Raw genomic sequence first — 57,671 nt, 5'->3', positions numbered from 1 at the left:
TTCGTGTGGCTGGTGATCTGCTTCACCCAGCTGCGGATGCGCGGGATCCTGATGCGCGAGGCGCCGGAGAAGGTCACCGTCAAGATGTGGCTCTTCCCCTACCTGACGTGGGCGACCGCCGCGATGATCAGCTTCGTGCTGGTCTACATGCTCTTCGACGACGCCAACCGCGAGGTCGTCGTGCTGTCGCTGGTGGTGGCGGCCGTGGTCGTCGCGATCGGCGCGGTCCGCGACGCGATGCGCCGCAAGGCCGCCGCGTAGCACTCCCGTACGAGACGACAGCCCCGGACCGCGCTCTCGCGGTCCGGGGCTGTCGTGCGGGTGCGGTACGGGTTCAGCCGCGGCGGCCGACCAGCTTCCAGGCGGCCGGCAGGAGGCCCATGGCCAGCGCGGCCTTGAGGGCGTCGCCGACCAGGAACGGCGTCAGGCCCGTCGCGACGGCCACGTCCAGGGACATCCCGGTGACGCCCATCAGGTACGGCACGCCCACCGCGTAGATCACGGCCGAGCCCAGCACCATCGCCCCGGCCGTACGGAGCACCGAGCGGTCGGCGCCGCGCCGCGCGAGGGCGCCGACGAGGGTGGCGGCCAGCAGCATGCCGAGCACGTAGCCGAAGGTGGCGCCGCCCGCACCGGAGGTGCCGTTCGCGAACCACGGGACCCCGGCCATGCCGACCAGCGTGTAGAGCGCGAGGGAGAGGAAGCCGCGGCCGGCGCCGAGCGCGGTGCCCACGAGCAGCGCGGCGAAGGTCTGGCCGGTGATCGGGGCGGCGAGGCCGTCGACCTGCACGGCGATCTGGGCGGCGACGCCGGTGAGCGCGGCTCCGCCGACGACCAGCGTGACGTCGCGGACGCGGCTCGCGGGCAGCAGGTCGGCGAGGACGGCGCCGGGCCGGAAGGAAACGGAAGCAGTGCTCATCGTGGGGCTCCGTGAGGGGTGATCGGTGGGGACACCGTGACGCTAGTCCGCGGCCCGCCGCCGCCCCACCACCGGCTGGGACAAAGCCGTACTGCCCGGTTTCGTGGAGAGTGGACAAAGCTCCCGACTTACACCCGAGTTGAAGTGATCCGCATCACGGCCCACATTCGACGCCACGCCCTTTTTGCTCCGATGGGTGTCCTGCGGCCAGACTGTAGGTTCCCGCCAATCCCTTGTGCAGCCCCCAGCGCCGCTTGGCCGACCGAGAGTGCGAGCATCCACATGCGCGACCGCCTGCCCGACCCGCCCCTGACCGAGGGCGGCCTCCCCCAGGAACCCCTGAGCCACAGCCTCAAGCAGCGCCACCTGACCATGCTGGGCCTCGGCGGCGTGATCGGCGCCGGGCTCTTCGTCGGCTCCGGTGCCGGCATCGGCATCGCCGGTCCGGCGATCATCCTGTCGTACCTGCTCGCAGGCGTACTCGCGATGCTCGTGATGCGGATGCTCGGCGAGATGTCCGCCGCGATGCCCGCTTCCGGTTCCTTCTCGGTGTACGCGGAGAAGGCGCTGGGACGCTGGGCCGGTTTCTCGGCGGGCTGGCTGTACTGGTTCCTGCTGGTCGTGGTGCTCGCCGTGGAGGCGACCGGCGCCGCGAAGATCGCGAACGGCTGGGTGCCGTCGGTCGACCAGTGGCTCTGGGTGCTGATCTTCATGGTGGTCTTCACCGTCAGCAACCTGGCCGCCGTGCGGAACTTCGGCGAGTTCGAGTTCTGGTTCGCGGCCCTGAAGGTCGGCGCGATCGTGCTCTTCCTGATCCTGGGCACGCTGGCGGTCTTCGGCCTGCTGCCGGACACCGATCCGGTGGGCATGGCCAACCTGACCGGTCACGGCGGCTTCTTCCCGGCGGGGATCGGCGGGGTCGTCGCCGGTCTGCTCGCCGTCGTCTTCGCCTTCGGCGGGCTGGAGGTCGTCACCATCGCGGCCGCCGAGTCCGACGACCCGGCCCGGTCCGTGGCCCGCGCCGTGCGCAGCGCCGTGTGGCGCATCCTCTTCTTCTACGTCGGCTCGATGCTGGTCATCGTGACCCTGCTGCCCTGGGATTCGCTGGAGCCCGGGCAGAGCCCGTACGTGGCGGTGCTCGACTCGATCGGGATCCCGGGCGCCGGCCAGATCATGAACGTCGTGGTGTTCGTGGCGCTGCTGTCGGCGCTGAACGCGAACCTGTACGGCTCCTCGCGCATGGTGTTCTCCCTCGCCGAGCGGGGCGAGGCCCCGCGGGCGCTGCTGAAGGTCTCGGGCGGCGGCGTGCCGCGCCGGGCGGTGTTCGCGTCGGTGGCGTTCGGCTTCGTGTCGGTGGTGCTGAACCTGCTGTGGCCCGACACGGTGTTCCTCTACATGCTCAACGCGGTCGGCGCGGTCCTGCTGTTCGTGTGGGCGCTGATCGCGGTCTCGCAGCTGAAGCTGCGCCCCCGGCTGGAGCGGGACATGCCGGAGCGGCTCACGCTGCGGATGTGGCTGTTCCCGTACCTGACGTGGGCGGCGCTGATCGGGATGGCGGCGGTGCTGGTCCTGATGCTGTTCGACGACGCGGCCCGGCCGCAGCTGCTGTGGTCCACGGGCGCGGCGGCGGCGGTGCTGCTGGTGGCGTGGCTGCGCGAGGTTCGGGAGCGCCGGGCCGGGGCCTGACCGTACGGAACGCGAACAGGAACGGGAACAGGAAGAGGGGCAGGACCCCCGCGCCACGGTGGCGCGGGGGTCCTCGCACGTTCAGGTGCGCAGGTAGGAGGCGCCGTTGACGTCGAGGACGGTGCCCGAGCTCCAGAGGGCGCCGGGCGAGGCGAGGTAGAGCACGGCGGAGGCGATCTCCTCGGGGTCCGCGACGCGTCCGAAGGGGCTCTGGGACCGGATGTCCGCGCCCTCGGGGCCCTCCAGCCGGCCCGCGACCCGCTCGGTGGCGACGAAACCGGGGGCCACGGAGGCGACGGCGATGCCGTACGGGGCGAGGGAGACGGCGAGGGACTGGCCGAGCGCGTGGAGCGCGGCCTTGGTCGCGCCGTAGGCGGGGTGGGCGGGTTCGCCCCGGAAGGCTCCGCGCGAGCCGATGTTGACGACGCGGCCCCCGCGGCCCTCGTCGATCATGCGGCGGGTGATGAGGTGGGTCAGGTTCGCGGCGCCGAAGAGGTTCACGGCGGCGGTCCGGTGCCAGGCCGCCTGCCAGTCCTCGTACGAGGTCTCCGGCAGGGGGTGCGCGACCATCACGGCGGCGTTGTTGACGAGGACGTCCACGCCGCCGAGCGCGTCGTGGGCCTCGGCGGCCAGGGTCTCGACGCGGGCCGGGTCGGCGAGGTCCGCGGCGAGCAGGACGTGGCCCTCCCCCTCCAGCGCGGCGAGGGTTTCCCGCGCGTCCGGCCCCGGGGCGGAGCAGTGCACGGCGACCCGGTCGCCCTGCCGGGCGAAGGCGGCCGCGACCGCCCGGCCTATGCCCCGGGAGGCGCCGGTGACGAGGACGCCCCGGCCGGTGGCGCCCAGCGGAGTCACGTTGCGGCCCATCCGGCGGCCCCTTCCGGTCTGCGTGCGGTGTCGTCGCGAGCGTACGGAGGTGATCACGATCCGTGAAGCCCCTGTCCGAATATCGGACGAGAAACGTCCGCTGACCGGACGCTCGGCACACTGAGGGCACCGCTCGACCCCCCGCACACCGGACAGGCGCACCCCCATGAGCCACAGCAGCACCCTCGCTCCCCCCGAACCCCGGCAGGACGACACCGGATCCCCGCTCGGCAACGGCCTCAAGCAGCGCCACCTGTCGATGATCGCCCTCGGCGGGGTCATCGGCGCCGGCCTGTTCGTCGGCTCCGGCGCCGGCATCGCGGCCGCGGGACCCTCGATCGTCCTCGCGTACGCCGCGTCCGGGCTGCTCGTGATGTTCGTGATGCGGATGCTCGGCGAGATGTCCGCCGCGAACCCCGCCTCCGGCTCCTTCTCGGTGCACGCGGACCGGGCGATCGGGCCCTGGGCCGGTTTCACGGCGGGCTGGATGTTCTGGACCCTGCTGTGCGTGGGCGTGGCCATCGAGGCGATCGGCGCGGCGCACATCATGACGGGCTGGTTCCCCGGGACCCCGTCGTGGATGTGGGTGCTGGTGTTCATGGCACTGTTCTGCGGCAGCAACCTGGCCGCGGTCTCCAACTTCGGCGAGTTCGAGTTCTGGTTCGCCGCCCTCAAGATCGGCGCCATCGCGCTCTTCCTGGGCCTGGGCGTCCTGGCGGTCCTGGGCCTGCTGCCCGGCACCGGAGCCCCCGGCGCCGCCAACCTCGTCCACGACGGCGGCTTCCTGCCCAACGGCGTCGACGGACTGCTGGTCGGCCTGCTCGCCTCGGTCGTCGCGTACGGCGGCCTGGAGACGGTGACCATCGCGGCCGCCGAGTCCGAGAACCCGGTCAAGGGCGTGGCCAAGGCCGTGAAGACCACCATGTGGCGCATCGCCATCGTCTACGTCGGCTCGATGCTGGTCATCGTGACCCTGCTGCCCTGGAACGACCCGGCCGTCACCGAGCAGGGCCCGTACGCCGCCACCCTGGACCACCTGGGCATCCCGGCCGCCGGCCAGATCATGAACGTGGTCATCCTCATCGCCCTGCTGTCGGCGATGAACGCCAACATCTACGGCTCCTCCCGCATGGCCTACTCGCTGGTCTCCCGGGGCCAGGGCCCCAAGGCCCTCGGCAAGGTCAGCGGCCGGGTGCCGCGCCGCGCGGTGCTGGCCTCCTCCGGCTTCGGCTTCGTCACCGTCCTGCTGTCGTACTGGTACCCGGACACCCTCTTCGCCTGGCTGCTGAACATGGTCGGCGGGGTCATCCTCGTCGTCTGGGGCTTCATCGCCGTCTCGCAGTTCGTGCTGCGCCGCCGCACCGAGCGCGAGGCGCCCGAGAAGCTGGTCGTGAAGATGTGGGGCTTCCCGTACCTGACCTGGGTGGCCCTGGCCGGAGTCGCCGGCGTGCTGGTCCTGATGGCCCTGGACGGGGACACCCGGGTGCAGGTGGTCTTCACCGGCGGGCTGACGGTGGCCCTGGCCGTGACCGGCTACGTGATGCAGCGCCGGGCCGCGGCCCGCGAAGGAGCCTGACCCGGAGCGGTACCACCGGGGCGACACCCCCGCCCGACGGCACGTCAGAGGCCGGGCCCATGCGATCGCACGGGCCCGGCCTCCGGCGTTCCGTAGGTGGTGACAAGAGAGGTAACCCTTACTCGTGAGGTGGAATAGATACTGCTAGCGTGCAGTTGCGCATTGATTGCAATAAGCGATTGGCACGCTGAGGGGACCGGATTACAGACATGGCCATTTACACGCTTCCTGAGCTTCCTTACGACTACGCGGCGCTCGAACCGGTGATCAACCCGCAGATCATCGAGCTGCACCACGACAAGCACCACGCGGCTTACGTGACGGGTGCCAACAACACCCTGGAGCAGCTCGCGCAGGCGCGCGACGACGAGAACTGGGGCGCGCTGAACGGCCTCGAGAAGAACCTGGCCTTCCACCTCTCCGGCCACATCCTGCACAGCATCTACTGGCACAACATGGCCAGCCCGAAGACCGGCGAGGGCGGCGGCGAGCCCACCGCGGCCGACGGCCTGGGCGAGCTGGCCGACGCGATCACCGAGTCCTTCGGCTCCTTCGCGAAGTTCAAGAAGCAGCTGACCTTCGCGTCCTCCGCGACCCAGGGCTCCGGCTGGGGCGTGCTCGCGTACGAGCCCGTCAGCGGCCGTCTGGTCGTCGAGCAGATCTACGACCACCAGGGCAACGTGGGCGTCGCCAGCACCCCGGTCCTGGTCTTCGACGCCTGGGAGCACGCCTTCTACCTGCAGTACAAGAACCAGAAGGTCGACTTCATCGAGGCCATGTGGAACGTCGTCAACTGGCAGGACGTGGCCAAGCGCTACGCCGACGCCAAGGCGAACACCCCGCTGCTGATCCCCGCCAAGGGCTGATCGGCACCCCCGGTCCGTCCGCCTCGTGATCGTCTTCTCAACCTTCACCTGCGGACGTTTCCACCAGAAGGCCCCCGCGAGGACGTGACTCGCGGGGGCCTTCTGCGTCGTGACGGAGCCCGGCGCGGCCGGGTTCCGGTGGAGGGCTACTCGAAGCTCGGGCCCTTGTCGCGGGTGCGCTTGATCTCGAAGAAGCCGGGGGTGGAGGCGACGAGCAGGGTGCCGTCCCACAGCCGGGCCGCGTCGTCGCCGCGCGGGGTCGGGGTGACGACCGGGCCGAAGAAGGCCACGTCCTTGCCGTCGGTGCCGGGGACGGAGATCACCGGGGTGCCGACCTCCTGGCCGACGCGCTCGATCCCGTCGTTGTGCGAGGCGCGCAGCTCGGCGTCGAACTCGTCGGAGGTGCCGTAGTCGGCGAGCTCGGCCGGCAGGCCGACCTCGGCCAGCGCCTCGGCGACGACGTCGGCGGTGTTGCCGCGCCCCTCGTTGTGGATGCGGGTGCCGAGCGCGGTGTAGAGCTTGCCCGTGATCTCCTTGCCGTGCTTCTGCTCCGCGGCTATCACCACGCGGACCGGGATCCAGGCCTCGGGGCCGAGCAGCTTGCGGTAGGTCTCCGGCAGCTCGTCGAGCTTGTCCTCGTTGAGCACGCCCAGGCTCATCACGTGCCAGCGGACCTCCACGTCGCGGACCTTCTCGACCTCGACCATCCAACGGGACGTCATCCAGGCCCAGGGGCAGAGCGGGTCGAACCAGAAGTCGACCGGGGTCTTCTCGCTCACCTGCGTGTCGGCCATGTCTCTCCTCGTGTCAAAAAACAAGCCATTGCCAGCACCGTCCCCTGCGCCAACCGGGCCGGGGCCGCCCGCATTCCCCGTGGGAGGATTCGAGGCGGAGAACGCGATCACGCACGAAGGAGTGCAGGTGCCCGGAGAGAATCTGTCCCGTGACGAGGCCCGCGAGCGGGCCGAGCTGGTGTCCGTCGACGGGTACGAGGTGGTCCTCGACCTGAGGTCCGCGGTGGACGAGGCCGAACCGGCCGAGGGCCCCCGGACCTTCCGTTCGGTGACGACCGTCCGCTTCCGCGCCGCGGTCCCGGGCGCCTCCTCGTTCGCGGACCTGATCGCCCCCTCGGTGAACTCCGTCACCCTCAACGGGCGGGCCCTGGACCCGGCCGCCGTGTTCGACGGGGCGCGGATCGCCCTGGAGGAGCTGGCCGCCGAGAACGTCCTGGTGGTGGACGCGAACTGCGCCTACAGCCGCACGGGCGAGGGCATGCACCGCTTCGTGGACCCGGAGGACGGCGAGGTCTACCTCTACACCCAGTACGAGCCGGCCGACGCCCGGCGGGTGTACGCCAACTTCGAGCAGCCCGACCTGAAGGCCCCGTACCGCTTCGAGGTGACCGCGCCCGAGGGCTGGCACGTGTGGAGCAACGGCGCCGAGGAGTCCCGCGAGGGGCAGACCCGCCGCTTCGCCGAGACCGCGCCGATCTCCACGTACATCACCTGCGTGGTGGCCGGTCCGTACCACTACGTCACGGACACCTACACGCGCGGGGACCTGACGATCCCGCTGGGCGCGATGTGCCGCAAGGGCCTGGCCAAGCACTTCGACGCGGACGACGTCTTCCTGGTCACCAAGCAGGGCTTCGACCTCTTCCACGAGATCTTCGACTACCCGTACCCCTTCGGGAAGTACGACCAGGCCTTCGTGCCGGAGTACAACCTGGGCGCCATGGAGAACCCGGGGATGGTGACCTTCCGCGAGGAGTACATCTTCCGCGGGAAGGTCACGCAGGCCTCCTACGAGCGGCGCGCGAACGTCATCCTGCACGAGATGGCGCACATGTGGTTCGGCGACCTGGTCACCATGAAGTGGTGGGACGACCTGTGGCTGAAGGAGTCCTTCGCGGACTTCATGGGCTCGTTCGGGCTGGTCGAGGCCACGCGCTTCGACCAGGCGTGGGTGACCTTCGCCAACAGCCGCAAGGCCTGGGCGTACCGGGCCGACCAGCTGCCGTCCACGCACCCGATCACGGCCGACATCCGTGACCTGGAGGACGCCAAGCTGAACTTCGACGGGATCACCTACGCCAAGGGCGCGGCGGTCCTCAAGCAGCTGGTGGCGTACGTGGGACGGGAGGCGTTCCTGGAGGGCGCGCGGCGCTACTTCAAGGCGCACGCCTACGGGAACACCACGCTGGACGACCTGCTGTCGGTGCTCGGCGAGGTCTCCGGCCGGGACATGACGGCGTGGTCGCGGGCCTGGCTGCAGACGGCCGGCGTGAACACGCTGACGCCGGTGGTGACCTGTGACGCGGGCGGGCACGTCACGGAGCTCGCGGTGCTCCAGGAGGGCGACGCCCTGCCCGGTCAGCCGGCTCCCTCGCAGGGGCGCCCGCACCGGATCGCGGTGGGCCTGTACCGGCTGGAGACCGACGGCGGGCTGGTCCGCTACGCGCGCGCCGAGGCGGACGTGGCGGGGGCCCGTACGGTGGTCACCGGGCTGGCCGGGGCCGAGCGGCCCGACCTGGTCCTGGTCAACGACGAGGACCTCACCTACTGCAAGATCCGCTTCGACGAGGGCTCCCTGGCCACGCTGCGGAGCCACCTGGGCGGTCTCGCCGACCCGCTGGCCCGGGCCCTGTGCTGGTCGGCGCTGTGGAACCTGACCCGGGACGGGCTGATGCCGGCCCGGGACTTCCTGGCGCTGCTGCTCGCGCACGCCGGCCGGGAGACCGACGTGGGCGTCCTCCAGATGCTGCACGCGCAGGCGCTGGGCGCCGTCGCCCACTACACGGCGCCGGAGCGGCGCGAGCGCAGCGGACGCGAGCTGGCGGCGGGCGCGCTGCGCGAGCTGCGGCTGGCCGAGCCCGGCTCGGAACACCAGCTGACCTGGGCCCGGTTCTTCGCGGCGGGGGCGGCCACTGAGGGCGACCACCAGCTCCTGCTCGGACTGCTGGACGGGAGCGCCCGGATCGACGGGCTGGAGGTCGACCAGGAGCTGCGCTGGGACTTCCTGCTGCCGCTGGCGGCGCACGGCGCGGTGGACGAGGGCGTACTGGCCGCCGAACTGGCCCGCGACGACACCGCCTCGGGCAAGCAGCACCAGGTGCGCTGCCTGGCGGCGCGGCCGTCGGCGGCGGTCAAGGACCAGGCGTGGGCGGCGACCGTTGAATCGGACGCCCTGTCGAACGCGCTGGTGGAGGCGACGATCGGGGGCATGCAGCAGTCCTCGCAGCGCGACCTGCTGGCGGCCTACGCCGACCGCTACTTCGAGGTGATCGAACGGGTCTGGGCGGAGCGTTCGATCCAGATCGGCATCCACGTGGTGAAGGGCCTCTACCCCGCGCTCCAGGACTCGCCGGCCACGGTCGAGGCGACCGACGCCTGGCTCGCGGCCCACCCTGACGCGGCGCCGGCGCTGCGGCGGCTGGTGCTGGAGTCCCGCGACGACCTGGCCCGGGCCCTGCGCGCCCAGGCCTGCGACGCGGCGGCCGGCTGATCCGGCGGGACAGGCGTGCGCGCGGGGGCGGGGCCGGCCGGCTCCGCCCCCGCGCGCTTCCCCGGGCGGGGGCGGGGTAGCTGTGAGCTCGTACGACGAATGCCGGGCAGCGGTCCCTTTCGGCAGTCGAACGCCCGTACTTTAGCCCTGGCTTGTCCGGATTTGTCGACGAGCGTGTAACAGGCGTTAGCAAGGCCATGGCCTGAGGGAATCACCGCGTCATGAACCAGAACGCACCCCTCCCCCTCGCCCACCTCACCGCCAGCCGCCCCCGCGTGCTGACCCTCGCCCAGCTCCGCGAGCACGGCGTCAGCGCCTCCGAGGCGGCCGGGCGGCCCTGGCAGCAGCTGCTGCCCGGGGTGTTCCTGCTCCACTCCGGACCCGCGACCAGCGAGGAGCGGCTGCACGCGGCCCTGCTGTACGCCGGCCGCCGGGGCGGCGCCGAGGTCATGATCACCGGGCTGGCCGCCCTCGCGCTGTACCGCTTCGCGTCCGCCCCCGCCCTGCTCGGGCTCTCGCACATCGACGTGCTCGTGGCGAACACCCGGCGGCTGCGCTCCACCGGGGACGTCCGGATCATCCGGACGCACACCCCGCCCCGCTCCGTGGAGGTGACCGGACTCCCGGTGGCGCCGGTGGCCCGGGCCGTGGCCGACGCGGTCTCCCAGCTCTCCGACGCCACGACCGTGCGCCGCCTGCTCAGCGAGGCCGTGCGCGGCGGGCACTGCGAACCGGCGGCCGTCGTACGGGAGCTGACGGTGGCGCGGCTGCTGAACCGGCCGCACGTGGTCGACGCCGTCGAGTCCCTGCTCGCCGAGGGCCGCGCCATCGCCGAGGACCGGCTGTACCAGCTCGTACGGGGCTACGAGCTGCCCGAGCCCGTGTGGAACGTGGACCTGCGGCTGCCCGGCGGCCCGCACCTCGGCGGGGTCGACGCGTACTGGCCCGAGCACGCCGTCGCCATCGAGATCGACACCCGCGCCCCCCGCCAGGGCGAGGACGAGGACTGGTCGGAGGCCGTCCGCAAGCGCGAGACGCTGGAGCGGCTCGGGGTGACCGTGCTGCACCTGACCCCCCGCAAGCTCCGCGACTGGCCCGAGCAGCAGGCGGCGGTCGTACGCACCGCCCTGACGGCCTCCGACGACCACGAGCCCGCCGCCTACCTGGTGGTGCTCCCCCGGTGAGGCGCGGGCCGCACGGGCCGCGGCACGGCGGATACCGGCCGGTCACGTACGCTTCGGGAGGCGGCGGAGGCGGCGAGGAGGCGGCATGACGGACCAGAGCACGGACCCGCGTCCACTGACCGGGGAACCGGTCGCCCTCGACCTGCTGAACACGCGCTGGACGCACGGGGGCGAGCCCGTCGACCTCTTCGCGGGAGCCTTCGGGCTGACCCGGGTCGAGGGGCTGGCGCTCTGGCTGCGGAGCACCGGCCTCGCCGGACGGTTCCGGGCCGACGCCGCGACCCTGGTGCACCTGATGACCGCGCGCGAGGCACTGGCCCGCGCGGTCGCGGACCCGGCCGACGAGAGCGCCCGCGACCTGATCGACGCCGTCCTGGAGCACGGCCGGATCCGGGTCACCCTGACCGCCGAAGGAGCGGGCGAGCGGCCCGAGTTCGCCGATCCCGCGTGGGGCCCGGCCTGGACCGCCGCCCGGAACTACCTGGACCTCCTGGGAGCCGGAGCGGACCGGATCCGCGCCTGCGCCTCACAGGACTGCACCCTGCGCTTCCTCGACACCTCGCCCGGCGGCACCCTGGTCCGGTGCCCGGCGGCCGGCTGCGGCGACCGCGCGCAGGCCGCGCGACACAACGCGCGCCCGCGCGTGCGCTGAACGGTCGAAATCTGTCACACCGACGGTGAGACGGATACCCGCCCCGACCGGGTCGAGAGCTCGGAAAGTCTATAAATCCACTCACAGACACCTGTGAATTGCCCCGCCCTGCCCGGAGTTGTTCCCCCTGGCGCATACTCCGCGCTGGCGAGTGTCCGCCATGTCAGGTCTCGGTCAATGACATCCCTCCCCAAACAGCGGTCACTTGCGCAAAGCTGACCGGTCATCCGGCACCGAAATCCGGACCGTATCTTTCACTTAGCCAGGGATGCTGATGACCCTCGACTCCCCCAGCTCCACCACCGGGGCCATACCGGGCACCAGGCGCGTCGCCCGCGTCGCCGCGGCCGCGGGCCTGGTGGCCGCCCTCTGCGCCACCGGCGCCGTGCCCGCCTTCGCGGCGGGCACCGCCGACGGCCCGGTGACGGGACCGGCCACCGCGCCGGTCAAGTCCGCCGACCAGAAGCTCGGTTCGGCCGACGCCGAACTGCTCCAGGAGGCCAAGGCCAAGGGTGACGCCACCGTCACCGTCATGGTCGCGACCGCCCCCGGCCAGACCAAGCAGGTCGCCGACCAGCTCGACGCCGTCCAGGGCGCCTCGGTGGGCCGGACGTACGACAAGCTCGGTTACGTCCGCGCCACGCTGCCCACCGACAAGGCCGACGCCGCGCTGAAGGCGGCCGGCAAGCTGGACTCCGTCCACGGCATCGACCTGCGGCACGAGATCCAGCGCCCGGACCCCCGTCCGGACGCGGACCGCGGGACCGGCACGGTCAAGAAGACCGCGGCCGAGACGTTCGCGGCGCCGGACAAGAACACCCCGGCGAAGAACCCGTACAACCCGTCGTTCGAGACCGGTTCGGTGGACTTCGTCAAGCAGAACCCGCAGGCCGACGGCCGCGGCGTGACCATCGGCATCATGGACTCCGGCGTCGACGTCGGCCACCCGGCGCTGCAGAAGACCACCACCGGCGAGCGCAAGATCGTCGACTGGGTCACCGCGACCGACCCGATCACGGACAACGACGGGACCTGGCGCGCCCAGATCAACCCGGTCACCGCCGCGGGCGGCACCTTCTCGGCGGGCGGCCAGAGCTGGAAGGCCCCCGAGGGCAACTTCCAGTGGAGCCGCTTCACCGAGTCGATCACCGCCAACGGCGACATGAAGGGCGACGTCAACCGGGACGGGGACACCTCCGACCGGTTCGGCCTGCTCTACGACGTCGCCGCCGGCACCGTCCGCGTCGACACCGACCAGGACGGCGACTTCACGAACAACGAGCCGATGAAGCCGTACAAGGACGGCTACCAGATCGGCTACTTCGGCACGGACAACCCGGCGACCGAGGTCGCCGAGCGCATCCCGTTCGTGATCGAGATCCGCAAGGACGTCGCGATGGACCCGCTGGGCGGTGACTGGGTCGGCAAGAAGGCCGACTTCGTCAACGTCGGCATCATCGAGTCCGAGCACGGCACCCACGTGGCGGGCATCACCGCCGCCAACGGCCTCTTCGGCGGCCAGATGAACGGCCAGGCCCCGGGTGCCAAGCTGGTCTCCTCGCGCGCCTGCTCCTGGTCCGGCGGCTGCACCAACGTCGCGCTGACCGAGGGCATGATCGACCTCGTCGTGAACCGCGGCGTCGACATCGTCAACATGTCGATCGGCGGCCTGCCGGCGCTCAACGACGGCAACAACGCGCGGTCCGAGCTCTACAAGAACCTCATCGACACCTACGGTGTCCAGCTCGTCATCTCGGCGGGCAACGAGGGCCCCGGCGTCAACACCATCGGCGACCCCGGTCTCGCCGACAAGGTCATCTCCGTGGGCGCGGCGGTCTCCAAGGAGACCTGGGCCGCCAACTACGGCTCCGGCGTGAGCAAGAAGTACAACATGTTCCCGTTCTCCTCGCGCGGTCCGCGTGAGGACGGCGGCTTCACGCCGACCATCACCGCCCCCGGCGCGGCCATCAACACCATCCAGACCTGGCTGCCCGGCGCGCCGGTGGCCGAGGCGGGCTACACCCTGCCCGCCGGTTACGGCATGCTCCAGGGCACCTCGATGTCCTCGCCGCAGGCGGCGGGCGCCGGCGCCCTGCTGATCTCGGCCGCCAAGCAGCACAACATCGCGCTGAAGCCGGCCAACCTGCGGGTCGCCCTGACCAGCACCGCCAAGAAGATCGACGACGTCCCGGCGCACGCCCAGGGCGCGGGCCTGCTCGACGTCGGCGCCGCGTGGGAGTCCATCCAGCGCGACGCGAAGGCCGAGGAGTTCACGGTCAAGGCGCCGGTCGACACCGCGATCGACCAGTTCCTGAAGACCCCGGGCTTCGGCACCGGCGTCTACGACCGCGAGGGCGGCCTCAAGGTCGGCCAGAAGAAGGTCTACAACGTCGTCGTCACGCGCACCACCGGCGTGAAGTACGGCACCCGGCACAACCTGAGCTGGCGCAACGACGACGGCAGCTTCAAGGTCATCGGCGGCTACGACTACGTCACGCTGCCGCTGAACAAGCCCGTCACCATCAAGGTCGAAGCCAACGTCAAGTCGGCCGGCGTCCACAGCGGCATCCTGCAGCTCGACGACCCGAACACCGAGGGCATCGACAAGCAGGTCCTGGCGACGGTCGTCGCGGCCGCCCCGCTGGCGAAGCCGTCGTTCTCCTTCTCGGACACCTCGTCCGTGCAGCGCAACAGCCACAAGTCCTACTTCGTGACGGTCCCCCCGGGCACCAAGACCCTTGAGGTCGCCCTGGGCGGTCTGAAGCCGGACAGCCAGACCCGCTTCATCTCGATCCACCCGTACGGCGTGGGCGTCGAGGACAGCGCCACCACCCAGTGCTACCCGAACTACAACAACCCGGCGAACACCTGCCGCCCCGACCTGCGCTCGTACGCCGAGCCGGTTCCGGGCGTCTGGGAGATCGAGGTCGAGTCGCGTCGTACGTCGCCGCTGCTCGACAACCCGTACAAGCTGGACGTGTCCGTCCTCGGCGCGGCCTTCGACCCGGCGGTCAAGGTCCTTCCCGAGGTCAAGCAGGGCACCCCGGCCCCGGTCCAGTGGACCATCAAGAACGAGGCCGCGGCCATCTCCGGCGGCAAGCTCGTCGGCGGCCCGCTCGGCTCCGCGAAGGTCGCCAAGCCGACCATCGCCGCCGGTGAGACCCAGACCACCGAGGTGACGATCGGCGCGGACGTCTCCCGCCTCGACATCGCCATCGGCAAGACGTCCGACACGGGCGCGGACCTGGACCTCGAGGTCTACAAGGACGGCGTCAAGGTCGGCTCCGCCGCCGACGGCGACTCCGAGGAGGCCGTGAGCCTGGTCAAGCCGGCCGCGGGCACCTACAGCATCAAGGTGATCGGCTACGCCATCCCGGCCGGCACCACCACGTACGACTACCGCGACGTGTTCTTCTCGGCCGCCCTGGGCTCCGTCCAGGTCGACGAGGCCGCCTCGGTGAACCTCGCCTCCGGCGCCTCGGCGCAGGTCTCGGCGAAGGTTCTGGTCAACAGCGCGGCCCCCGAGGGCCGTCAGTTCTTCGGCCAGGCCCAGCTGCTGAACGGCCGCGGCACCGCCGCCGGCACCGGCAGCGTGCAGATCGAGAAGGTCCTCCCGTAGTACGGAGGGACCGACACCGGAGGGGCGGCGCTCGTCAGAGCACCGCCCCTCCGGGCTTTCCCCCCTCGGACCCCGCGCGGTCCGGGCCCCGCTACTTGCCGAGCGAGCGCAGCGAATCGGCGTAGGTGCCGACCGCGTGCGCGATGACGTCCAGGTTCGTGTCGAAGGCCTTCAGGTCGAGGTTCTTCAGCGTGTCCCCGGCCCCGTGGTAGTTCGGGTCGTACGGGGCGCCGGCCTTGCCGCCGTAGCGCTTGGCCTGCTCGGCGGTCTTGATGCCCTCGGCGCCCGTGAAGGTGCCGCCCGCCGGGATGCCGTTCGCGATGAACGGGCCGTAGTCGGAGCGGCCGTCGAAGTCACTGCCCTCGTGCGGCTTGCCCTTCTTGTCGAGGAACCCGTTGATGAGCGCCTCGATCTGCGCCGAGCCGGCCGGGCCCGCGCCCGCGCCGGTCTTGTCCGAGTCGTCGCCGTCGTAGACGAACTGGACCGGGTTCGGCGAGGCGATCATGTCGAAGTTCAGGTAGAGCGCGATGTCCTTCTTCTGCTGGTCGGACAGCTGCGCCACGTAGTGCTCGGAGCCCAGCAGGCCGAGCTCCTCCGCGGACCACCAGGCGAAGCGGACCTTGTTGGCGGGCTGCTTGCCCTTGCCCTTCTTGTTCGCGCCCTCGTCCGCGAGCTTCAGGGCCACCTCCAGCAGACCGGCCGAGCCGGAACCGTTGTCGTTGATGCCCGGGCCCTCGGGGACCGAGTCCAGGTGGGCGCCGACGGTCACCACGCGGTCGGCGCGGCCGCCCCGGGTCTCGGCGATCACGTTGCGGGTGGTCTTCTTCACGTGCTCCTGGTCCAGGTCCAGGCGCACCTTCACCTCGCCCGCGGCGGCCGCGGCGGCCAGCGCCTCACCGTCGGCGAGGGTGATGCCCGCGCTCGGGATGACGCCCTCGGCGGGCGAGGAGAACCCGCCGCGGACCGGGGTGGTGCCGCTGTGGTTGTAGACGATGACGCCGAGCGCGCCCGCCTCGGCGGCCGCCCTCTGCTTCTCCACGAAGGTGCAGGAACCCCGCTTGACCAGGGCGATCTTCCCCGCGAAGGCGCCCGCCGGGTAGTCGTCGGCGGTGCAGCCGGGGGTCTCGTCGACCCGGGCGAGGGCGAGCGCGGCGGTCAGGCCGCCGGCCGGGGTGGACCGGGTGAAGGTGAAGGCGGCGGTTGCCAGCTCGCGGGGGGCGGCGCCGAGGACGGTGGTCTTCTCCGTCTTCGTGTGCGCCTCGTAGATGTCGAAGTCCTGGTAGGAGACCTGGTAGCCGGCCTTCTTCAGGGTGTCGTGGACGTACGCCGCCGACGCGGCGTGGCCCGGGGTGCCCGCGGCGCGGTTGCCGCCGTTGGCGTCGGCGATCTGCTGGAACTTCGCGAGGTGGCGGTAGGCACCGCGGGCGGTGACCTCCTCGACCAGCTCCTTGGCGAGCCGGCCCTCGCGGTGGTCGCGGTCGTGCGCGGCGGCCGGAGTGGCCGCGAGCAGCACGGGCGCGGCGACGGCGGCGGCCGCGAGGGCGGCGAGGGCCGGTATGGACCGGCGGCGGTGGCGGATGTCCCGCACGGTGTTCTCCCCGAGATAGGCGTTTCGATGTCTGGTCCGCCGCGTCCGGATAACGGTCACGACAGACCGGACGGTAACCGCCCCTGACCAGGCAAAACGGACCTTCGGGGGTCGTGCAACACGCCCGTCACGCACTCGTCACGGGGGTTCACGCCGGGGACACCGTCCGTACCTCGGACAATGGATTGGACAAGGCTCGTGGGGTCGAACGCATGATGGCTCCACGCGCGCCCGCGTCGTACCTACGTAGAGGAGTCACCGTGAGGGTCGGAATCGTCGGAGCCACCGGACAGGTCGGCGCAGTGATGCGCGGAATCCTCGCCGAGCGGAAGTTCCCGGTGGACGAGCTGCGGCTGTTCGCCTCGGCCCGCTCCGCGGGCTCGACCCTGGAGTGGGAGGGCCGGGAGATCACCATCGAGGACGCCTCCACGGCCGACTACTCCGGCCTGGACATCGTGCTCTTCTCCGCCGGTGGCGCCACCTCCAGGGCCCTCGCCGAGAAGGTCGCCTCCCAGGGCGCCGTCGTGATCGACAACTCCTCCGCCTGGCGCGGCGACCCGGAGGTCCCCCTCGTCGTCTCCGAGGTGAACCCGCACGCGATCAAGAACCGCCCCAAGGGCATCATCGCGAACCCGAACTGCACCACCATGGCCGCGATGCCGGTGCTGCGCCCGCTGCACGACGAGGCCGGCCTGCTCACCCTCATCGCCACCACCTACCAGGCCGTCTCCGGCTCGGGCCTGGCCGGTGTCGCCGAGCTCAAGGGCCAGGCGTGCGCGGTCTCCGAGGCCGCCGACCAGCTGACCTTCGACGGCGGCGCCGTGGACTTCCCGGAGCCGGCCGTCTACAAGCGCCCGATCGCGTACAACGTGGTCCCGCTCGCGGGCAACCTGGTCGACGACGGCTCCTTCGAGACCGACGAGGAGCAGAAGCTCCGCAACGAGTCCCGCAAGATCCTGGAGATCCCCGGGCTGAAGGTCTCCGGCACCTGCGTGCGCGTCCCCGTCTTCTCGGGCCACTCGCTCCAGGTCAACGTCCGCTTCGAGCGGCCGATCAGCGTGGAGCGCGCCTACGAGCTGCTGAAGGACGCGCCCGGCGTCGAGCTGTCCGAGATCCCGACGCCCCTCCAGGCCGCCGGCCGGGACGCCTCGTACGTGGGCCGCATCCGCGTGGACGAGACCGTCGACAACGGCCTCGCGCTGTTCCTGTCGAACGACAACCTCCGCAAGGGCGCGGCGCTGAACGCCGTGCAGATCGCGGAGCTCGTGGCCGAGGAACTCCGCCAGGGCTGACCGGGCGCGGGCGCGCGGGGGGCGGGTGCCGTACGGCGCCCGCCCCTCCCCCGTTTCACGGCCGGCGCACCTCGTAGAGGAAGCAGCCGTACTCCACCGCGCGGACGTGCACGAGGGCGACCTCCGGGTCGGTGAAGGCCTCGGCCAGCGCCTGCCCGACGACGGCGTCCGGCTCCTCGCCGAGGTCCAGCGCACGGCCGCCGAGGATCCGGCCGGCCGCGTCGTAGCGCCGGGCCACGCGCAGCGCCCCCGGCGTCCCGAACGGCAGGCCGCCGCCCTCCGGCGGGCCCGCGCAGGGGTCGGCGTGCACGAACACGGGGCCCTGCTCGTCGTACGCCCCCGGGTCCGCGCCGGACGCGGCCGCCCAGCGGCGCAGCGGCGCGTACGAGACGAGGGCGATGCGCTCGCCCGCCCGGCTGCGGCGCAGGCAGCAGCGCAGCGGGGCGCCGCCCTCCTGGTCCTCGTACGGCAGGCAGGGCCGGCCGGCGTCGTCGCTCAGGCGCAGCTCGGCGAGGGCGGCAGGGTCGAGGGGAAGGGCGAGGGGGAGGGCGGGGGGCCGCCCGGTGGAGGAGGTCATGGCTGCGATCGTGCCCCGCCCGGCCCCCCGGCGCTGGCGGGAATCGGACCTCGCGTTCGCCCGTGGATTACTCCGGCGCGGTGACGCGGCCCGCGTGGAAGGATGGCCGGGCAACGTCACCATCGAAGGAGATGACCGCGTGCCTGGCACGAATCTCACCCGTGAAGAGGCTCAGCAGCGGGCGAAGCTGCTCACCGTCGACTCGTACGAGGTAGAACTCGATCTCAGCGGTGCGCAGGAGGGCGGCACGTACCCCTCCGTGACCACCGTGCGCTTCCAGTCGGCCGAGGGCGGCGCCGAGACCTTCATCGACCTGGTCGCGCCGGCCGTGCACGAGGTCGTCCTGAACGGCAAGTCGCTGGACGTGGCCGCCGTCTTCCGGGACTCCCGGATCGCCCTGCCCCACCTGGCCGCCGGGTCCAACGAGCTGCGCGTCGTCGCCGACTGCGCCTACACCAACACCGGTGAGGGCCTGCACCGCTTCGTCGACCCGGTCGACCAGCAGGCCTACCTGTACACCCAGTTCGAGGTGCCGGACGCGCGGCGGGTCTTCGCCAGCTTCGAGCAGCCCGACCTGAAGGCGACGTTCCAGTTCACCGTGACGGCCCCGGAGGGCTGGACGGTCATCTCGAACTCCCCGACGCCCGAGCCGAAGGACCGGGTGTGGGCCTTCGAGCCGACCCCGCGGATCTCCTCGTACATCACCGCGCTGATCGTGGGCCCGTACCACGCGGTGCACAGCTCGTACGAGGGTCCGGACGGGCAGTCCGTGCCGCTGGGCATCTACTGCCGTCCCTCGCTCGCCGAGTTCCTCGACGCGGACGAGATCTTCGACGTGACCCGGCAGGGCTTCGACTGGTTCCAGGAGAAGTTCGCGTACGCCTACCCGTTCGCGAAGTACGACCAGCTCTTCGTGCCGGAGTTCAACGCGGGCGCGATGGAGAACGCGGGTGCGGTCACCATCCGTGACCAGTACGTCTTCCGCTCGAAGGTGACGGACGCGGCGTACGAGGTGCGCGCGGAGACGATCCTCCACGAGCTCGCCCACATGTGGTTCGGCGACCTCGTCACGATGGAGTGGTGGAACGACCTCTGGCTGAACGAGTCGTTCGCCACCTACACCTCGATCGCCTGCCAGGCGTACGCCGAGGGCTCGAAGTGGCCGCACGCGTGGACCACCTTCGCCAACTCCATGAAGACCTGGGCGTACCGGCAGGACCAGCTGCCGTCGACCCATCCGATCATGGCGGACATCCGTGACTTGGACGACGTCCTGGTCAACTTCGACGGGATCACGTACGCCAAGGGCGCCTCGGTGCTCAAGCAGCTCGTCGCCTACGTCGGCCAGGACGCCTTCTTCAAGGGCGTGCAGGCCTACTTCAAGGCGCACGCGTTCGGCAACACGCGCCTGTCGGACCTGCTGGGCGCCCTGGAGGAGACCTCCGGCCGTGACCTGACCGCCTGGTCGAAGTCGTGGCTGGAGACGGCCGGCATCAACGTGCTGCGTCCCGAGATCGAGACGGACACCCAGGGCGTCATCACGGCGTTCGCCGTCCGCCAGGAGGCCCCGGCGCTCCCGGCGGGCGCCAAGGGCGAGCCGGTGCTGCGCCCGCACCGCATCGCGGTCGGCCTGTACGACCTGAGCGACGGCGCCCTGGTGCGCACGGACCGGATCGAGCTGGACATCGACGGCGGCCTCACGGCGGTGCCTGAGCTGGTGGGCCGCGCGCGTCCGGCCGTCGTCCTGCTCAACGACGACGACCTGTCGTACGCGAAGGTCCGTCTGGACGAGGTGTCCCTCGCGAACGTGACCGCGTACCTCGGCGACTTCGCGGAGTCGCTGCCGCGCGCCCTGTGCTGGGCCTCCGCCTGGGACATGACCCGCGACGGAGAGCTCGCGGCCCGTGACTACCTCGCGCTGGTGCTGTCCGGCATCGGCAAGGAGTCGGACATCGGCGTCGTGCAGTCGCTGCACCGCCAGGTGAAGCTGGCCGTCGAGCTGTACGCCGACCCGGCGTGGCGGGAGCAGGGCCTGGCGACCTGGACGGAGGCCACGCTGGAGCACCTGCGCGGCGCCGAGCCGGGCAGTGACCACCAGCTGGCGTGGGCCCGCGCCTTCGCGGCCACGGCCCGCACCGAGGGGCAGCTCACGTACCTGTCGGCGCTGCTGGACGGCTCGGCGGAGATCGAGGGCCTGGCCGTGGACACCGAGCTGCGGTGGGCGTTCCTGGAGCGCCTCGTGGCGACGGGCGTCGCCGACGAGCCGGCGATCGCGGCCGAGCTGGAGCGGGACGCCACCGCGGCGGGCGAGCGCCACGCGGCGACCGCGCGGGCCGCCCGCCCGACGGCGGAGGCCAAGGCCGCGGCCTGGGCCTCGGTGGTGGAGTCCGACGACCTGCCGAACGCGGTGCAGGAGGCCGTGATCGGCGGCTTCGTCCAGACCGACCAGCGCGAGCTGCTCGCCCCGTACGCGGCGAAGTACTTCGCGGCGGTCAAGGAGGTCTGGGACACGCGCAGCCACGAGATCGCGCAGCAGATCGCGGTGGGCCTCTACCCGTCGCTCCAGGTCTCGCAGGAGACGCTGGACGCGACGGACGCGTGGCTGGCCTCGGCCGAGCCGAACGCGGGCCTGCGCCGGCTGGTGTCGGAGTCCCGCTCGGGCGTCGAGCGCGCCCTGAAGGCCCAGGCGGCCGACGCCGCCGCCGGAGCCTGACGCACCGCTGAACGCACCCCGTCCGGCCCGCGAGGGCGGGGCGGGGTGCGGCCGTTCGCGGCCGCCCGGGCTCAGCGCAGCGTTCCCGCGGTTTCGCGGAGGGCCCCGAGGACGCGGGCGAGGGCGGGTGCGGACTCGGAGCCCCGGCGCAGGGCCGCGATGACGTGCCGGGCGGGCCGGTCGTGGGCCAGGACCCGGACGGTGACCCCGGCGGCGCGGCCGGTGACCATGCGGGGTACGAGGGCGACCCCCATGCCGGCTTCCACCATGGCCAGGATCGCGGTCCAGCCGGAGGCGGAGTGGGCCTGCTCCGGGACGAACCCGGCGGCCTCGCAGGCGCTGCGGGTGATCTCCGACCAGGGTCCGCTGCCCCCGTAGATCCACCGCTCGCCGGACAGGTCGGCCAGCCGCAGGGCGGGCGCGGCGGACAGCGGGTGCCCGGGCGGCAGGGCCACGTCCAGCGGGTCCTCCAGGAGCGTGACCCGGCTGAAGCGGGGGTCGCGGGCGCCGGGCGCGTGCGCGGCCAGGGACAGGGCGAGGTCCACGGCCCCGGCGGTCAGCAGCTCGTAGGACTCGGCGGCCTCGGTCTCGCGGACCCGTACCTCGATCCCCGGGTGGGTCCGCCGCAGGGCGGCGACGGCCGGGACGACGAGGACGGGCACGGCGGTGGAGAAGGCCCCGATCCGTACTTCGCCGGCCTCCCCCGAGAGGTATCCGGCGAGTTCGGCGTCGGCCCGCTCCAGTTCCGCGAAGACGGCCTCGGTGTGCCGCAGGACGAGGTGGGCGGCGTCGGTGAGGCGTACGCGCCGCCCCTGGGCCTCCAGCAGCGGCACCCCCAGCTGCCGGGCGAGGTTGGTCAGCTGCTGCGAAACGGCCGAGGGCGTCATGTGCAGCGCCTCGGCCGTGGCGGTCACGGTGCCCCGGTCGGCCAGGGTCCGCAGGATCCGCAGCTTCTTGATGTCCCACTCGGTCATGGGACCGAACCTACCGCCGGGCACCCAGTCCCACGCCGCCCAGGATCAGCGCCATGCACACCAGTTGGGCGGGCCCGGTGTGTTCCCCGAGGAGCAGGAAGCCGAGTCCGGCGACGCACACCGGCTGGAGGTAGTAGACGACTCCGGCGCGGGCCGCGCCGATCACGGAGACGGCCTTGTTCCAGGCGAAGAAGGCGACGGCCGAGGAGAAGACGCCGACGTACAGGAGCTGTCCGGCGGAGCCGGGGGTGACCTCGAAGCCGCCCTGGACGGTGAGGGAGACGGCGTAGGCGGGGGCCAGCATCAGCGCGCCGAGGACGAAGGTGGCGAAGAGGAAGGCGAGTTGGCCGATCTCGGCGGGCTTGCGCTTGAGCAGGGCGCTGTAGGTGGCGAAGGAGAGGGCGGCGCCGAACATCCACAGGTCGCCCGCGCCGAAGTCGAAGCCGATCGAGCCGTCGCCGACGAGGAGCAGGACGCCGAACGCGGCGAGCAGCATGCCGAAGGTGCGGCGGGCGCCGAGCCGTTCGCCGCCGAGGCGGGAGTACAGGGCCATGACGACCGGGAAGGCCGCCATGATCATGCCCATGTTGGAGGCGGAGGTGGTCAGTCCGGCCTGGTGGACGAGGGTGTTGTACAGGGTGACGCCGAAGAGGGTGGCGAGGCTGACGTAGCCGAGGTGGCGGCGCAGGAGGGCCCGCTGGCGCCAGGCCTGCCGGGCCGCGAAGGGGGCGACCGCGACGGCGGCGATGATCCACCGCCAGAAGACGGCCTGCACCGGCGGGACGGTGTCGGCCATCCCCCGGGTCGCCACGAAACTGCCGGACCAGACGACCGTCGCGACCAGGGCGAGGAGGACGCCGAGTCCGGCGGCCCCCTTCTTCCCCCTGGTCGTGGGCTGCTGCTGGGTCTGCGGGACGGTGCGGACGCGGTCCGTGACGGTCACGTGGTGTCTCCCCCTCGGGGTCTGGGTCTGTGGTTCGTGGACCTACCGTCGCACCTCGGAACTGCTCAGGTCCATCGAAACATTTCGATCGATGTCTTCAGGAGAACTGAACGTTTGCTGGGGGGTCCGGGCGGTTCGGGCCGGGAGCTGCCCGACCACGGTCGCGCCGAAGGCGAGCGCCATGCCGGCGAGCTGGACGGGCGACAGGGCCTGGCCGAGCGCGGCCCAGCCGATGACGGCGGCGGTGAGCGGGGACAGCGGGCCGAGCAGGGTGACGGAGGTGGCGGTGAGCCGGCCGATGCCGCGGAACCAGAGCCAGTACGCGATGCCGGTGTTGATCAGCATCATGTAGCCGTAGCCGAGGAAGGCCTTGCCGTCGAGGGCGGGCGGCGCCCCCTCGATCAGGGCGGCGATCGGGATGATGACCAGCCCGCCGGCGGTGAGCTGCCAGCCGGTGACGGCCAGCGGGCCGACGCCCTCGGGGCGTCCCCAGCGCTTGGTCATCACGGTGCCGGCGCCCATGGAGGCGGAGGAGACGACACCGGCGATGACGCCGACGAGGTCGAGTTCCGCCTCGGCGGTCAGGACGACCATGCTCACGCCGAACGCGGCGACGACGGCGGCGAGGACGGTCCGCAGCCTGGCCCGCTCGCCCAGCAGCAGGGCGGCGAGTCCTACGACGAACAGCGGGCCCGCGGAGCCCAGTACGGCGGCGACGCCGCCGGGCAGCCGGTAGGCGGAGAGGAAGAGCAGCGGGAAGAAGGCGCCGATGTTGAGCGTGCCGAGGACGGCGGACTTCCACCACCACTCGCCCTTGGGCAGGGTCCGGGAGAGGGCGATGAGCAGCAGTCCGGCGGGCAGGGCCCGCATGGCCCCGGTGAACAGGGGCCGGTCGGGGGGCAGGAGTTCGCTGGCGACGAAGTAGGTCGATCCCCAGGAGATGGGGGCCAGGGCGGTCAGGACGGTGGTGGTCAGGCGGTTCACGGGAACTCCTCGGGCGGGTGAGGAAGCGTGGGATCGGACCGGGCTGTGGGTTCCGGCCGGGCTGTGGGTTCAGGCGGCCGTGGGGGCCGGGGCTCCGGCGGGTGCGGCGGCCGGGGCCGGCGGGGTGGCGTGGACGGCGTCGGCGGGCAGGTGCCGCTCCAGCAGGAGCAGGGCGAGCGCGGCGCCGAGGGCGGCGACGGCGAGGACGGCCCAGGGCAGGCGGCCGTCGACGGCGAGCAGGGCCGTGAAGAGGGACGGGGCCAGGGCGGTGGCGAGGGAGTACGACAGCTGGTAGGTGGCGAGGTAGCGGCCGCGGACGGCTTCGGGGGCGGCCGAGACCGACAGGGCGCCGCCGGAGGGGCTGTGCACGAGTTCGCCGAGGGTGTAGACGACCACGATGGCCAGCAGGGCCACCATGGTGACGGTCTGTCCGGGACGCAGGGTGCCGAGGACGATCTGGGCGGCGAAGGCGGCGGCGAAGAGCAGGGCGCCGAGGGCGGCGGAGCGGGTGCGGCGGGCTCCGGAGCGGCGGACCCGGCCGGCGATCAGGACGCCGATCCCGGCGCACAGGGCGGTGTTGACGGTGAAGGCGGCTCCGGTGAGGGAGTCGGGCCCGCGCAGCCAGGTGGAGATGTAGAGGGGGAACAGGACGGACAGGGCCGCGTAGCCGAGCGCGGTCAGGAAGTTGGCGGCGGTCAGCCCGAGGAAGGGCCGGTCGCGCAGCACCATCCGGTACCCGGCGGGCGGGCGCTTCGCGGAGCCTGCGGCCAGGGCGTCCCGTACGGGCCGGACCCGGGCGACGAGCAGTCCGGCGGCGGCGAAGGCGAGGGCGTTGCCCCAGGCGGTGTACTGGAATCCGGCGGGCCCCCACAGGGCGAGCGCCCCGGAGACGAGCAGGGCTCCGGCGCCCATGCCCGCGTTCTGCAGGGCCCGTACGGAGGCCTGGAGGCGGTCGCGGGCTCCGCCGCGGGCCACTTCCCCGATCAGGGACTGCTGGACGACGGGGAAGGAGCGGTCGGCGAGGGCGGTCACCAGCGCGACGGCCGCGAAGGCGGGCAGTGATCCCGCGAAGGGGTACAGGGCGAAGCCGGCCGCCCGGACCGCGTAGAGCACCAGGTTGACCTTCCGGGCTCCGTACCGGTCGACGGCGGTGCCGGCCAGCGGCATGAAGGCGAGCCCGGCCAGGCCGGTGACGGTGAGCACCAGCCCGACGAGCGTGAAGGAGAGGCCGGTGACGTGGTGGAAGAAGACGAGGGAGAAGGGGATGTACATCCCGATCCCGACCGCGCTGATCCCGATGCCCGTGAGCAGGGACCACTCCCCCGCCACTCTGGCTTCCGCGGCCCCCTTGACCACCTTCATCCCCGTTCCTCCCCCGAGTAGGTCACTTGAAAGTAGCTTAGCACTAAGCCACTTTCCGTCAAGCAACTTTCTTGCGAACGAGGAAGCGGAACCGGATACTGCACTCATGACCGAGGCCAACAAGGACGCCGTCGACGCCATCGCCGCGCAGTGGTACGCGGTACGCCCCGATCTGGACACGGCCCCGATGGCCGTCTTCGGGCGGATGTACCGGATCACCAAGGCCATGGGCGACGCGATGGAACGGACCTACAACCGCTACGGGATCTCCCGCGGGGAGTTCGACGTCGTCGCGACGCTGCGCCGGTCCGGAGCCCCCTACACGCTCTCGCCGCGCCAGCTGTCGGCCACGCTGATGCTCACCACGGGCGGGATGACCGGGCGCCTGGACAAGCTGGAGAAGGCGGGACTGCTCGCCCGCAGCCCCGATCCGCACGACCGGCGCGGGCTCCAAGTGACGCTCAGCGACCGCGGGCTCGCCCTGATCGACGAGGCGGTGACCGCGGGCCTGGAGGTCCAGAAGGCCGCCCTGTCCGACCTCGACGGGGCGGAGGTCCAGCAGCTCACGGGCCTGCTGCGCAAGCTCATGGCCGGGGTGCCGTAGACACGACGGAGCGCCGGAGGTCGCACCGCAGCCGTCCTACGACGGCTCCGCGGACCTCCGGCGCCCCGGAAGCATTCAGGAGACGGACTGCCCGGTGGGGTCAGCCCTGGGTCTTGCGCGACTTGTCGCCGACCATCACGAGACCCGCGATGACCAGGAACAGGACGATCGGCAGGGCCACGAACAGGCCGAGCGTCTCGCCAATGCTCAGGCCCGGACCCGGGTCGTCACCGTCGTCGCGGGTGAGCGCGAGGGCGGGAGACGTCATCAGCAGCATCATCAGCGTCGTTCCGGCCGTGACGGCGCCGGCGCGCAGAGCGTTCTTCTTGTCCACGGTGCAAACGTAGCGAACACCTAAAGCGGCCGCGCGCCCGGGGGTGCCGTACGGGTCTGCGCCCCCTCCCGCACCGCGCTCAGCAGGGCGTTCGCCCGGGGCGAGGCCGCCAGTTCCTCCAGGGTCAGCGGCCGGCCCGAGGCGTCGGCGACCGGCAGCCGCCAGTTGGGGTACTGGTCCCAGGTGCCCGGCAGGTTCTGCGGCCGCCGGTCCCCCACCGCGTCGGGGAGCCACACGCCGACCAGCCGGGCGGGGGTGCGCAGCAGGAAGGCGTACAGGGACCGCACGGCCGCTTCCTCGTGGCCGGTGTCCAGTCCGAGCCGCTCCAGCACCTCCAGCCAGCGCGCGGTGTCGGCGGCGTCCTCGCCCTTCTCCACCTCCAGCGGGCGGGTCAGCAGGCCGAGCCGGTCCCGCAGTTCGACGTGTTCCCCGGCCAGTTTGGCCGCGGTGGGCGGCAGATCGTGGGTCGTGGCGGTGGCCAGGCAGTCCGCCCGCCACTGTTCGGGCTCCAGCGGCTCCCCGTCGCCCGCCCAGTCCCGCTCGAACCACAGCACGGAGGTGCCGAGGATCCCGCGCCGGGCCAGCGCCCGGCGGACCCGCGGCTCCACCGTCCCGAGGTCCTCGCCGACCACCACGGCCCCGGCCCGGTGCGCCTCCAGGACCAGGACGGCCAGCATCGCCTCGCCGTCGTAGGAGACGTACGTGCCCTCGGCGGGCGCGGCTCCCTCCGGGATCCACCAGAGCCGGAACAGGCCCATGACGTGGTCGATGCGGACGGCTCCCGCGTACCGGAACACCGCCCGCAGCAGGGCCCGGAAGGGGGCGTACGCGGTCCCCTCCAGGACGTCGGGCCGCCAGGGGGGCAGCCCCCAGTCCTGGCCGCGCGCGTTGAAGGCGTCCGGCGGGGCGCCGACGCTGATGTGCCGGGCGTGGTACGGGCCGAGGAGGGAGTCCGAGCCGTCGGGGTGCACGCCGACGGCCAGGTCGTGCACGATGCCGACCGTCATCCCGGCCTCACGGGCGGCCCGCTGGGCGGCGGTGAGCTGGGTGTCCGTCAGCCAGACCAGCCAGCGGTGGAAGTCGGCCCGCTCCTCGGGGTCCTCCCCGGCCCTGGACGCGCACCAGGCGGCGTGCGCGTCCAGCTGACCGTCCTGCTCCGCGCGGAACTCGGCGTACCCCGCCTCCCGGGCGGGGCTGCGCGGGACGGTGTACAGCAGTTCCAGGGCGGCGCGCTTGAGGGCCCACACGGCGTCACGGTCGATGAGGGCCCCCTTCTCCAGTACCTCGCGGCGCAGCTCCGCGCCCCGGGCGGCCAGTTCGGCGAGGGCGTCGCGGTCCGGGCAGTCGGCGTACTCGGGGACGTCCTCGATCCGCAGGTGCACCGGGTCGGGGAAGCGGCGCGAGGAGGGCCGGTACGGGGACGGGTCGGTCGGGGTCCCGGGGACGGCCGCGTGCAGCGGGTTGACCTGGATGAAGCCGGCGCCGTGGGTGCGGGCGGCCCAGCGGGCGAGCTCCGCGAGGTCGCCGAGGTCGCCCATGCCCCAGGAGCGCTCGGAGAGCAGGGAGTACAGCTGGACGAGCAGCCCGTGGGCCCGCCCGGGCGCGGCCGGGGCGCGCTCCGGGGCGACGATCAGGGTGGCGGCGGCCGTGCGCCCGTCGGGCAGCCCGGCGGTGAGGCGGTGCACGCCCAGGGGCAGTTCCGCGGGCTGCCCGGAGGCGAGTCCGTGGGGCGGCCGCCCGTCGCCGGCTTCCCACACGAGGGGTTCGGGCCCCTCCTCCGGGTCCACCCGGATCCGGGTGCCGGAGGGCAGTGCGGTCAGCGGCGCCGGGGCGGGCTCCCCCTGCCAGAGCACGACCGTGGGGGGCAGTGCCCGTCCGGCCCGCTCCAGCCCGTCCTCCTCGGCCATCGCCCGGACGGCCTCGGGGGTGTCGACGGGCACGCCGAGCAGGCCGAGGACGGCCCTGACGGTGGTCTCGGGCACCGGGACGGTGACGTCCTCGGCCGGCTGGAAGGTGGTGGCGACGCCGTGCAGGGCCGCGAGCCGGTCGAGGTCGTCCATCGGTGTCCCTGTCTAGTAGCCCGCCCAGATCGGGGCGGGGAGGTTCGGCTCGCAGGTCAGCGGGAGCTCTTCCATGAGCGGGGTTTCGCTGGTCAGCGGCGCGTACGCGGATCCGGCCAGCGGGGGCTCACTGATGAGGGGCGTGTCCTCCGGCCCGCTGTGGACGGGCAGGTGGGCGAGCGGGGCCTTGGGTTTGGGGGTGTTCCGGGGGGTGGGTTTGGGAACGGCCGGTGCTGCGGGCGCGGCCGCGGAAGGGGCGGGCGTGACGGCTGGGCGGTGGGAGTGGGCGGGGCGCGGAGGGCGGGCGGGGAGAACGGTGGTCGCGGTACGGGCGTTCACAGGAGCACTCCTTTGCGCGGGATCGTCGGACCCGCCCATGCAACACCCCGGCGAACAACGCAGCCATACCCAGTCGGCGGCCCCGCATTCCTGGCGGATCCAGGTCAGATCACCCCACGGTCGTGGACGCCCGCGCCGCGCGGGCGGCGGGTGCGGGCCCGTCCGCACCCGCCGGGGGGACCCGGGGCGCGGGGGCTCTGCGCAGCTCAGGGGCGGGAAGCGGAGGGCGGCCGCGGCCGCCCGGGGCAGCGGGACGCGACCGGGCGGCGAGGCGCCGTACGGTCGGCCGGGCGCCCCCGCCGCGGCGGGGGCCACTACCCCGAACGGCCCTGCCGCGGGGCGCGCCGCCGCCGGGCTGGACCTGCTCTCCGGGGCTTCGCGAGAGCTCGTCGAGGGGTGCGCGGGAGCCGCGGGACCCGCCGTCGCCCCCGGGGTGCGCGGGGGCGACCGGGTCCGCGGAACGGTCGTCGGTCGGAGGCGGGAACGGGAGCGGGGGTGGCCGGCGGAGGCGGGCGGCCGCCCCTATGACGCCGCGGCTCCGATGCGTTCCAGCGCGTCGTCCGCCCCGTAGGGCTGGAGGTAGGGCATCCACCGGGGGTCCCGGTGGCCCGTACCGATGATCCGCCAGGCCAGGCCGGACGGCGGGGCCGGCTGGTGGCGCAGCCGCCAGCCGAGCTCCAGCAGGTGCCGGTCGGCCTTGACGTGGTTGCAGCGGCGGCAGGCGGCGACGACGTTGTCCCACGCGTGCTGGCCGCCCCGGCTGCGCGGGATGACGTGGTCGACGCTGGTGGCGACGGCCCCGCAGTACATGCAGCGGCCGCCGTCGCGGGCGAAGAGCGCGCGGCGGGTGAGCGGAACGGGCCCCCGGTAGGGGACCCGCACGAAACGCTTGAGCCGGACCACGCTGGGCGCGGGGACGGCTCTCGTCGCGCTGTGCAGAAAGGCGCCCGATTCCTCCAGGGAGATCGCTTTGTTCTCCAGGACGAGGACGAGGGCGCGGCGGAGCGGTACGACGCCGAGCGGCTCGTACGACGCGTTGAGGACCAGGACGTGCGGCACGGACTGCCTCCTTGTACGCCGGCGGCGCGTGGCTCGCGCCGGGACGATCTGCTCTCCAGTCTCCCCTTACGGCTGGTCGAAGCGCCACCACGCGCCCGTAACGGGTCCGAGGTGTTTTCAACCACACTGCCTTCATCCCCGGGTGAGTCTGGTCTCTCCCTCGAACACGGCAACAAGGTCGGTCCTGTGCCCCGTTAGTGTGGATGGTCTGCCCGTACACCCCGCCCCCGGATTCCGTCGGGGGACCCCCGGCGGGCAAACCGCTATGCCTGGAGGTTCCTTCCGTGCCCTCGCCCGCCACTCTGCTCCCGTTGGCAGCGACCACCACCGACGACGCCGCCGAGAGCGTGACCAACGCCGCGAGCTTCATCGAGGAGAACTGGGCCACCTGGCTGAGCATCGGCCTGCGCATCCTGCTGATCATCGTGATAGCGGCGGCCCTGCGGTCGGTGGTCCGCAAGGCGCTGACCAAGCTGATAAGCCGGATGAACTCCAGCGCCGAGGCCGTCGAGGGTACGGCGCTCGGCGGGCTCCTGGTCAACGCGGAGCGGCGCCGCCAGCGCTCGGAGGCGATCGGCTCGGTCCTGCGGTCGGTGGCCTCGTTCCTGATCCTGGGCACGGCCGCGCTGATGGTGCTGGCCGCGCTGAAGATCGATCTGGCGCCGCTGCTGGCGAGCGCCGGTGTGGCCGGTGTGGCGATCGGTTTCGGTGCCCGGAACCTGGTGACGGACTTCCTGTCCGGCGTGTTCATGATCATGGAGGACCAGTACGGCGTGGGCGACAAGATCGACGCCGGGGTGGCCTCCGGTGAGGTGATCGAGGTCGGACTGCGCGTGACCAAGCTGCGCGGCGACAACGGTGAGATCTGGTACGTCCGCAACGGCGAGATCAAGCGGATCGGCAACCTCAGCCAGGGCTGGGCGACCGCGGCCGTGGACGTGCAGGTCAAGCCCTCGGAGAACCTCGCGCACATCCGCGAGGTGGTCCAGGAGGTCGCCGACTCGCTGGCGAAGGAGTCCCCGTGGGACGAGCGCCTGTGGGGTCCGGTGGAGGTGCTGGGCCTGGACGAGGTGCTGCTGGCCTCCATGACCGTGGCGGTCTCCGCGAAGACCATGCCGGGCCAGCAGTTCTCCGTACAGCGCGAACTGCGCTGGCGGATCAAGGAGGCCTTCGACGCGGCCGGGATCAAGATCATCGGCGGTCTGCCGATGGCCGACGAGGCCGAGGAGGCCGCCGACCCGTCGGCCGCCGTCGCCGCGCCGTCGGCCCTGGCCAACCCCGCCTCCCCGCAGTCCCTGGCGACCGCCCCGATCCCGCCGCCGGCGGCCCCCGGGTCCCCGCGGATCACCAAGTAGCCGCCCGCCCCGCACCCACCCGCACTCCCGCTGCCCCGCCGGTCACCTTTCCGGCGGGGCAGCGGCATTGACACGGCTCCGAACCCAATAGGAAACTTACCTAACAGTTCACCTCGGTGAGGGAGAGAGCGCACCATGCCCGCCGCCACGCCCGGAACGCCCAGCCTGCTGCGCGCCATGAACGACCGCGCCGCCCTGGAGCTGCTGCTCGCGCACGGTCCGCTGTCCCGGACCCGGATCGGGCAGCTGACCGGCCTGTCCAAGCCCACCGCCTCGCAGCTCCTCGCCCGGCTGGAGAGCGCGGGACTGGTCGTGGCCACCGGCACCGACGGCGGCCGCCCCGGCCCCAGCGCACAGCTCTACGCCCTCAACGCCCGGGCCGCCCACGTCGCCGGACTCGACGTCACCCCGGAACGGGTCCTCGCCGCCGTGGCCGACCTGACGGGCACGGTGACCGGCAGCCACGAACTCCCGTACGCCGAGGGGACCGGCGCCGTCGAGCAGGTCACCCGGGCCCTCGACGGGGCCGTCCGCGCCGCCGGGATCGGGCTCGGCGACCTGCACCGGCTGGTCATCGCCACCCCGGGCGCCTTCGATCCGCAGACCGGCCAGCTGCGGTACGCCAGCCACCTCCCCGGCTGGCACTCCCCCACCCTCCTCGACGAGCTCGCGGCGGCCCTGCCCGTACCCGTCGAGTACGAGAACGACGTCAACCTCGCCGCCCTCGCCGAACAGCGGCTCGGCGCGGCCCGCGGACACGAGGACTTCGTCCTGCTGTGGAACGAGGAGGGCCTCGGCGCCGCCCTGGTCCTCGGCGGCAGGCTGCATCGCGGCTGGACCGGCGGCGCGGGCGAGGTCGGCTTCCTGCCCGTGCCCGGACACCCGCTGGTGCGGCAGGTCACCCGGGCCAACACCGGCGGCTACCAGGAGCTGGCCGGCGTACAGGTCCTGCCCCGGCTCGCCGCCGAGCTCGGCATCGACGCCGCGCCGCGGCCCGAGCCGGACGCCCCGCACGGGCCGCAGGTCGCCGTCGCCGTCGCCCTGCTGGAGCGGGCCGCCGCCGCGCCCGACGGCGCCCACCTGAGCTTCCTCCAGTCGTACGCCACCGTCCTCGCGACCGGTCTGGCCTCGCTCGTCGCCGTACTGGACCCGGAGATCGTGGTCCTGTCCGGGGCCGTGATCACCGCGGGCGGCGACCCGCTGCGCACGCTGCTGGAAGCCGAGCTGGCCGAGCTGGCGCCCTCCCGGCCCCGGCTCGTGACCGGCGAGGTCCGCGAGCGGCCCGTCCTGCGGGGCGCCCTCGAAAGCGCCCTGACCGCCGCCCGCGAGGAAGTGTTCGACACCTCCCGCCAGGACACCGCCCGCCCGGACACTTCCCGCCAGGACACCGCCCGCCCGGACCTGCTCCGCCAGGGCACCTCCCGCTAGCCGTCCCGGCCCGCCCGGGCAGCCCCTCCTTCCCCCCGCGTCCCACGCCGCCCCCCGGCACCCCTCATCGGAAGTTCCTCCCGCAGAGAGCGAGCCCCGTCATGCCCAGAACCGGACGTCTCACCACCGCCGCGGCCACCCTGGCCGCGATATCCGCCCTCGCCACCGCGTGCGCGGGCCAGGGCGGCGGCGCCACCGCCGACGATCCGAAGGCGGACGTCACCCTCACGTTCTGGCACGGCTGGTCCGCGCCCACCGAGGTGAAGGCGATCGAGGAGCACATCGCCCGGTTCGAGAAGGCCCACCCGAACATCAAGGTCAAGGTCACCGGCAACATGACCGACGACAAGGTCAACCAGGCGCTGCGGGCCGGCGGCGACAAGGCCCCCGACGTGGTCTCCTCCTTCACCACCGACAGCGTCGGCAAGTTCTGCCACTCCGGCGCCTTCGCCGACCTGAACCCCTTCCTCGCCAAGTCCGGGATCGACAAGACGAAGGTGTTCCCCAAGACCCTGCTGGAATACACGCAGTTCAGGGGCAACCAGTGCACGCTGCCCCTGCTGAACGACGCCTACGGCCTCGTCTACAACAAGACCGCCTTCGCCGCCGCCGGCATCGCCGAAGCGCCGCGCACCTGGAGCCAGTTCACCGAGGCCGCGCAGAAACTCACCAAGACCAGCGGTGACTCGTACGAACGGGTCGGCGTGATGCCCACCTTCCACGGCTACGAGACCGCCCCCATGCGGCTGGCCGCCCAGTGGAGCCCCGCCTACTTCGGCGCCGACGGCAAGTCGAACCTGGCCGCCGACCCGGCCTTCGCGAAGATGCTGACCGCGCAGAGGGACCTGGTGGCCAAGCTCGGCGGCTACGGGAAGCTGGAGAGGTTCCGCAGCACCTTCGGGGACGAGTGGAGCGCCGAACACCCCTTCCACCAGGGCAAGGTCGCCATGCAGGTCGACGGTGAATGGCGGGCCGCCATGGCGAAGGACGCCGGGGTGCCCTTCGAGATCGGCACCGCCCCGCTGCCCGTGCCCGACGACCAGATCGCCGACTACGGCAAGGGCTACCTCTCCGGCACCATCATGGGCATCTCCTCGGCGAGCCGGAAGCAGAACGCCGCCTGGGAGCTGGTGCGGTACATGACCACCGACACCGCCGCGGTGGTCGCCTTCGCCAACGCCATCCACAACGTGCCGTCCACCCTCGAAGCCCTGGACTCCCCGGACCTCCGCGTGACCCCCGAGTTCAAGACCTTCATCGACATCGCCCGGCACCCGAAGTCGAACACCACCCCGGCCCAGGCCGACGGCGGCACCTACCAGCTGACCTTCCAGGACTTCGCGTACGCGGTGGAGAAGGGCGACGTCGCCGACATCCCGGCCGGGCTCGCCGAGACCGACCGGCAGATCGACACGGACATCGCGAAGGCCCAGTAGCCCGATGACCCGCACCCACGCCCCCGCGGGCCCGCACGCCCCCGTCCCGGAGGCGCTGAAGGCCAGGCGCCGCCGGTCCTCGCTGCGGATCCTGGCCTTCATGGCGCCCTGGCTGATCGGCTTCTCGGTCTTCTTCGCCTATCCGCTGCTGTCCACCGTCTACTTCTCCTTCACCCACTACGACGGCTTCCGGCCGCCCGTCTTCAACGGGCCGGCCAACTGGAGCTACGTCTTCACCGACTATCCGCTGTTCTGGCCGGCCATGCGCAACACGCTCTGGCTGGTGGTGGTCATGGTGAGCTGCCGGGTCGTCTTCGGCCTCGGCGCCGGCCTGCTCATCACGAAGATCAAGACCGGCGGCGGGATCTTCCGGACCCTGTTCTACCTGCCCTACCTGGCCCCGCCCGTGGCCGCGACCCTGGCCTTCGTCTTCCTCCTCAACCCGGGCACCGGCCCCTTCAACACCCTGCTCGACGCGGTCGGCCTGCCCGCCCCCGGCTGGTTCACCGACGCCGACTGGTCCAAGCCGGCGCTGACCGCCCTCGCCGTGTGGGGCGTCGGGGACCTGATGGTCATCTTCATGGCCGCGCTGCTCGACGTACCGAAGGAGCAGTACGAGGCCGCCGAGCTGGACGGGGCCGGCGCGTGGGCCCGCTTCCGGCACATCACCCTGCCGAACATCTCGCCGATCATCCTGTTCGCCGTGGTCACCGGGGTCATCCAGGCCATGCAGTACTACACGCAGCCGCTGGTCGCCGGGAAGGTGGCCGCCGGGGTCATCGGCGGCTCGGGACAGCAGGTCGAGCCGGGCTACCCCGACAAGTCCACGCTGACCCTCCCCCAGGTGGTCTACAACCTCGGCTTCCAGCGCTTCGACTACGGCAGCGCCTGCGTCGTCGCGCTGGTCCTGTTCGCCCTCTCCATGGCCTGCACCGCGCTCCTGATGCGCCGCCGCGGCGGCCTGACCGGAGCCGGCGGATGAGCGCCCGCGACCGCAGGGCCGTCCTGCACTGGATCGCCGTGCACTCCCTCGGCGTGGCCGCCGCCCTGTTCTTCGTCCTGCCCTTCGTCTTCCTCTTCCTCACCTCCCTGATGAGCGACCAGCAGGCACTGACCCGCGACCTGTGGCCGCGCACCTGGGAGTGGGACAACTACGCCACCGTCTGGAACACCCCCGGCTTCCTGACCTGGTGGCGCAACACCCTGCTGTACGCCGGCCTCGGCACCCTGCTGACCGTGGTGTCCTCGGTGCCCGTCGCCTACGCCCTGGCCAAGTTCCGCTTCCGCGGGCGGCGGCTGTCCCTGCTGCTGGTGATCGCCATGATGATGCTGCCGCCCCAGGTGGTCGTCATCCCCATGTACCTGTTCTGGGCCCAGCAGCTGGACCTGTCCGGCACCCTGTGGCCGCTGATCGTCCCGATGGCCTTCGGCGACGCCTTCTCCATCTTCCTGCTGCGCCAGTTCCTGCTGACCATCCCCGACGAGTACCTCGACGCGGCCCGCGTCGACGGCTGCGGCGAACTGCGCACGCTGCTGCGCGTCGTCCTGCCGATGGCGAAGCCGGGCATCGCGGCCGTCGCCCTGTTCCAGTTCTTCTCCGCCTGGAACGACTACTTCGGACCGCAGATCTACGCCTCCGACAACCCGGCCGCCTGGACCCTCAGTTACGGCCTGGAGTCCTTCAAGGGCGCGCACCACACCAACTGGAACCTCACCATGGCGGCGACCGTGCTCGTCATGGCCCCGGTGATCGTCCTCTTCTTCTTCGCCCAGAAGGCGTTCGTCGAAGGCGTCACCCTGACCGGAGTGAAAGGCTGACGACCATGAAACTCGCAGTGGTGGGCGGCGGTTCCACCTACACCCCCGAACTGGTCGACGGGTTCGCACGGCTGCGCGACAGCCTCCCGGTCGACGAACTGGTGCTGATCGACCCCGCCGCCGAGCGGCTGGAGCTGATCGGCGGTCTCGCCCGGCGCATCTTCGCCCGGCAGGGGCATCCGGGACGGGTGACCACCACCGCCGACCTGGACGCGGGCGTGGCCGGCGCCGACGCGGTGCTGGTCCAGTTGCGCGTCGGCGGGCAGGCCGCCCGGCTCCGGGACGAGACCTGGCCGCTGGAGTGCGGCTGCGTCGGGCAGGAGACCACCGGCGCGGGCGGCCTGGCCAAGGCCCTGCGGACCGTCCCGGTGGTGCTGGACATCGCCGAGCGGGTCCGGCGGGCCAGCCCGGACGCCTGGATCATCGACTTCACCAACCCCGTCGGGATCGTCACCCGGGCCCTGCTCCAGGCCGGGCACAAGGCGGTCGGCCTGTGCAACGTCGCCATCGGCTTCCAGCGCAAGTTCGCGAAGCTGCTGGACCTCGCCCCCGCCGAGGTCCACCTCGACCACGTCGGCCTCAACCACCTGACGTGGGAGACCGGGGTCCGCCGCGGCGGACCCGGGGGCGAGGACCTGCTGCCGGACCTGCTCGCCGCGCACGGGGACGCCATCGCCGCCGACCTCCACCTGCCGCGGGCCGTACTGGACCGGCTCGGGGTCGTGCCCTCGTACTACCTGCGCTACTTCTACGCCCACGACGAGGTGGTGCGGGAGCTGGGCGAGAAGCCCTCGCGAGCCGCCGAGGTCGCCGCGATGGAGAAGGAACTCCTCGCCCTGTACGGGGATCCCGCGCTCGACGAGAAGCCCGCCCTGCTCGCCAAGCGCGGCGGGGCCTTCTACTCCGAGGCGGCCGTGGACCTGGCCGCGGCGCTGCTCGGGGACGGGGGGCCGCCGGTGCAGGTCGTCAACACCCGCAACGGCGGGACCCTGCCCTTCCTGCCGGACGACGCCGTCATCGAGGTGCAGGCCCGCGTGCGCGGCGCCGGCGGCTCCGGCCCGGTGCCGCTGGCCGTGCCCCGGCTGGACCCCCTGTACGCCGGTCTGGTCGCGCACGTGACGGCGTACGAGGACCTCGCGCTGGACGCCGCCCTGCGCGGCGGGCGCGAACGGGTCTTCAAGGCGCTCCTCGCACACCCGCTGGTCGGGCAGTTCGACCTCGCCGAAGGACTGACCGACCGGCTGCTCGCCCACAACAAGGAGCACCTGCCATGGGCGTGACGCCCTCCGGCGCGGCCGTGCTCGCCGTCGACGCGGGCAACAGCAAGACCGACGTCGCGCTGATCGGCGCCGACGGCGACGTCCTCGGCACCGGGCGCTCGGGGGGCTTCCAGCCGCCCCGGGTCGGGGTGGAGGCGGCCGTGGACGTCCTCGGACAGGCCGTCGCGGAGGCCGCGGAGGCCGCCGGACTGCCCCGGCTGCGGCCGGGCGCCCCGTACGCGGCCCAGGTCTCGGCGTGCCTGGCCAACGCGGACCTCCCCGTGGAGGAACGGCAGCTCGCCGACGCGGTCAGTGCCCGCGGCTGGGGCGCGGCGACCGAGGTCCGCAACGACACCTTCGCGATCCTGCGGGCCGGACTGCCCGCGGGGGACGCGCCGCGCGGGGTGGCGGTGGTGTGCGGGGCGGGCATCAACTGCGTCGGCATGCTGCCCGACGGGCGCACCGCACGGTTCCCGGCCGTCGGGATGATCTCCGGTGACTGGGGCGGCGGGGGCGGGCTCGCGGAGGAGGCCCTGTGGTGGGCGGCCCGCGCCGAGGACGGGCGGGGCGGGCCGACGGAACTGGCGGCCGCGCTGCCGGGGCACTTCGGGCTCGGTTCCATGTACGAGCTGATCGAGGCGCTGCACCTGGGTTCCCTCGCCCGGCGGCGCGTCCACGAGCTGGTGCCGGTGCTGTTCGCGGTGGCCGCCGCGGGCGATCCGGTGGCTTCCTCGCTGGTGGAACGGCAGGCCGACGAGGTGGTGGCGATGGCCGCGGTGGCGCTGGAGCGGCTCGGCCTGCTGGAGGAGGAGGTACCGGTCCTGCTGGGCGGCAGCGTGCTCGCGGCCGGGCATCCGCAGCTCAACGGCAGGATCGGGGACCTGCTGGCGCGGCGGGCCCCGCGGGCGCGGGTCGCGGTGGTCTCGGCGCCGCCGGTGCTGGGCGCCGGGCTGCTGGGGCTGGACGCGCTGGGGGCTCCTGCCGGGGCCCACGCGAAACTCCGTGCCCATTTCGGGTGAACCGGCCCCGGGGGGTGGCGGTTCTGGAACCGTGGGGGCCTCCGGGGCGTATTGACGGTGAAGGGGTCACGGGGTGCGCACGGGGGGCGCACCCAGAGGCACGGGGAGGCGTTCCGGGCCGGCTTCGACCACGGATCGCCCAAGATCGAGCACCGGGTGCTGTGGTCGGCCGCCGCTGGGGCCATACTGCTCCGGAACAGCAGGGACCGAGGGGGAGGTCACGGTGGCCATCACGACACGCGCGCCCGCGCCCGGGGGCGGCACCTCCGGGGTGCCCGCCGGGCCCGCCGCGGGCCCGCCCGCGCCGCCGGGGCGGGGTACCGCCTGGGCGGAGGGCGTGGAGCGGCTGCGCGCGGCCGCGACCACCGAGCCGGGCCGGCTGCGGATCATCGGGGCCGTACTGGCCGCGCTGATCGTGCTGTTCGGGGCGGTCGCCGTGTGGGAGGTCTCGGGCCGGGTCACCGCCGCCGACGACGTGGTGGGCCGCAGCCAGCCGCTGAGCGCGGACGCGGCGAGCATCTACCGCTCCCTCGCGGATGCCGACACGGCCTCCTCCAGCGGCTTCCTCGCGGGCTCGCAGGAGCCCCGGGAGGTCCGCCGGCGGTACGAGAAGGACATCGCCAACGCGTCCCGGCTCCTGGTCAGCGCGGCGGCCAACACCGGTGCCGGCGGGGACTCCCGCAAGGAGATAGCGCTCCTCGGCGAGCAGCTGCCCCGCTACACCGGCCTGATCGAGCAGGCCCGCGCCAACAACCGGCAGGGCCTGCCCCTGGGCGGCGCGTACCTGCGCCACGCCAACGAGCAGATGAGCACGGTGTTGCTGCCGGCCGCGCAGCGGCTGTACGAGGCGGAGACGGGCCGGCTCTACACGGACTACGACGAGGCCCGGTCCTGGCCGCTGGCCTCGACGGGGGCCGGGGTGCTGGCGATCGGCGCCCTGGTGTGGGCCCAGCGGCGCAACTACCTTCGCACCCACCGGGTCTTCAACCACGGTCTGCTGGCCGCGACCGCCGCCTCGGTGGTGGTGCTGCTGTGGCTGACGGTGGGGCAGACCGTCGCACGGTCGGGGCTCAGCGAGGCCCGGGCGGACGGGCAGGAGTCGCTGAAGGTGCTCAACGACGCACGGATCGCCTCGCTCCAGGCGCGGGCCAGCGAGAACCTGACGCTGATCGCGCGGGGCGCCGTACTGGCCGAGGACAAGAAGTCCGACAAGTACGACGTCGACTACGCGAAGAACATGCGGCAGCTGGACGAGGGGCTGGCGAAGGCGCTGCGGCTGGCGGACGACGGCAGCGGGCGGGATCCGCTCACGAAGGCCGCGGCGGGCGTGACGCAGTGGAAGCAGCGGCACGCGGCGGCCCGGGAGTCGGACATGAAGGGCGACTACGAGCTCGCCCTGCCGCAGGTCATCGGGGACAAGGACCACCCGGAGAGCAGCGGGGCGTCGTTCGACGTGGTGGACGCCTCCCTGGAGGAGGCCGTGGCCCACGAGCAGCAGGAGTTCACCCGGGCGGCCCGGAGCGGGCTCGGCGCCCTCGGCGGGCTGGTGACGGGCTCGGCGGGCCTGGCGGTCCTCGGCGCGGTGGCCGCCCTCCTCGGCATCGGCCGCAGGCTTTCGGAGTACAGGTGAAATCGATGCGGATACGGCGGATACGGGCGGGGCAGGACGGGGCTTCCGGTGCGGCCGGGACCTCCCGGGCGCAGCGCGCGACGGGCCGGCTGCGCGGCTGGGGCGGGGTGAGCGCGATGGCCGCCGCCTGCGCGGTGACGGCCGCGGCCGTGCTGCTGCCGCTCGCGCAGGGCGCGCCGGACGGCGGACGGGCGGGCGTGGTCGGCGAACCGGCCACCGTGGCGGCCGCCCCGGCCGCCCCCGCGGACACCTGCCCGGATCCGGAGGCGAGCCTGCGCCCGTCCGGCATGGACGGGCCGACGATCGAGCGGATCCGCAAGGCGGGCAAGCTCGTGGCCGGCGTGGACCAGAACAGCTTCAAGTGGGGCTACCGCAATCCGGACGGCCACCTCGACGGCTTCGACATCGATCTGGTCAAGGCCATCGCGAAGGACATCCTGGGCGACGAGGACCTGGTCATCTACCGGGCCATCCCGACCAGTCAGCGCATCCCGGCCCTCCAGGAGGGCCGTGTCGACGTCGTCGTGCGGACGATGACGATCAACTGCAAGCGGCTGGAGGACGTGGCCTTCTCCACGGCCTACTTCGAGGCCGGTCAGCAGGTGCTGGTCCCCAAGGGTTCGACGATCACCGGCTACGACGATTCGCTGAAGGGCCGCACGGTCTGCACGGCCGCCGGCTCGACGGCGGAGGCGGCCCTCAAGTCCCGGTCGTACGGTTCGGTTCCGGTGTCCGTCCCGAACCAGCTGGACTGCCTGGTGCGGCTCCAGCTGGGCGAGGTGGACGGGATCATCACGGACACCGCCCTCGCCGCCGGCCAGGCCGCGCAGGACCCGTCGGTGCAGCTCGTCGGCGCCCCCTTCACCCGCGAGTTCTACGGGGTGGCCATGAACAAGGACGCCTCCGACCTGGTGCGCCGGGTGAACAAGGTGCTGGAGGACTACCGCGCGGGCGGTGACGGCAGCCCGTGGCTGACCTCCTACCGGGAGCACTTCGAGAACGTGCTGCCGAAGGCCGCCGCGCCGCCCGCGCCCAAGTACCGGGACGGCTGAGGCCGGTGACGGAATCGAGGCCGTACGTGAGCCTTCCGGGAACGGGGCCCGCAGTGATGGACAGGGACGACGTCGACCGCGCGCTGACGCGGCTCGGCGCCGAGCACGAGGCCGTCGAGACCTCGCTGCTCGCCCTCCAGGACCACGCCGGGCGCCGGCTCCTGGAAGGGGCCGCGCTGAGCGGGGTCACCAAGGAGCGGTGGGCCGCCGCGGACGCGGCGATCAGCCGGCTGTGGACGTACTTCGACGCCTACAGCGGGGCCCTGGCCGCCGCCCGCGCGATCCGTGAGCGGCGCCGCTGGCCGAGCCGGGAGGACCTGACGGAGCTGACCGAGCGGCTGCGCGGGCCCGGCGTGACCATCGCCGGCGCCGGGGTCGGGGGCGTCGCGCTGGCGGAGCGGTTCTCGCTCGCCGAGCTCGTCGCCCGGATGAACGAGCTGTACGCGGCCTCCCTCGACGTGGTGGTCGCCGCCGACGCCGTGTGGTCGGCGCTGCCCGCCCGGATCGACCTGCTCGCCGCCGAACTGCACCGGACGCGGTCGCTGGCGCACTCGGTCGGGGTGCGGCCGGGCGAACACCCGTCGGGGGACGACCTGGAGTCGATCACCGCCGAGCTGGCGGAGCTCCGGGAGCGGGTCATCGCGGACCCGCTGGCCTTCTGGGTCCCGGCGGCGGGAAGTTCCGCGCCGGGCGGGGGCCGTCCGGACACCGGCCGCTACGACCGGGCGGCGCGCGCGCTGGACGACGTACGCCGCGAGGTGGAGGCGGTGCTGACCGTGCGGCAGGACGCCGAGCAGCGCCTGATCGGCCTGCGGGACGTGCTCTCGCGGGCCGACCGGACCCTCGCGGAGGCGCGCAACGCCCGCGGCGAGGTACTGGCGAAGATCGCGGCGTCCGAGGTGCCGGCCGTCAGCGGACCGCCGACCGCCCTCCAGGAGCAGCTCGCGGCGGCGGCCGAGTACCGCAGGCGTTCGCAGTGGCACCGGCTGTCCCCGCTGCTGGACGCCCTGGAGGAGCGGGCCGAGGAGGAACTCCGGCGGGCCCGCGAATCGTTGACCGCGGTGACGGCCCCGCTCGCGGTACGGGCGGAACTGCGCGGCAGGCTGGACGCCTACCGGGCGAAGGTGGCCCGGCACGGTCTGGCGGAGGACCCGTTGCTGATCGAGCGGTACGACACCGCCCGGCGGATGCTGTGGAGCGCGCCCTGCGACCTGCGGGCCGCCGAACTGGCGGTCCTGCGCTACCAGCGGGCGACGGCCGAGACGCTGGCGCCGCCGCAGCGCGACCCGTACGCACAGGACGACCACGACGCGCAGGAGCCCCTCCTGCCCGAGCAGCACCGGCCCGGCGGGCCGGGGAAGGAGGACGCATGAGCCTGAACGGAACGCCCTGCATGCGCCCCGGCTGCCCCGGGACGTACGAGGACATGGGCGGCGGCGAACTGTACTGCGACACCTGCGGGCTCGCCCCGACGGGCGCGGTCGCGGCGGGTGCCGAGGAACTGCTCTCCCCGCCGACGGGCATGACGAGCGCCGCCCGGCACGGCGACTCCCGGGGCTCGGCGGGCTCCCGCGGGTCCGGCCGGTCCTCGGCCTCGGCGCGTTCCTCGCGTTCCTCCCGGTCCTCCTCCTCGCGCCGCTCGGTGTCCGGGCGGCTGTCGCGGTCCCTGTCGGGCTCGGCGTCCACCCGTTCGGTGTCGGTGCGCAGTTCCGGTTCGGCCTCCGCGGCCTCGGGGCGGGGCCGGCTGGGCGCCGGGCTGGTCAGCGTGCCGGAGGTGCCGCGTCCCGATCCGTCGGCGGCGGTGCTGGAGAACCCGGAGGTGCCGGAGCGCAAGCGGTTCTGTTCGCGCTCGGACTGCGGGGCGCCGGTGGGCCGCTCGCGCGGGGAACGGCCCGGGCGGACGGAGGGGTTCTGCACCAAGTGCGGGCACCCGTACTCCTTCGTGCCCAAGCTGCGCGCGGGTGACGTGGTGCACGGCCAGTACGAGGTGGCGGGCTGCCTCGCGCACGGCGGGCTGGGCTGGGTGTACCTGGCGGTGGACCGGGCCGTCTCGGACCGGTGGGTGGTCCTCAAGGGCCTCCTCGACACCGGGGACCAGGACGCGATGGAGGCGGCGATCTCCGAGCGGCGCTTCCTCGCGGAGATCGAGCACTCCAACATCGTGCGCATCTACAACTTCGTGGAGCACCTGGACCAGCGGACCGGTTCGCTGGACGGGTACATCGTCATGGAGTACGTGGGCGGCAAGTCCCTGAAGGAGATCGCGAACGAGCGGCGCCGGCCGGACGGCAGACGCGACCCGCTGCCCGTGGAACAGGCCTGCGCCTACGGGATCGAGGCGCTGGAGGCCCTCGGCCACCTGCACAGCCGCAACCTCCTGTACTGCGACTTCAAGGTCGACAACGCCATCCAGCAGCAGGACCAGCTGAAGCTGATCGACATGGGCGCGGTCCGCCGGATGGACGACGAGGAGTCGGCCATATACGGCACCGTCGGCTACCAGGCCCCCGAGGTGGCCGAGGTGGGCCCGTCGGTGGCCTCGGACCTCTACACGGTGGCGCGCACCCTCGCCGTGCTGACCTTCGACTTCCAGGGCTACACGAACGTGTTCGTGGACTCGCTGCCGGACCCGGAGCACATCGAGGTCTTCGGCCGGTACGAGTCCTTCTACCGGCTGCTGGTGCGGGCGACCGACCCGGACCCGGACCGGCGGTTCGCGTCCGCGCAGGAGATGGCGGACCAGCTCACGGGCGTGCTGCGGGAGGTGGTCGCCCTGCAGACAGGCCGGCCGCGGCCGCAGCTGTCGACGCTGTTCGGTCCGGAGCTGAGGGTTCCGGACACTCAGCTGTACGCGGACGAGGCGGGCGCCGAGGTTTCCCGGCTGGGCGCGCGGGACGTCTCGCGGCGGCTGTGGGGGCGGGGCCCGGGCGGGCGCCGGCCGGTGCCCGCGGGTCCGGGTGCGGGCGGCCCTTCCGCCGCGGCGGGTCCGGCCGGGCCCGTTCCCGCCGCCGGTGTTCCCGAGCAGGGGCCGGATCCGGCCCGGGCGCCGTTCCCACCGGCCGGGGGCGCCGTCCCCGCGCTCGGGACGACCGCGACCCACGTGGCGGGCGCCGCGGTACCCGGCCCCCGGCGGGAGCCGGCGGGGCAGGCTGTCCCGGCCGCGCACGCCGGCCCGGGCGCACAGGCGTCCGTACTCCCGCCCGCCGCGGCGGGGCCCGGCCGGGCCGGTCCGGCGCACCTCGACGCGTGCGACACGGCGCTCGCCCTGCCCGTGCCCCTGGTCGACCCGGCCGACCCGAACGCCGGGTTCCTCGCCGGACTCCTCGCCTCCGCCCCCGCCGACCTGCTGGGCGCCCTCGGCTCGGCCCCGGCGGACTCCGCCGAACTGCGGCTGCGCGAGCTGCGGGCCCGACTCGAACTGGGCGAACTCGCGGTGGCGGGCGAGGCGCTGACCGATCTGGAGGCCCGGCATCCGGACGACTGGCGCGTGGTGTGGGCGCGCGGGATCGCCTCGCTGGCCACCGGGGACGACGAGATAGCGGCGCTGTCCTTCGACGCGATCTACGACGCCTTCCCGGGCGAGCCCGCGCCGAAGCTGGCCCTCGGGCTGTGCGCGGAGATCCTCGGGCAGCTCGACAACGCCGCCGAGTACTACCGGCTCGTGTGGACCACCGACCCGGGGTTCGTGAGCGCGGCCTTCGGGCTGGCCCGGGTCCAGCTGGCCGCCGGCGACCGGGACGCGGCGGTGCGCACGCTGGAGTCCGTACCGGAGGCCTCGATCCACTACACGGCCGCACGGGTGGCGGCCGTACGGGCACGCCTGCGCGACCGGTCCCCTCAGGAGCCCCTGCTGCCCGACCTGGTGGCGGCGTCCGGGCAGGTCGAGGCACTGCGGCGGTTCGGGCTGGACCCGGAGCGGCAGGAGCGGCTGGCGACGGAGGTTCTGGGCTCGGCCCTGGACTGGGTACTGTCGGGTAGCCGGGGTTCCGACCCCGGCCGGACCTCGCTGCTCGGCAGTCAACTGGACGAGCGGGGGCTGCGCTTCGGCCTGGAGCGCTCGTACCGCGTCCTCGCTCGGCTGGCGCAGCGGGGCGAGGAGAGGATCGAACTGGTGGAGCGGGCAAACCGTTTCCGTCCCCGGACGTGGGTGTGATTGATGTCGATGCATCGGCTGTCGGGCTGCCCCAGCTGCGCGGAGCCCCTGGAAGAGGGTGACCGTTTCTGTGGCGTGTGCGGTTACGCCCTGTCCTCCCCGCCCCCGCCGCCGGACCCGGACCCGACCCTGCCCGTCGGATCGCTGACGGGCCCGGCCGGGGCGGCCGCCGCGGGCCGCGCCCCGACGGCCTCCACGGGCACCCACCCCGGGCAGGGCCCCGGGGTCCCGCCCGCCAGGGAGCAGGCCGGGCCTTACGCGGCCGGGGACCCGGGGCTCCCGGGCGCGGCCCCGTCCGGCCCGGAGGCCGGCGCTCACCCCGGCCGGGAGGCCGCGGCGCCCGGCGCCCGCCCCGACCACCCCGCCGCCCCGGCCCACGCTCCGGCTCCGGCTCCGGCTCCGGCCCACGCCCCGGCTCCGGCGTACGCGCCCGCCGGTGACGCGGCCACCGCGCGGAGCGCCGCCTACGCCCCCGGGGTGCCCGCGCCCGGGTGGGGCAGTGTCGCCGAGGCCGCGCCGACCCTGGCCGGGGAAACCCCCGCTCCGCCCGGGCCGAGCAGCCCCTGGGGCTCCGCCGGCTCCGGGCACGAGGCCCCGTACGGGCAGGAACCCGCCCGGTACGACCTCCCCGGCGGCGCCGGAACCCCGCCCGAGGGCACGCCCTGGGGTACGCCCGCGCCCGAGAACCCGTACGCGCCGCAGGGCTCCCCCGCGCCCGAGGACCCGTACGGCGCCGCCCCGCAGGGGGACGGCGGGAAGACCTGCGTCGCCTGCCGCGCCGGGCACGTGGACACCGACGGGTACTGCGAGCACTGCGGTCACGCCCAGCCCCGCGAGCGGGACCACCTGGAGGAGGAGCTCGGCAGCGTGGCCGCCGTCAGCGACCGGGGCCTGCGCCACCACCGCAACGAGGACTCCTTCGCCGTGGCGGCCACGGCCCTGCCCGACGGCTCGGCCGCCACCGTCGCCATCGTCTGCGACGGCGTCTCCTCCGCGAGCCGGCCCGACGAGGCCTCGGCCGCGGCAGCCGCCGCCGCCAACGAGGCGCTCCTCGAAGCCCTCCCCCGCGGGGCCCACCCGCAGGAGGCCATGCACGAGGCGATCCTGGCCGCGGCCTCCGCCGTGACGGCCCTCGCCCCGGAGACCCCCGGGGCCCAGAACGCGCCCGCCTGCACCCTGGTCGGCGCCGTCGTCAGCGGCGGTGTCCTGACCATCGGCTGGGTCGGCGACAGCCGCGCGTACTGGGTGCCCGACGACCGTGCCGCCCTGCCCCGCCGTCTCACCGAGGACGACTCGTGGGCCGCCCAGATGGTCGCGGCCGGCCTGATGGGCGAGGCCGAGGCCTACGCCGACGTCCGGGCCCACGCCATCACGGGCTGGCTCGGTGCCGACGCGTACGACCTCGAACCGCACACCGCGAGCTACAAGCCGGACCACCCCGGCGTCGTCGTCGTCTGCACCGACGGCCTGTGGAACTACGCCGAATCCGCCCGGGACATGGCCCAGGTGCTGCCCCCGGACGCGGCGGTCCGGCCCCTGCACAGCGCGCAGGTCCTGGTGGGGCACGCCCTCGACGGGGGCGGGCACGACAACGTCACCGTCGCCATCGTGCCCTTCGCCGCCGGGCCGGAACCGGAAGCCGCCGGCACCGGCCCGGAACCGGAAGCCGAAGCGGAACCGCGCCCCCGGGCCTGACCAGCCCGTCCCCGTCAGCGAGCCCCCCGAGGAGTCCAGTCGATGGCGAACTTCGCCAAGCCGAGCGCCCCGCGCTTCAGCGTGGAGGTGTACCAGAACGAGTTCCTGCCGGAGGGCGGCCGGGACGTGCACGCCATCGTGACGGTCACCTCCAGCGGGGGCGCCACCGCGACCGCCGCCCGCGCCCTGGGTCAGGACGCGGCCGTCGTGATCATGGTGGACTGCTCGGGCTCGATGGAGTACCCGCCGGACAAGATGCGCGGGGCCCGCGAGGCGACCGCCGCCGCGATCGACACCCTGCGCGACGGCACCGCCTTCGCCGTGATCGCCGGCACCCACGTGGCCCGCGAGGTGTACCCGGGCCAGGGCCGGCTGGCCACCGCCGGCCCGGCCACCCGGACCCAGGCCAAGGAGGCGCTGCGCGCTCTCGCCGCGGGCGGCGGCACCGCCATCGGGACCTGGCTGCGCCTGGCCGACGGCCTGCTGCGCCAGTCGTCCGCCGGCATCCGGCACGGCATCCTGCTCACCGACGGGCGCAACGAGCACGAGGAGCCGGCGGTGCTGCGCGCCACCCTCGACGCCTGCGCCGGCCGTTTCACCTGCGACGCCCGCGGCGTGGGCACGGACTGGGAGGTCAAGGAGGTCACCGGGATCGCGGGCGCGCTGCTCGGCTCGGCGGACATCGTGGCCGATCCGGCACACCTCGCCGAGGACTTCACGCGCATGATGGAGAACGTCATGGGCAAGGAGGTCGCGGACGTGGCGCTGCGCCTGTGGACCCCGGTGGGCGTGGAGATCCAGTACGTCAAGCAGGTCGCGCCCACCGTCCAGGACCTGACCGGCCGCCGCACGGAGGCCGGACCCCGCGCCGGGGACTATCCGACGGGCTCGTGGGGCGACGAGTCCCGCGAGTACCACGTCTGCGTGCGGGTGCCGGGCGCGTCCGTCGGCCAGGAGATGCTGGCCTCCCGGGTGTCGCTGGTCCTGCCCGGGCCGGCGGGCGAGCCGCGGCCCCCGCTCGCGCAGGGCCTGGTCCGGGCGGTGTGGACGGACGACCTGGCCGCCTCGACCGCGATCAGCCCCCAGGTGGCGCACTACACGGGACAGGCAGAACTCGCGCAGGCTATCCAACAGGGCCTGGAAGCCCGCAAAATGGGTGATGTCGATGGCGCCACGGCCAAACTGGGCCGTGCCGTGCAGCTGGCGAGCGTCTCCGGGAACGCCGACACCGCCAAACTGCTGGCGAAGGTGGTGGATGTCGTCGATGCGGTGGCGGGTACTGTGCGGCTGAAAGCGAAGGTCGCCGATGCCGACGAGATGACCCTTGAAACGCGTTCGACGCAGACCGTCCGAGTGAAGAAGACCTGAGAAGAAACCTGACGCGATGACGCAGGAAGAAGGGGGAAGCGCCGCGATGCCGACCTGCCCGAACGGGCACCAGTCCGCCTCCGACGACTGGTGCGAGGTCTGCGGCCACCGCATGGCTGCCCCCGCGGGCACCTCCGCGGCGCCCTCCTACGGTTACGGCTACCCTCCCACGACCGGGGAGCCGACCGCTCAGGCCGAGCTGTGCCCCCAGTGCCGGACCCCGCGCGAGGCCATGGCCCCGTTCTGCGAGGAGTGCCGGTACAACTTCCTCACCCGTACGCCGACTTCGTACGCGCCGCTCACCCCGGACGGCACGGGCGCGGGCGCGGGCGCGCAGCCCGGGCCGCCGCCCCCGCCGCCGGCTCCGGCCCCGCCGGTCTACTCCCAGGACCACTTCGAGTACCAGGGATCGCGGCCGTCCCGGGTCAACCGGCCCGCCGAACCGCTCCAGCGCGAGGACGACTGGCTGCTGCCGCCGCCCTCGCACGAGCAGCAGCAGGGCCAGGGCGCGGGCCAGGGCCAGTCGGCGCAGCAGCCCGTCCAGCAGGAATACCAGCAGGAGTACCAGCAGCAGCACTACCAGCAGCAGCCTCCGCCGCCGCAGGAGTACCAGCAGCAGCCCGTCCAGCAGCACCACGAGTACCAGCAGCAGCACCAGCAACAGCAGCCGCCCTTCCCGCCGCAGAACGCCTCGGTGTCCTGGTCTGCGACGGTCGGCCCCGACCGCTCGTACTTCATGGCGATGATGCAGCGCAGCGGCCCGGAGGCGGCGGGGCTCAACCTGCCCGCGTACTCCCCCGAGCAGCACCTGCCGCTCTCCGGCGGCCAGATCACCATCGGCCGCCGGCGCGCGTCGACGGGCGAGTCCCCGGACATCGACCTCTCGGTGCCGCCGGAGGACCCGGGCGTCTCCCACCAGCACGCCGTGCTCGTCCAGCAGCCCGACCTCAGCTGGGCGGTCGTCGACCAGAACTCCACCAACGGCACCACCATCAACGGCGGCGAGGAGCCGATCCAGCCCTACGTGCCGGTCCCGCTCTCCGACGGCGACCGCGTCCACGTGGGGGCCTGGACCACCATCACCATCCGCCGCGGCTAGTGCCGTGACCGGAAGGGTCCGGAAGGGACGGCCTAAGGCCTGACCGGTTCCCCCAGGGGCCACACGTACGGGCCCTGGGGGTCGTCGAGCCACGACCACTGCCCCTCGGTCGTGACGGTGACCCCGAACCGCTCGCGCGGCGGGCGGCCCTCCCTGCGCCACAGGTCCAGGGCCTCGCGGGGGTGCAGGACGCCCGCGGTCAGCACGAGCAGGAACTGGAAGCGCTCGTTCTCCACCAGCTCGTACGGGACCCCGTGCAGCGGCCCGGTCGTCCCGGCGGGGGTGAGCGCCGCCGTGGCCCCGCGCAGGGGGACGAAGTAGGCCGAGGTGTGCAGGAAGCGGCCCTCGGCGAACCGGGCGTCGCGGACGGTGAGCGCGATCAGTCCCGTCGACAGGGGGGCCAGGATCCGTGCTCCCGGCCGGCACTGGGCGAGCCAGGCGTCCGGGACCAACGGCAGGGTGCAGGTCACCAGGATCCGGTCGAAGGGGGCCCGGGAGGGGCAGCCGCGCGCGCCGTCGCCGGTGACGACGGCCGGACGGTAGCCGAGCAGCGCGAGGTGGGCCCGCGCCGACTCGGTGATCTCCTCGTCGAGGTCCACCGTGGTGACCAGGTCCTCGCCGAGCCGGTGGCAGAGCAGGGCGGCGTTGTAGCCGGTGCCCGCGCCGATCTCCAGCACGTTGTCGCCGTCGCGCACGTCCAGCGCGTCCAGCATCTTCGCCATCAGGGAGGGCTGGCTGCTGGAGGAGACCAGCTCCCCGTCGCGCAGCCGGGTCGCGAGCGGGGCGTCGGTGTACACGCCGCGCAGCCACCGGGCCCGCTGTTCCGGATCGGGGTCCTCGCCCCACAGCCGCTCGTGCCCGGCACCGCGGCCGGTCCAGAACCAGGGCACGAACAGGTGCCGGGGCACCGCGCCGAAGGCCGCCCGCCAGGCCGGGTCCGGCAGCGCCCCGGCTGCCGTCAGCTCCCGCACCTGGGCGGCGTGCGCGGTGTCCCGCAGGTCCCGTGCCCCCTCGCCCGGTGACCCGTGGGAGCCGCGTGAGGTGTGTGCGCCCGTGCCGCCCGTGCCCATGACTCCACTGTGCTGCGGGCCGCCCCGGCGTGCGACCGCGCGGGGGCGGCCCGGGGGTGGGACCAGGACCGGGGTCCTCCGTCCGGGTGTCTGAGACGATGGTCGGGTGAATGACGATCCGCAGAGCACGGTCCAGGCGCAGACCTTCTACGAGCTGGTGGGCGGCGAGGACACGTTCCGCCGGCTGGTGCACCGCTTCTACCAGGGAGTCGCGGAGGACCCGCTGCTGCGCCCGATGTACCCGGAGGAGGACCTCGGGCCCGCCGAGGAGCGGTTCGCGCTGTTCCTGATGCAGTACTGGGGCGGCCCGGGCACCTACAGCGAGAACCGCGGGCACCCCCGCCTGCGGATGCGGCACGCGCCGTTCCGGGTGGACGCGGCCGCGCACGACGCATGGCTGAAGCACATGCGGGTCGCCGTGGACGAGATGGGCTTCGCGCCGGAGCACGAGGCGCAGCTGTGGCGGTACCTGACCTACGCGGCCGCCTCGATGATCAACTCGGCGTAGCCGCCGGGCCGGGGGTCAGACCGGCCGTACCTGGAGGGCGCCCAGGCCGCCGGTCCGCCCGGGGCGCCGCATGGCGACGGACCCGTACGGGGTGCTGAGGCGCAGCCACCCTCCGGAGGCGAACAGCGCCACGGGGGCGGGGACCGCGATGGCCTGCGGCGCGCCGGTGGTGGTCGCGGCGGGCACGGGGGACCGTACGGGCCGCAGGAAGCCCAGGGACTGCGCGGCGTGCACGGCGCGCAGCGGGAGTTCGGTGTCGCCCAGGGTGCGCGACCAGATCTCGCGGCCGATGCGGTCCCGCTCGGAGCGGGTCCGGTGCTGCGCGGGCAGGGCCTCGTCCCGGGCCCGGAACTCGGCGACGGCCGCGGCCACGCAGGCGCGCACCGCTTCGGGGGAAGGCAGTCCCGCCACCGGCTGCCAGCCGCCGCGGGGCGGCAGCACTCCGGCCCAGGGGGGCCCGGTGACCGGCCCGGGCACGACGACGCCGGCGGTGGTCTCGTCGACGGCCTCCAGCAGCTCGCCGGCGGACACGGTCACGTCGAGCGGCGTCGCGAGGGGCTCGGCGAGACGCACCGTACGGACGGCGAGGACGTCGAAGGACGGCGGCCGTCCGAACACGGCGAGCGCGCCGCCGCCCGCCCGCGCCTGCAGGCGGACCGCGGCGGCGCGGTCGTAGTGCACCAGCCGGCCCAGGAAGGCGGCGAGGTCCGCCGCCTCCCCGGGATCGGCGAAGCGCAGCTGGCCGGTCATGCCGCGAGGCGCCCTTCGGGGGCCACGGGCTGGTCGAGGTACTCCTCCAGGAAGCGCCGCTCCTCGGCCGTGATGCGGCGGGGCCGCCCCTCGGCGAGGTTGTAGGGCACGACCACGGTCTCGGCCCGGACGTAGACCGTCTCGGGCGCGTCCGCGGTCGCCTCGTCCTTGACCTCGTAGCGGATGGTCAGGGATGCGGCGCCGATGCGGGTCACCCAGGACTCGATGAGCACCGGCTCGTGCCGGTGCACCAGGGGCAGCTTGTAGTCGATCTCGTGGCGGGCCACGACGGATCCGCCCGTGAAGGAATCGCTGCCCTCCCCCGGTGCCAGGCGGAACATGAAGTCGATCCGCGCCTCCTCCAGGTAACGGAGGAAGACGACGTTGTTGACGTGCCCGAAGGCATCCATGTCCGCCCAGCGGAGGGGGCACCTGTAGTGGTGTCTGGCCATGGTCTCGGCCTAGCCCCGGGTGAGCTTCTTGTAGGTGGCGCGGTGCGGACGGGTGGCGTCCGGGCCGAGCCGCTCGACCTTGTTCTTCTCGTAGGACTCGAAGTTGCCCTCGAACCAGAACCACTTCGACTCGCCCTCGTAGGCGAGGATGTGCGTCGCGACCCGGTCCAGGAACCAGCGGTCGTGGGAGACGACCACGGCCGCACCGGGGAACTCCAGCAGCGCGTTCTCGAGCGAGCCCAGGGTTTCGACGTCGAGGTCGTTGGTGGGTTCGTCGAGGAGCAGCAGGTTGCCGCCCTGCTTGAGGGTGAGCGCGAGGTTCAGGCGGTTGCGCTCACCGCCGGAGAGCACGCCGGCCGGCTTCTGCTGGTCCGGGCCCTTGAAGCCGAACGCGCTGACGTACGCGCGGGACGGCATCTCGACCTGGCCGACGTTGATGTAGTCCAGCTCGTCCGACACGACCGCCCAGAGGCTCTTCTTGGGGTCGATGTTGGCGCGGCCCTGGTCCACGTACGAGATCTTGACGGTCTCGCCGACCTTGATCTCGCCCGAGTCCGGCTTCTCCAGGCCCTGGATCATCTTGAACAGCGTGGTCTTGCCCGCGCCGTTCGGGCCGATGATGCCGACGATGCCGTTGCGCGGCAGCGTGAAGGACAGGTCGTCGATGAGGACCTTGTCACCGAACGCCTTGGAGAGGTTGTTGACCTCGACCACGATCGAGCCCAGACGCGGGCCCGGCGGGATCTGGATCTCCTCGAAGTCGAGCTTGCGCATCTTGTCGGCCTCGGCCGCCATCTCCTCGTAGCGAGCGAGACGGGCCTTGGACTTCGCCTGGCGGCCCTTGGCGTTGGAGCGGACCCACTCCAGCTCTTCCTTGAGGCGCTTGGCGCGCTTCTCGTCCTTCTTGCCCTCGACCTTGAGGCGCTCGGCCTTCTTCTCCAGGTAGGTGGAGTAGTTGCCCTCGTACGGGTGGGCGCGGCCGCGGTCGAGCTCCAGGATCCACTCGGCGACGTTGTCGAGGAAGTACCGGTCGTGGGTGACGGCCACGACGGCGCCCTTGTACTGGGCCAGGTGCTGCTCCAGCCAGTTCACGGACTCGGCGTCGAGGTGGTTGGTGGGCTCGTCGAGGAGCAGCAGGTCGGGGGCTTCCAGCAGCAGCTTGCAGAGGGCCACGCGGCGCTTCTCACCACCGGAGAGGGTGGTGACCGGCCAGTCGCCGGGCGGGCAGCCCAGCGCGTCCATGGCCTGCTCCAGCTGGGCGTCGAGGTCCCACGCGTTGGCGTGGTCCAGGTCGTCCTGGAGCTTGCCCATCTCCTCCATCAGCTCGTCGGTGTAGTTCGTCGCCATTTCCTCGGCGATCGCGTTGAACCGGTTGAGCTTGCCCTTGATCTCCGAGACGCCGTCCTCGACGTTCTCCAGGACGGTCTTGGACTCGTCGAGCTTGGGCTCCTGCATGAGGATGCCGACGGAGTAGCCGGGAGACAGGTACGCCTCACCGTTGGAGGGGTGCTCGATGCCCGCCATGATCTTCAGAACGGTGGACTTACCGGCGCCGTTGGGGCCGACCACACCGATCTTCGCGCCGGGCAGGAAGTTCAGGAAGACGTCGTCAAGAATCACCTTGTCGCCGTGCGCCTTGCGCGTCTTGCGCATGGTGTAAATGAACTCAGCCAAGAGAAACCGTCCGGCAGATCGATGGTGGGCAGATACACCCCATCTTGCCGTACGTCCATCCCCCGGGGGAAACCCGTATGGTCAGGGCCCCTGCTCCCGGGCCGTCACAGGGCGACCGGGGACGCGGGGCCGGCGCGGGGCGGGCGGCCCGTGACGGCGGGCCCCGACGACGGGAAAGGCCCTGGCCGGCGGCCCGGCGGGGGGGCAGGATGCTGGTGCGCCGCACGGCGCCGACAGCACCGGAGGCCCCGCTGAACAGCAGCTCCCTCATCCCGCTCGCCATCGCCGTCATCGGGGTCGGCGGCACCCTGTTCGCCCCTCTGCTGACGCAGCGGCTCGTGGCCCGCGTCCAGGCGGAACAGGGCGAGCGGCAGGAACGGCTGGCCGAGACCCAGTGGGGCGCGAGCAGCAGGTCGCCGCGTTGGAGAAGCGCCGCGACTGCTACGTGGCGGCGAACTCCGGATACCGCCGGTTCCGCGTCGAGCTCATGAACCACCTGTGGCTGGTGCACAAGGGCGAGGTCACCCCGGAACGGCGGGCGGCCCTGGAGGAGGCCCGGCACACGATGCACGCCTCCGACGCGGTGCTGGCGGAGCTGGACTCGATGTCGCAGACCTTCGCATACCTGTACGACCGGGTCATGCGGCTGGAGGAAGGGAACCCCGCGCCGGACGGTTCCTTCGAGGAGATCCAGACCGGCCTGCTGCGCGCGAACGAGCAGTGGACGACGATGCGCGGCACGATCCGCACCGACCTGGGCGTGCCCCGAGCCCCCCCACCGACCCCCACTCCGAACTGACCCTGCCTCCGGGCCGGGGGCGGGGGCGGAGGGCCGGGGCGCCGGTCCGGACCGGGGGACCGCGCGTCAGCCCCCGCCCCCGGCCCGGAGTCGGGCACCGGGACAGGACCCGGACCGAGCCACAGCCGGGGGGAACCCAGGACCGGAGCCGAGCCCGGACCGGAGCCGCGACCTGAGCCGGGGACCGGGATCGGGCGGAAGCCCGAGCCGAGGCCGGAGCCGGGCCGGGCCCGAGCCCGCGCCGGAGCTGGAAGCTGAGCCGGGAACCGGGACCAGGGACCGAGCGAGCCCAAGCCGAAGCCGGAGTCGGGCCGGGGCCGGGACCGGGGACCGCGCGGCAGCCCGAGCCGAAGCCGGGCGCCGGGACAGGACCGGGACCGAGCCGCAGCCGGAGGGGGACTCAGGCCGGAGCCGAGGCCGGACCGGAGCCGGAAGCCGAGCCCGGGAACGGGAACGGAAACGGGAACGGGCAGAAGCCCGAGCCGAGGCCGGAGCCGGGCCGGGCCCGAGCCCGAGTCGGAGCCGGAGCCGGAGCCTGAAGCTGAGCCGGGAATCGGGACCGGAGCTGGGACCGGGGTCGGGGACCGAGCGGGGGCCCGAGCCGAAGCCAGGCACCGGGACAGGGCCCGGACCGAGCCACGGCCGGAGGGGAACCCAATACCGGAGCCGGGGCCGGACCGAGCCCGGACCGGAGCGGGAAGCTGAGCCGGGGACCGGAACCGGGCGGAAGCCCGAGCCGAGGCCGGAGTCGGGCCGGGCCCGAGCCGGAGCCTGAAGCTGAGCCGGGAACCGGGACCCGGGCCGGGCCGGGGCCGAGTCAGAGCCGGGGACGGTGCCGGGGACTGGGGACGTGTACGGGACCGGGGGCCGGGCCGGGCCGGGGCCGGGGCCGGGCCGGGCCTGTCGGCGGGTGGGGTGGGCTGTGGGCAGCGGCCCAGGGGATGGGGCGCTGCCGACGGGGCCGGCCTCCGGGTCTGGCGGTGCGGGGGTGGCTGGTTCAGCGGGGACGGTAGACGGTGAGGGCGTCCGGCAGCGCGTCGAGGACGAACGCGGTGGGCGCCTGGGCGTACTCCCCGTCGTAGGCGAGCGGAGTGCCTTCCGGGACGTCCGAGACGCGCAGGCTGCGGAGCTTGGTGGCCACGTGGACGGGGGAACGGGTCAGCGGACCGGTGAAGGCGGCCGCGAGGAGGCGGGGTCCTGGGCGGCCTCCGCCGTGGACGAGCCGCAGGTCGAGCAGGCCCTCCCCGAGGGTGGCTCGGCGACGGGGCGTCGGGCCGGTCCCCTGGTAGGTGCCGTTGCCCGCGAAGAGCAGCCACACGCTCCGGGGACGCCCGGCCAGCCGGAGCCGCACGGGCCGCTCGGCACGCACCACCCGCCAGGCGGCCAGCAGCGCGGCCGGCCCGCCGCCGATCCGCGGCCCCCAATGCAGCCGGTGCCGCAGCAGCTCGGGGTAGGCCCCGATGCTGAAGTTGTTCAGGAAGTACCCGGAGTCGTCACTGCCGCCGGGCCCGTATCCGGCCACGGCAGCCGGTCCGGCCTGCGGTGCGCGGCCCGCGCCGGGGGCTGAGTCAGAGGTTGCCGGGGCCGGGGCGGACCGGAGGTCGGCGCGGGTGCCGGTGGGCTCGCCGGTGTCGGGGTCGGGGACGTCTGTGGTGTCGGGGGCGGGGGTGGGCCGGCGTGGGCCGGGGGTGAACCGGCCGACGCCGACGCGGACCGCGTGGCCCGCCGCGACGGCCCGGCAGGTGTCCACGGGCCCGGCGAGGCCGAGGTCCAGCGCGAAGTGGTTGAGCGTGCCTCCCGGGAACACCGCGAGCGGCACCCCGGCGCGCAGCGCGGCGGTCGCGGCGGCGTTGATCGTGCCGTCGCCGCCGCACACCCCGAGCACGGTGGCCCGGGACGCCGCCGCGGCCAGCTCGGTCACCAGGTCGCCACTCGCGCACTCCACCAGCTCCGCCTTCGGCAGCCGCTCCCGCAGGATGTCGAGGCCTGCCTCCGCCGCCGAACCCGACCCGGTGTTCACCACCACCGTCAGCCCGTCGCCGTCGGGCAACGCGGGCGCTCCGGGCGCGGTGCGCTCGTCACCCGGCATCACCCTGGCCTCCTGGGCGTCCCGTGCGAGCCGCCGTACGACGAACCCCGCCGCCACCCCGAGCGCCGCACCCGCCACCACGTCGGACGGGTAGTGCACCCCCGTGTACACGCGGGAGAACGCCACCGACGCGGCGACGGGTGCCAGCGCGGCCCCCCACCCGGGGGACTCCAGTGCCAGTCCGGCGGTGAACGCGAAGGCCGACGCCGAGTGCCCGGACGGGAAGGAGGTGGTCTGCGGCTGCGTGTGCAGCTGCCGCACGGCGGGCACGCCGTCCAGCATCGGCCGGGGGCGGCGGACCGACCACTTGCCGACGGTGTTGATGGTCGCCGAGGCCAGCGCGAGCGAGGCGGCTCCGCGCAGCGCGGCCCTGCGGGCCCGGTTGGAACCGAGCACGGAGATCGCCACGGCGGTGCCGCCCCAGAGCACGCCGTGGTTCGCGGCCCGCCCGAGGCGCGGCAGCACCCGGTCGGCACCGGGCCAGTGCCGGCGGGCCACCGCGTCGAACAACTGCCGGTCCCACCGCGCGACCGCACCTCGCCAGGTCAGTTCCTGATCAGCCATTTCCAGCCCCTACCCCGATGAACGAATCCGAAATCAGCCCACACGCCCGCCCGGGTCACACCACCCAGAACCCCGCCCCCTGGTCCCGGCCCCGGGACCAAGGCCCAAGGCCCAAGGCCCAAGGCCGGCACCACAGCCGGAGCCCGAGGCCGCGTCCAGGCCGGAGGCCGGAGCCGGGACCGGCCCGAGGTGGGGTCCAGGCCCGAGGCCGGAGCCGGGGCCGAGGCGGGAGCCCGAATCCGGGGCCGGGCCCGAGGCCTGAAGCCGGGCCCGAGGCCTGAAGCCGGGCCCGAGGCCGGCGGGCATGACCCCCGCAGTGGGTCGGGCTCTGGCGGGGCATCCCCCGCCCCCGCGGGGAGGCGGGATCCGCGCGCGGCTCCTCGCCCCGGCCCGCCCCGGGACCGGCGCAGGGACACGAGCGAGGCCGGGGCCCGAGGCCCGAAGTCGGGGCTAGGCCCGAGGCCGGGGCCGAGGCTCGAAGCCGGGGCTCGAAGCCGGGGCCGGGCCCGAGGGCACAGCCCCCGCAGTGGGTCGGGCTCTGGCGGGCCGTCCCTCGCCCCGGCGGGGGAGATGGATTCCGCGCGCGGCTCCTCGCCCCGGCCCGCCCCGGGACCGGCGCAGGGACGCGCGCGAGGCCGGGGCCCGAGGCCCGAAGTCGGGGCTAGGGCCTGTCGTCAAAGTGATCTTGCGTTGTGGATCATGGTTGGGTGATACGTCGCCATGAACTGTCGGACGCTGAGTGGGAACTCGTGCA

At 73.3% G+C, this 57,671-nt stretch carries 45 protein-coding genes (1 of these 45 running past the window's edge); 27 read left to right on the top strand and 18 right to left on the bottom strand.

Translation table 11 applies throughout. From position 1 onward, the window contains the following. Positions 1 to 261 carry the end of an amino acid permease gene (locus tag AC07B0_RS31100; RefSeq protein ID WP_356878238.1) on the top strand. Its footprint begins 1,170 nt before the window's first position, so the window shows 261 of its 1,431 coding nt (coding positions 1,171–1,431); the start codon falls outside the window, past its left edge; the stop codon is at positions 259 to 261. 73 nt (positions 262 to 334) lie between these two features. On the opposite strand, the gene AC07B0_RS31095 is transcribed toward AC07B0_RS31100, so the two are convergent. Further along, positions 335 to 919 carry a biotin transporter BioY gene (locus AC07B0_RS31095; RefSeq protein ID WP_467294364.1) on the bottom strand — a complete coding sequence of 195 codons (585 nt, stop codon included), beginning with the start codon at positions 917 to 919 and terminating at the stop codon, positions 335 to 337. Between the two features lie 282 nt (positions 920 to 1,201). Between AC07B0_RS31095 and AC07B0_RS31090 the strand changes: the two genes are divergently transcribed. Continuing rightward, positions 1,202 to 2,605, top strand: a complete 1,404-nt coding sequence (locus AC07B0_RS31090; protein ID WP_356878236.1) for an amino acid permease — start codon at positions 1,202 to 1,204, stop codon at positions 2,603 to 2,605. Between the two features lie 81 nt (positions 2,606 to 2,686). Here the strand turns inward: AC07B0_RS31090 and AC07B0_RS31085 are convergent, their stop codons facing one another. Further along, entirely contained in the window at positions 2,687 to 3,469 is a 783-nt protein-coding gene (locus AC07B0_RS31085) for an SDR family NAD(P)-dependent oxidoreductase (protein WP_478899426.1), read from the bottom strand. Between the two features lie 166 nt (positions 3,470 to 3,635). On the opposite strand from AC07B0_RS31085, the gene AC07B0_RS31080 reads away from it, so the two are divergent. Together AC07B0_RS31080 and AC07B0_RS31075 are read left to right on the top strand one after the other, a co-directional pair. After that, entirely contained in the window at positions 3,636 to 5,045 is a 1,410-nt protein-coding gene (locus AC07B0_RS31080; RefSeq protein ID WP_467294359.1) for an amino acid permease, read from the top strand. A gap of 209 nt (positions 5,046 to 5,254) precedes the next feature. Beyond that, positions 5,255 to 5,911: a superoxide dismutase gene (locus AC07B0_RS31075; protein WP_356878233.1), complete on the top strand. Its 657-nt coding sequence runs from the start codon at positions 5,255 to 5,257 to the stop codon at positions 5,909 to 5,911. Positions 5,912 to 6,057: 146 nt separating this feature from the next. On the opposite strand, the gene AC07B0_RS31070 is transcribed toward AC07B0_RS31075, so the two are convergent. Then, positions 6,058 to 6,705, bottom strand: a complete 648-nt coding sequence (locus AC07B0_RS31070; RefSeq protein WP_356878232.1) for a mycothiol-dependent nitroreductase Rv2466c family protein — start codon at positions 6,703 to 6,705, stop codon at positions 6,058 to 6,060. Between the two features lie 127 nt (positions 6,706 to 6,832). Between AC07B0_RS31070 and pepN (AC07B0_RS31065) the strand changes: the two genes are divergently transcribed. The 4 genes from pepN (AC07B0_RS31065) to AC07B0_RS31050 all read left to right on the top strand — a co-directional run bounded on the left by pepN (AC07B0_RS31065) (position 6,833) and on the right by AC07B0_RS31050 (position 14,870). Beyond that, positions 6,833 to 9,415, top strand: a complete 2,583-nt coding sequence (gene pepN / locus AC07B0_RS31065) for an aminopeptidase N (protein ID WP_478899425.1) — start codon at positions 6,833 to 6,835, stop codon at positions 9,413 to 9,415. A gap of 221 nt (positions 9,416 to 9,636) precedes the next feature. Then, complete coding sequence (locus tag AC07B0_RS31060; protein ID WP_356878230.1) at positions 9,637 to 10,599, top strand: hypothetical protein; 963 nt, start codon at positions 9,637 to 9,639, stop codon at positions 10,597 to 10,599. 85 nt (positions 10,600 to 10,684) lie between these two features. After that, positions 10,685 to 11,251 carry a CGNR zinc finger domain-containing protein gene (locus AC07B0_RS31055; RefSeq protein ID WP_478864504.1) on the top strand — a complete coding sequence of 189 codons (567 nt, stop codon included), beginning with the start codon at positions 10,685 to 10,687 and terminating at the stop codon, positions 11,249 to 11,251. Between the two features lie 274 nt (positions 11,252 to 11,525). Then, positions 11,526 to 14,870 (top strand): S8 family serine peptidase, encoded by a 3,345-nt coding sequence (locus AC07B0_RS31050; protein WP_356878228.1) that lies wholly within the window; start codon positions 11,526 to 11,528, stop codon positions 14,868 to 14,870. A 91-nt stretch (positions 14,871 to 14,961) separates the two neighbouring features. Here the strand turns inward: AC07B0_RS31050 and AC07B0_RS31045 are convergent, their stop codons facing one another. Next, a complete protein-coding gene (locus AC07B0_RS31045) occupies positions 14,962 to 16,458 on the bottom strand; it encodes a M28 family metallopeptidase (protein WP_478864503.1) in 1,497 nt (498 codons plus the stop codon). A gap of 260 nt (positions 16,459 to 16,718) precedes the next feature. Between AC07B0_RS31045 and AC07B0_RS31040 the strand changes: the two genes are divergently transcribed. Then, positions 16,719 to 17,750, top strand: a complete 1,032-nt coding sequence (locus tag AC07B0_RS31040) for an aspartate-semialdehyde dehydrogenase (RefSeq protein ID WP_467294346.1) — start codon at positions 16,719 to 16,721, stop codon at positions 17,748 to 17,750. A 55-nt stretch (positions 17,751 to 17,805) separates the two neighbouring features. Here AC07B0_RS31040 and AC07B0_RS31035 read toward each other — a convergent pair whose 3' ends face one another. Next, the gene (locus AC07B0_RS31035) at positions 17,806 to 18,327 is read right to left on the bottom strand and encodes a DUF1203 domain-containing protein (protein WP_478899424.1); all 522 of its coding nucleotides are present in this window, start codon (positions 18,325 to 18,327) and stop codon (positions 17,806 to 17,808) included. A gap of 139 nt (positions 18,328 to 18,466) precedes the next feature. Here AC07B0_RS31035 and pepN (AC07B0_RS31030) point away from each other — a divergent pair, with 139 nt between their 5' ends. Next, positions 18,467 to 21,040: an aminopeptidase N gene (pepN, locus tag AC07B0_RS31030; protein WP_469381685.1), complete on the top strand. Its 2,574-nt coding sequence runs from the start codon at positions 18,467 to 18,469 to the stop codon at positions 21,038 to 21,040. Positions 21,041 to 21,111: 71 nt separating this feature from the next. Here the strand turns inward: pepN (AC07B0_RS31030) and AC07B0_RS31025 are convergent, their stop codons facing one another. From AC07B0_RS31025 to AC07B0_RS31010, 4 genes are all read right to left on the bottom strand, one after another. Further along, positions 21,112 to 22,014 carry a LysR family transcriptional regulator gene (locus AC07B0_RS31025; RefSeq protein WP_356878223.1) on the bottom strand — a complete coding sequence of 301 codons (903 nt, stop codon included), beginning with the start codon at positions 22,012 to 22,014 and terminating at the stop codon, positions 21,112 to 21,114. A gap of 10 nt (positions 22,015 to 22,024) precedes the next feature. After that, on the bottom strand, positions 22,025 to 22,957 hold the full coding sequence (locus tag AC07B0_RS31020; RefSeq protein WP_478899423.1) for a DMT family transporter: 933 nt from the start codon (positions 22,955 to 22,957) through the stop codon (positions 22,025 to 22,027). 42 nt (positions 22,958 to 22,999) lie between these two features. Next, positions 23,000 to 23,941 carry an EamA family transporter gene (locus AC07B0_RS31015; protein ID WP_469381682.1) on the bottom strand — a complete coding sequence of 314 codons (942 nt, stop codon included), beginning with the start codon at positions 23,939 to 23,941 and terminating at the stop codon, positions 23,000 to 23,002. Between the two features lie 69 nt (positions 23,942 to 24,010). Further along, the gene (locus AC07B0_RS31010) at positions 24,011 to 25,303 is read right to left on the bottom strand and encodes an MFS transporter (protein ID WP_469381681.1); all 1,293 of its coding nucleotides are present in this window, start codon (positions 25,301 to 25,303) and stop codon (positions 24,011 to 24,013) included. A 106-nt stretch (positions 25,304 to 25,409) separates the two neighbouring features. On the opposite strand from AC07B0_RS31010, the gene AC07B0_RS31005 reads away from it, so the two are divergent. Next, the gene (locus tag AC07B0_RS31005) at positions 25,410 to 25,907 is read left to right on the top strand and encodes a MarR family winged helix-turn-helix transcriptional regulator (RefSeq protein ID WP_467294335.1); all 498 of its coding nucleotides are present in this window, start codon (positions 25,410 to 25,412) and stop codon (positions 25,905 to 25,907) included. Between the two features lie 100 nt (positions 25,908 to 26,007). Here AC07B0_RS31005 and AC07B0_RS31000 read toward each other — a convergent pair whose 3' ends face one another. The 4 genes from AC07B0_RS31000 to AC07B0_RS30985 all read right to left on the bottom strand — a co-directional run bounded on the left by AC07B0_RS31000 (position 26,008) and on the right by AC07B0_RS30985 (position 29,699). Further along, entirely contained in the window at positions 26,008 to 26,241 is a 234-nt protein-coding gene (locus AC07B0_RS31000; protein ID WP_356878218.1) for a hypothetical protein, read from the bottom strand. A 20-nt stretch (positions 26,242 to 26,261) separates the two neighbouring features. Further along, entirely contained in the window at positions 26,262 to 28,301 is a 2,040-nt protein-coding gene (locus AC07B0_RS30995; RefSeq protein WP_469381678.1) for a 4-alpha-glucanotransferase, read from the bottom strand. A gap of 12 nt (positions 28,302 to 28,313) precedes the next feature. Next, a complete protein-coding gene (locus AC07B0_RS30990) occupies positions 28,314 to 28,640 on the bottom strand; it encodes a hypothetical protein (RefSeq protein ID WP_467294332.1) in 327 nt (108 codons plus the stop codon). Positions 28,641 to 29,162: 522 nt separating this feature from the next. Beyond that, positions 29,163 to 29,699, bottom strand: a complete 537-nt coding sequence (locus AC07B0_RS30985) for an HNH endonuclease (RefSeq protein ID WP_356878215.1) — start codon at positions 29,697 to 29,699, stop codon at positions 29,163 to 29,165. 203 nt (positions 29,700 to 29,902) lie between these two features. On the opposite strand from AC07B0_RS30985, the gene AC07B0_RS30980 reads away from it, so the two are divergent. The 14 genes from AC07B0_RS30980 (at position 29,903) to AC07B0_RS30915 (ending at position 49,011) form a co-directional block, all read left to right on the top strand. Next, positions 29,903 to 31,054 (top strand): mechanosensitive ion channel family protein, encoded by a 1,152-nt coding sequence (locus AC07B0_RS30980; RefSeq protein ID WP_467294331.1) that lies wholly within the window; start codon positions 29,903 to 29,905, stop codon positions 31,052 to 31,054. A 135-nt stretch (positions 31,055 to 31,189) separates the two neighbouring features. Next, positions 31,190 to 32,482, top strand: coding sequence for an ROK family transcriptional regulator (locus tag AC07B0_RS30975; protein ID WP_478899422.1), 1,293 nt, complete (start codon positions 31,190 to 31,192; stop codon positions 32,480 to 32,482). Between the two features lie 101 nt (positions 32,483 to 32,583). Next, the gene (locus tag AC07B0_RS30970; RefSeq protein WP_478899420.1) at positions 32,584 to 33,918 is read left to right on the top strand and encodes an extracellular solute-binding protein; all 1,335 of its coding nucleotides are present in this window, start codon (positions 32,584 to 32,586) and stop codon (positions 33,916 to 33,918) included. Positions 33,919 to 33,922: 4 nt separating this feature from the next. Beyond that, a complete protein-coding gene (locus AC07B0_RS30965; RefSeq protein WP_469381671.1) occupies positions 33,923 to 34,900 on the top strand; it encodes a carbohydrate ABC transporter permease in 978 nt (325 codons plus the stop codon). After that, entirely contained in the window at positions 34,897 to 35,736 is an 840-nt protein-coding gene (locus tag AC07B0_RS30960) for a carbohydrate ABC transporter permease (protein ID WP_356878210.1), read from the top strand. Before AC07B0_RS30965 ends, AC07B0_RS30960 begins: the two co-directional genes overlap by 4 nt. A 5-nt stretch (positions 35,737 to 35,741) precedes the next feature. Next, positions 35,742 to 37,016 (top strand): 6-phospho-beta-glucosidase, encoded by a 1,275-nt coding sequence (locus AC07B0_RS30955; RefSeq protein ID WP_469381669.1) that lies wholly within the window; start codon positions 35,742 to 35,744, stop codon positions 37,014 to 37,016. Further along, complete coding sequence (locus AC07B0_RS30950; RefSeq protein ID WP_356878208.1) at positions 37,007 to 38,014, top strand: N-acetylglucosamine kinase; 1,008 nt, start codon at positions 37,007 to 37,009, stop codon at positions 38,012 to 38,014. The genes AC07B0_RS30955 and AC07B0_RS30950 overlap by 10 nt, the downstream gene beginning before the upstream one ends. A gap of 223 nt (positions 38,015 to 38,237) precedes the next feature. Next, positions 38,238 to 39,644 carry a hypothetical protein gene (locus AC07B0_RS30945; RefSeq protein WP_467294319.1) on the top strand — a complete coding sequence of 469 codons (1,407 nt, stop codon included), beginning with the start codon at positions 38,238 to 38,240 and terminating at the stop codon, positions 39,642 to 39,644. A 5-nt stretch (positions 39,645 to 39,649) separates the two neighbouring features. Then, a complete protein-coding gene (locus AC07B0_RS30940; RefSeq protein WP_478899417.1) occupies positions 39,650 to 40,696 on the top strand; it encodes a glutamate ABC transporter substrate-binding protein in 1,047 nt (348 codons plus the stop codon). A 56-nt stretch (positions 40,697 to 40,752) separates the two neighbouring features. Further along, a complete protein-coding gene (locus tag AC07B0_RS30935) occupies positions 40,753 to 42,069 on the top strand; it encodes a hypothetical protein (protein ID WP_478899415.1) in 1,317 nt (438 codons plus the stop codon). Further along, on the top strand, positions 42,066 to 44,849 hold the full coding sequence (locus AC07B0_RS30930) for a serine/threonine-protein kinase (protein WP_478899414.1): 2,784 nt from the start codon (positions 42,066 to 42,068) through the stop codon (positions 44,847 to 44,849). The genes AC07B0_RS30935 and AC07B0_RS30930 overlap by 4 nt, the downstream gene beginning before the upstream one ends. 3 nt (positions 44,850 to 44,852) lie before the next feature. Further along, the gene (locus AC07B0_RS30925; RefSeq protein ID WP_478899412.1) at positions 44,853 to 46,544 is read left to right on the top strand and encodes a PP2C family protein-serine/threonine phosphatase; all 1,692 of its coding nucleotides are present in this window, start codon (positions 44,853 to 44,855) and stop codon (positions 46,542 to 46,544) included. A 42-nt stretch (positions 46,545 to 46,586) separates the two neighbouring features. Continuing rightward, positions 46,587 to 47,912, top strand: coding sequence for a VWA domain-containing protein (locus AC07B0_RS30920; protein ID WP_356878204.1), 1,326 nt, complete (start codon positions 46,587 to 46,589; stop codon positions 47,910 to 47,912). 16 nt (positions 47,913 to 47,928) lie between these two features. Next, entirely contained in the window at positions 47,929 to 49,011 is a 1,083-nt protein-coding gene (locus AC07B0_RS30915) for an FHA domain-containing protein (RefSeq protein WP_469381654.1), read from the top strand. Between the two features lie 32 nt (positions 49,012 to 49,043). On the opposite strand, the gene AC07B0_RS30910 is transcribed toward AC07B0_RS30915, so the two are convergent. Continuing rightward, complete coding sequence (locus AC07B0_RS30910; protein WP_356878203.1) at positions 49,044 to 50,081, bottom strand: methyltransferase domain-containing protein; 1,038 nt, start codon at positions 50,079 to 50,081, stop codon at positions 49,044 to 49,046. Between the two features lie 106 nt (positions 50,082 to 50,187). On the opposite strand from AC07B0_RS30910, the gene AC07B0_RS30905 reads away from it, so the two are divergent. After that, positions 50,188 to 50,589 (top strand): globin, encoded by a 402-nt coding sequence (locus AC07B0_RS30905; protein ID WP_356878202.1) that lies wholly within the window; start codon positions 50,188 to 50,190, stop codon positions 50,587 to 50,589. A gap of 15 nt (positions 50,590 to 50,604) precedes the next feature. Here AC07B0_RS30905 and AC07B0_RS30900 read toward each other — a convergent pair whose 3' ends face one another. The 3 genes from AC07B0_RS30900 to ettA are packed head-to-tail and all read right to left on the bottom strand — an operon-like array spanning position 50,605 to position 53,465. Continuing rightward, positions 50,605 to 51,339, bottom strand: coding sequence for a DUF8010 domain-containing protein (locus AC07B0_RS30900; protein ID WP_469381651.1), 735 nt, complete (start codon positions 51,337 to 51,339; stop codon positions 50,605 to 50,607). Next, a complete protein-coding gene (locus AC07B0_RS30895) occupies positions 51,336 to 51,791 on the bottom strand; it encodes an acyl-CoA thioesterase (protein WP_356878200.1) in 456 nt (151 codons plus the stop codon). The genes AC07B0_RS30900 and AC07B0_RS30895 overlap by 4 nt, the downstream gene beginning before the upstream one ends. 9 nt (positions 51,792 to 51,800) lie before the next feature. Then, entirely contained in the window at positions 51,801 to 53,465 is a 1,665-nt protein-coding gene (gene ettA, locus AC07B0_RS30890) for an energy-dependent translational throttle protein EttA (RefSeq protein ID WP_356878199.1), read from the bottom strand. A gap of 394 nt (positions 53,466 to 53,859) precedes the next feature. Between ettA and AC07B0_RS30885 the strand changes: the two genes are divergently transcribed. Continuing rightward, positions 53,860 to 54,264, top strand: coding sequence for a hypothetical protein (locus tag AC07B0_RS30885; RefSeq protein ID WP_478899409.1), 405 nt, complete (start codon positions 53,860 to 53,862; stop codon positions 54,262 to 54,264). 997 nt (positions 54,265 to 55,261) lie between these two features. Here AC07B0_RS30885 and AC07B0_RS30880 read toward each other — a convergent pair. Further along, complete coding sequence (locus AC07B0_RS30880; RefSeq protein ID WP_469381646.1) at positions 55,262 to 56,917, bottom strand: phosphatase PAP2 family protein; 1,656 nt, start codon at positions 56,915 to 56,917, stop codon at positions 55,262 to 55,264. Positions 56,918 to 57,671: the final 754 nt, after the last annotated feature.

The sequence above is a fragment of the Streptomyces sp. NPDC044704 genome (genome assembly GCF_056433525.1).
Note: the sequence above shows the minus strand (reverse complement) of the source record. Positions and strands in the feature narration are given on the sequence as shown.

What these genes read in the sequence shown, in the direction of transcription:
- AC07B0_RS31010 (WP_469381681.1), bottom strand. Translation starts at nt 25,303, where the DNA reads ATGAAGGTGGTCAAGGGGGCCGCGGAAGCCAGAGTGGCGGGGGAGTGG.
- AC07B0_RS30930 (WP_478899414.1), top strand. Translation starts at nt 42,066, where the DNA reads ATGAGCCTGAACGGAACGCCCTGCATGCGCCCCGGCTGCCCCGGGACG.
- AC07B0_RS31035 (WP_478899424.1), bottom strand. Translation starts at nt 18,327, where the DNA reads ATGACCTCCTCCACCGGGCGGCCCCCCGCCCTCCCCCTCGCCCTTCCC.
- AC07B0_RS30925 (WP_478899412.1), top strand. Translation starts at nt 44,853, where the DNA reads ATGTCGATGCATCGGCTGTCGGGCTGCCCCAGCTGCGCGGAGCCCCTG.
- AC07B0_RS31085 (WP_478899426.1), bottom strand. Translation starts at nt 3,469, where the DNA reads ATGGGCCGCAACGTGACTCCGCTGGGCGCCACCGGCCGGGGCGTCCTC.
- AC07B0_RS31070 (WP_356878232.1), bottom strand. Translation starts at nt 6,705, where the DNA reads ATGGCCGACACGCAGGTGAGCGAGAAGACCCCGGTCGACTTCTGGTTC.
- AC07B0_RS30970 (WP_478899420.1), top strand. Translation starts at nt 32,584, where the DNA reads ATGCCCAGAACCGGACGTCTCACCACCGCCGCGGCCACCCTGGCCGCG.
- AC07B0_RS31005 (WP_467294335.1), top strand. Translation starts at nt 25,410, where the DNA reads ATGACCGAGGCCAACAAGGACGCCGTCGACGCCATCGCCGCGCAGTGG.
- AC07B0_RS31050 (WP_356878228.1), top strand. Translation starts at nt 11,526, where the DNA reads ATGACCCTCGACTCCCCCAGCTCCACCACCGGGGCCATACCGGGCACC.
- AC07B0_RS30995 (WP_469381678.1), bottom strand. Translation starts at nt 28,301, where the DNA reads ATGGACGACCTCGACCGGCTCGCGGCCCTGCACGGCGTCGCCACCACC.
- AC07B0_RS30940 (WP_478899417.1), top strand. Translation starts at nt 39,650, where the DNA reads ATGCGGATACGGCGGATACGGGCGGGGCAGGACGGGGCTTCCGGTGCG.
- AC07B0_RS30975 (WP_478899422.1), top strand. Translation starts at nt 31,190, where the DNA reads ATGCCCGCCGCCACGCCCGGAACGCCCAGCCTGCTGCGCGCCATGAAC.
- AC07B0_RS30955 (WP_469381669.1), top strand. Translation starts at nt 35,742, where the DNA reads ATGAAACTCGCAGTGGTGGGCGGCGGTTCCACCTACACCCCCGAACTG.
- AC07B0_RS31025 (WP_356878223.1), bottom strand. Translation starts at nt 22,014, where the DNA reads ATGACCGAGTGGGACATCAAGAAGCTGCGGATCCTGCGGACCCTGGCC.
- AC07B0_RS30965 (WP_469381671.1), top strand. Translation starts at nt 33,923, where the DNA reads ATGACCCGCACCCACGCCCCCGCGGGCCCGCACGCCCCCGTCCCGGAG.
- AC07B0_RS31090 (WP_356878236.1), top strand. Translation starts at nt 1,202, where the DNA reads ATGCGCGACCGCCTGCCCGACCCGCCCCTGACCGAGGGCGGCCTCCCC.
- AC07B0_RS30935 (WP_478899415.1), top strand. Translation starts at nt 40,753, where the DNA reads ATGGACAGGGACGACGTCGACCGCGCGCTGACGCGGCTCGGCGCCGAG.
- AC07B0_RS30895 (WP_356878200.1), bottom strand. Translation starts at nt 51,791, where the DNA reads ATGGCCAGACACCACTACAGGTGCCCCCTCCGCTGGGCGGACATGGAT.
- AC07B0_RS31080 (WP_467294359.1), top strand. Translation starts at nt 3,636, where the DNA reads ATGAGCCACAGCAGCACCCTCGCTCCCCCCGAACCCCGGCAGGACGAC.
- AC07B0_RS30900 (WP_469381651.1), bottom strand. Translation starts at nt 51,339, where the DNA reads ATGACCGGCCAGCTGCGCTTCGCCGATCCCGGGGAGGCGGCGGACCTC.
- AC07B0_RS31095 (WP_467294364.1), bottom strand. Translation starts at nt 919, where the DNA reads ATGAGCACTGCTTCCGTTTCCTTCCGGCCCGGCGCCGTCCTCGCCGAC.
- AC07B0_RS31060 (WP_356878230.1), top strand. Translation starts at nt 9,637, where the DNA reads ATGAACCAGAACGCACCCCTCCCCCTCGCCCACCTCACCGCCAGCCGC.
- AC07B0_RS30910 (WP_356878203.1), bottom strand. Translation starts at nt 50,081, where the DNA reads ATGGGCACGGGCGGCACGGGCGCACACACCTCACGCGGCTCCCACGGG.
- AC07B0_RS30960 (WP_356878210.1), top strand. Translation starts at nt 34,897, where the DNA reads ATGAGCGCCCGCGACCGCAGGGCCGTCCTGCACTGGATCGCCGTGCAC.
- AC07B0_RS31055 (WP_478864504.1), top strand. Translation starts at nt 10,685, where the DNA reads ATGACGGACCAGAGCACGGACCCGCGTCCACTGACCGGGGAACCGGTC.
- AC07B0_RS30980 (WP_467294331.1), top strand. Translation starts at nt 29,903, where the DNA reads ATGGTCTGCCCGTACACCCCGCCCCCGGATTCCGTCGGGGGACCCCCG.
- AC07B0_RS30880 (WP_469381646.1), bottom strand. Translation starts at nt 56,917, where the DNA reads ATGGCTGATCAGGAACTGACCTGGCGAGGTGCGGTCGCGCGGTGGGAC.
- AC07B0_RS30950 (WP_356878208.1), top strand. Translation starts at nt 37,007, where the DNA reads ATGGGCGTGACGCCCTCCGGCGCGGCCGTGCTCGCCGTCGACGCGGGC.
- AC07B0_RS30915 (WP_469381654.1), top strand. Translation starts at nt 47,929, where the DNA reads ATGACGCAGGAAGAAGGGGGAAGCGCCGCGATGCCGACCTGCCCGAAC.
- AC07B0_RS31075 (WP_356878233.1), top strand. Translation starts at nt 5,255, where the DNA reads ATGGCCATTTACACGCTTCCTGAGCTTCCTTACGACTACGCGGCGCTC.
- AC07B0_RS30920 (WP_356878204.1), top strand. Translation starts at nt 46,587, where the DNA reads ATGGCGAACTTCGCCAAGCCGAGCGCCCCGCGCTTCAGCGTGGAGGTG.